This window comes from Affinirhizobium capsici (assembly GCF_977018625.1).
The window spans coordinates 1,761,772-1,815,077 of record NZ_CDRNXD010000004.1; the positions used below are offsets into that span (position 1 = coordinate 1,761,772).

The 53,306-nt window shown below is 56.7% G+C and carries 61 protein-coding genes (2 of these 61 only partly in view); 27 read left to right on the forward strand and 34 right to left on the reverse strand.

The genetic code is table 11. The annotated features are described in order from the left end of the window. The 4 genes from AC0JZ1_RS11895 to AC0JZ1_RS11910 all read left to right on the forward strand — a co-directional run. On the forward strand, positions 1 to 895 hold the 3' portion of the coding sequence (locus AC0JZ1_RS11895; RefSeq protein WP_471882568.1) for a hypothetical protein. 329 nt of this gene lie to the left of the window's left edge; only the last 895 of its 1,224 coding nucleotides appear in the window; its start codon lies off the left edge, out of view; it ends in the stop codon at positions 893 to 895. Positions 896 to 907: 12 nt separating this feature from the next. Then, complete coding sequence (locus AC0JZ1_RS11900; protein ID WP_471882569.1) at positions 908 to 2,119, forward strand: hypothetical protein; 1,212 nt, start codon at positions 908 to 910, stop codon at positions 2,117 to 2,119. 273 nt (positions 2,120 to 2,392) lie between these two features. After that, complete coding sequence (locus AC0JZ1_RS11905; RefSeq protein ID WP_471882570.1) at positions 2,393 to 2,980, forward strand: DUF1214 domain-containing protein; 588 nt, start codon at positions 2,393 to 2,395, stop codon at positions 2,978 to 2,980. Continuing rightward, positions 2,973 to 3,521: a DUF1254 domain-containing protein gene (locus tag AC0JZ1_RS11910; protein ID WP_471882571.1), complete on the forward strand. Its 549-nt coding sequence runs from the start codon at positions 2,973 to 2,975 to the stop codon at positions 3,519 to 3,521. Before AC0JZ1_RS11905 ends, AC0JZ1_RS11910 begins: the two co-directional genes overlap by 8 nt. 8 nt (positions 3,522 to 3,529) lie before the next feature. On the opposite strand, the gene AC0JZ1_RS11915 is transcribed toward AC0JZ1_RS11910, so the two are convergent. After that, positions 3,530 to 3,709 (reverse strand): hypothetical protein, encoded by a 180-nt coding sequence (locus AC0JZ1_RS11915; protein ID WP_471882572.1) that lies wholly within the window; start codon positions 3,707 to 3,709, stop codon positions 3,530 to 3,532. Between the two features lie 574 nt (positions 3,710 to 4,283). On the opposite strand from AC0JZ1_RS11915, the gene AC0JZ1_RS11920 reads away from it, so the two are divergent. Beyond that, on the forward strand, positions 4,284 to 5,360 hold the full coding sequence (locus AC0JZ1_RS11920; protein ID WP_471882573.1) for a DUF2336 domain-containing protein: 1,077 nt from the start codon (positions 4,284 to 4,286) through the stop codon (positions 5,358 to 5,360). A 156-nt stretch (positions 5,361 to 5,516) separates the two neighbouring features. On the opposite strand, the gene AC0JZ1_RS11925 is transcribed toward AC0JZ1_RS11920, so the two are convergent. Continuing rightward, positions 5,517 to 5,849: a DUF1491 family protein gene (locus AC0JZ1_RS11925; RefSeq protein ID WP_471882574.1), complete on the reverse strand. Its 333-nt coding sequence runs from the start codon at positions 5,847 to 5,849 to the stop codon at positions 5,517 to 5,519. A gap of 170 nt (positions 5,850 to 6,019) precedes the next feature. On the opposite strand from AC0JZ1_RS11925, the gene AC0JZ1_RS11930 reads away from it, so the two are divergent. Then, entirely contained in the window at positions 6,020 to 6,253 is a 234-nt protein-coding gene (locus AC0JZ1_RS11930) for a hypothetical protein (protein ID WP_471882575.1), read from the forward strand. Between the two features lie 23 nt (positions 6,254 to 6,276). On the opposite strand, the gene AC0JZ1_RS11935 is transcribed toward AC0JZ1_RS11930, so the two are convergent. Continuing rightward, positions 6,277 to 7,236, reverse strand: a complete 960-nt coding sequence (locus AC0JZ1_RS11935; protein ID WP_471882576.1) for a peptidoglycan-binding domain-containing protein — start codon at positions 7,234 to 7,236, stop codon at positions 6,277 to 6,279. Then, a complete protein-coding gene (locus AC0JZ1_RS11940; RefSeq protein ID WP_471882577.1) occupies positions 7,208 to 8,749 on the reverse strand; it encodes a sensor histidine kinase in 1,542 nt (513 codons plus the stop codon). Before AC0JZ1_RS11940 ends, AC0JZ1_RS11935 begins: the two co-directional genes overlap by 29 nt. A gap of 473 nt (positions 8,750 to 9,222) precedes the next feature. Between AC0JZ1_RS11940 and AC0JZ1_RS11945 the strand changes: the two genes are divergently transcribed. Both AC0JZ1_RS11945 and AC0JZ1_RS11950 read left to right on the forward strand, forming a co-directional pair. Continuing rightward, positions 9,223 to 9,660 carry a DUF5330 domain-containing protein gene (locus tag AC0JZ1_RS11945; protein ID WP_471882578.1) on the forward strand — a complete coding sequence of 146 codons (438 nt, stop codon included), beginning with the start codon at positions 9,223 to 9,225 and terminating at the stop codon, positions 9,658 to 9,660. 174 nt (positions 9,661 to 9,834) lie between these two features. Then, complete coding sequence (locus tag AC0JZ1_RS11950; RefSeq protein ID WP_471882579.1) at positions 9,835 to 10,251, forward strand: SufE family protein; 417 nt, start codon at positions 9,835 to 9,837, stop codon at positions 10,249 to 10,251. Here the strand turns inward: AC0JZ1_RS11950 and AC0JZ1_RS11955 are convergent. The 10 genes from AC0JZ1_RS11955 to AC0JZ1_RS12000 form a co-directional block, all read right to left on the reverse strand. Next, the gene (locus AC0JZ1_RS11955) at positions 10,243 to 11,040 is read right to left on the reverse strand and encodes a DUF6456 domain-containing protein (RefSeq protein WP_471882580.1); all 798 of its coding nucleotides are present in this window, start codon (positions 11,038 to 11,040) and stop codon (positions 10,243 to 10,245) included. The two genes, AC0JZ1_RS11950 and AC0JZ1_RS11955, sit on opposite strands and share 9 nt — an antisense overlap. Then, complete coding sequence (locus AC0JZ1_RS11960; protein WP_471882581.1) at positions 11,030 to 11,464, reverse strand: helix-turn-helix domain-containing protein; 435 nt, start codon at positions 11,462 to 11,464, stop codon at positions 11,030 to 11,032. Before AC0JZ1_RS11960 ends, AC0JZ1_RS11955 begins: the two co-directional genes overlap by 11 nt. A gap of 253 nt (positions 11,465 to 11,717) precedes the next feature. Next, a complete protein-coding gene (locus tag AC0JZ1_RS11965) occupies positions 11,718 to 12,146 on the reverse strand; it encodes a Ros/MucR family transcriptional regulator (protein WP_471882582.1) in 429 nt (142 codons plus the stop codon). A 410-nt stretch (positions 12,147 to 12,556) separates the two neighbouring features. Further along, positions 12,557 to 12,895 carry a monovalent cation/H(+) antiporter subunit G gene (mnhG, locus tag AC0JZ1_RS11970; protein ID WP_471882583.1) on the reverse strand — a complete coding sequence of 113 codons (339 nt, stop codon included), beginning with the start codon at positions 12,893 to 12,895 and terminating at the stop codon, positions 12,557 to 12,559. Next, entirely contained in the window at positions 12,892 to 13,263 is a 372-nt protein-coding gene (locus AC0JZ1_RS11975; protein WP_471882584.1) for a cation:proton antiporter, read from the reverse strand. Before AC0JZ1_RS11975 ends, mnhG begins: the two co-directional genes overlap by 4 nt. Beyond that, positions 13,263 to 13,736, reverse strand: coding sequence for a Na+/H+ antiporter subunit E (locus tag AC0JZ1_RS11980; protein ID WP_471882585.1), 474 nt, complete (start codon positions 13,734 to 13,736; stop codon positions 13,263 to 13,265). Before AC0JZ1_RS11980 ends, AC0JZ1_RS11975 begins: the two co-directional genes overlap by 1 nt. Further along, positions 13,733 to 15,295: a Na+/H+ antiporter subunit D gene (locus AC0JZ1_RS11985; protein ID WP_471882586.1), complete on the reverse strand. Its 1,563-nt coding sequence runs from the start codon at positions 15,293 to 15,295 to the stop codon at positions 13,733 to 13,735. Before AC0JZ1_RS11985 ends, AC0JZ1_RS11980 begins: the two co-directional genes overlap by 4 nt. Positions 15,296 to 15,304: 9 nt before the next feature. After that, positions 15,305 to 15,682: a Na+/H+ antiporter subunit C gene (locus tag AC0JZ1_RS11990; protein WP_471882587.1), complete on the reverse strand. Its 378-nt coding sequence runs from the start codon at positions 15,680 to 15,682 to the stop codon at positions 15,305 to 15,307. Further along, on the reverse strand, positions 15,682 to 16,101 hold the full coding sequence (locus tag AC0JZ1_RS11995; protein WP_471882588.1) for a Na+/H+ antiporter subunit B: 420 nt from the start codon (positions 16,099 to 16,101) through the stop codon (positions 15,682 to 15,684). Before AC0JZ1_RS11995 ends, AC0JZ1_RS11990 begins: the two co-directional genes overlap by 1 nt. After that, a complete protein-coding gene (locus AC0JZ1_RS12000; protein WP_471882589.1) occupies positions 16,098 to 18,464 on the reverse strand; it encodes a putative monovalent cation/H+ antiporter subunit A in 2,367 nt (788 codons plus the stop codon). Before AC0JZ1_RS12000 ends, AC0JZ1_RS11995 begins: the two co-directional genes overlap by 4 nt. A 200-nt stretch (positions 18,465 to 18,664) precedes the next feature. On the opposite strand from AC0JZ1_RS12000, the gene msrB reads away from it, so the two are divergent. After that, a complete protein-coding gene (gene msrB / locus AC0JZ1_RS12005) occupies positions 18,665 to 19,069 on the forward strand; it encodes a peptide-methionine (R)-S-oxide reductase MsrB (RefSeq protein WP_471882590.1) in 405 nt (134 codons plus the stop codon). A gap of 54 nt (positions 19,070 to 19,123) precedes the next feature. Here msrB and AC0JZ1_RS12010 read toward each other — a convergent pair whose 3' ends face one another. From AC0JZ1_RS12010 to AC0JZ1_RS12025, 4 genes are all read right to left on the reverse strand, one after another. After that, entirely contained in the window at positions 19,124 to 19,630 is a 507-nt protein-coding gene (locus tag AC0JZ1_RS12010; RefSeq protein ID WP_471882591.1) for a GNAT family N-acetyltransferase, read from the reverse strand. A gap of 89 nt (positions 19,631 to 19,719) precedes the next feature. Beyond that, positions 19,720 to 20,382: a PAQR family membrane homeostasis protein TrhA gene (gene trhA / locus AC0JZ1_RS12015; RefSeq protein ID WP_471882592.1), complete on the reverse strand. Its 663-nt coding sequence runs from the start codon at positions 20,380 to 20,382 to the stop codon at positions 19,720 to 19,722. Between the two features lie 140 nt (positions 20,383 to 20,522). Further along, on the reverse strand, positions 20,523 to 20,843 hold the full coding sequence (locus tag AC0JZ1_RS12020) for a TraR/DksA family transcriptional regulator (protein WP_471882593.1): 321 nt from the start codon (positions 20,841 to 20,843) through the stop codon (positions 20,523 to 20,525). A 3-nt stretch (positions 20,844 to 20,846) separates the two neighbouring features. Next, complete coding sequence (locus AC0JZ1_RS12025; RefSeq protein ID WP_471882594.1) at positions 20,847 to 21,257, reverse strand: universal stress protein; 411 nt, start codon at positions 21,255 to 21,257, stop codon at positions 20,847 to 20,849. A gap of 188 nt (positions 21,258 to 21,445) precedes the next feature. On the opposite strand from AC0JZ1_RS12025, the gene AC0JZ1_RS12030 reads away from it, so the two are divergent. Together AC0JZ1_RS12030 and AC0JZ1_RS12035 are read left to right on the forward strand one after the other, a co-directional pair. Next, entirely contained in the window at positions 21,446 to 22,312 is an 867-nt protein-coding gene (locus tag AC0JZ1_RS12030; RefSeq protein WP_471882595.1) for a VOC family protein, read from the forward strand. A gap of 81 nt (positions 22,313 to 22,393) precedes the next feature. Further along, complete coding sequence (locus AC0JZ1_RS12035; protein WP_471882596.1) at positions 22,394 to 23,560, forward strand: AI-2E family transporter; 1,167 nt, start codon at positions 22,394 to 22,396, stop codon at positions 23,558 to 23,560. A gap of 105 nt (positions 23,561 to 23,665) precedes the next feature. Here the strand turns inward: AC0JZ1_RS12035 and AC0JZ1_RS12040 are convergent, their stop codons facing one another. Continuing rightward, a complete protein-coding gene (locus AC0JZ1_RS12040) occupies positions 23,666 to 24,064 on the reverse strand; it encodes a DUF930 domain-containing protein (RefSeq protein ID WP_471882597.1) in 399 nt (132 codons plus the stop codon). Positions 24,065 to 24,253: 189 nt separating this feature from the next. Between AC0JZ1_RS12040 and AC0JZ1_RS12045 the strand changes: the two genes are divergently transcribed. After that, the gene (locus tag AC0JZ1_RS12045; protein ID WP_471882598.1) at positions 24,254 to 26,359 is read left to right on the forward strand and encodes a S9 family peptidase; all 2,106 of its coding nucleotides are present in this window, start codon (positions 24,254 to 24,256) and stop codon (positions 26,357 to 26,359) included. Between the two features lie 406 nt (positions 26,360 to 26,765). Here the strand turns inward: AC0JZ1_RS12045 and AC0JZ1_RS12050 are convergent, their stop codons facing one another. Both AC0JZ1_RS12050 and AC0JZ1_RS12055 read right to left on the reverse strand, forming a co-directional pair. Next, on the reverse strand, positions 26,766 to 28,235 hold the full coding sequence (locus tag AC0JZ1_RS12050) for a PepSY-associated TM helix domain-containing protein (protein ID WP_471882599.1): 1,470 nt from the start codon (positions 28,233 to 28,235) through the stop codon (positions 26,766 to 26,768). Positions 28,236 to 28,269: 34 nt separating this feature from the next. Continuing rightward, the gene (locus AC0JZ1_RS12055; RefSeq protein ID WP_471882600.1) at positions 28,270 to 28,701 is read right to left on the reverse strand and encodes a hypothetical protein; all 432 of its coding nucleotides are present in this window, start codon (positions 28,699 to 28,701) and stop codon (positions 28,270 to 28,272) included. 266 nt (positions 28,702 to 28,967) lie between these two features. Between AC0JZ1_RS12055 and AC0JZ1_RS12060 the strand changes: the two genes are divergently transcribed. Together AC0JZ1_RS12060 and AC0JZ1_RS12065 are read left to right on the forward strand one after the other, a co-directional pair. After that, positions 28,968 to 30,596, forward strand: coding sequence for a diguanylate cyclase (locus AC0JZ1_RS12060; protein ID WP_471882601.1), 1,629 nt, complete (start codon positions 28,968 to 28,970; stop codon positions 30,594 to 30,596). Positions 30,597 to 30,766: 170 nt separating this feature from the next. Continuing rightward, on the forward strand, positions 30,767 to 31,024 hold the full coding sequence (locus tag AC0JZ1_RS12065) for a hypothetical protein (RefSeq protein ID WP_471882602.1): 258 nt from the start codon (positions 30,767 to 30,769) through the stop codon (positions 31,022 to 31,024). 305 nt (positions 31,025 to 31,329) lie between these two features. Here the strand turns inward: AC0JZ1_RS12065 and dmeF are convergent, their stop codons facing one another. The 3 genes from dmeF to AC0JZ1_RS12080 all read right to left on the reverse strand — a co-directional run bounded on the left by dmeF (position 31,330) and on the right by AC0JZ1_RS12080 (position 33,507). Beyond that, positions 31,330 to 32,352, reverse strand: coding sequence for a CDF family Co(II)/Ni(II) efflux transporter DmeF (gene dmeF / locus AC0JZ1_RS12070; RefSeq protein ID WP_471882603.1), 1,023 nt, complete (start codon positions 32,350 to 32,352; stop codon positions 31,330 to 31,332). A 24-nt stretch (positions 32,353 to 32,376) separates the two neighbouring features. After that, a complete protein-coding gene (dmeR, locus tag AC0JZ1_RS12075) occupies positions 32,377 to 32,655 on the reverse strand; it encodes a Ni(II)/Co(II)-sensing transcriptional repressor DmeR (protein WP_471882604.1) in 279 nt (92 codons plus the stop codon). A 111-nt stretch (positions 32,656 to 32,766) separates the two neighbouring features. After that, on the reverse strand, positions 32,767 to 33,507 hold the full coding sequence (locus AC0JZ1_RS12080; RefSeq protein ID WP_471882605.1) for a cation efflux transmembrane domain-containing protein: 741 nt from the start codon (positions 33,505 to 33,507) through the stop codon (positions 32,767 to 32,769). A gap of 84 nt (positions 33,508 to 33,591) precedes the next feature. Here AC0JZ1_RS12080 and AC0JZ1_RS12085 point away from each other — a divergent pair, with 84 nt between their 5' ends. From AC0JZ1_RS12085 to AC0JZ1_RS12095, 3 genes are all read left to right on the forward strand, one after another. Further along, complete coding sequence (locus AC0JZ1_RS12085; RefSeq protein ID WP_471882606.1) at positions 33,592 to 34,008, forward strand: MerR family transcriptional regulator; 417 nt, start codon at positions 33,592 to 33,594, stop codon at positions 34,006 to 34,008. Positions 34,009 to 34,223: 215 nt separating this feature from the next. Then, a complete protein-coding gene (locus AC0JZ1_RS12090; protein ID WP_471882607.1) occupies positions 34,224 to 34,712 on the forward strand; it encodes a GNAT family N-acetyltransferase in 489 nt (162 codons plus the stop codon). A 15-nt stretch (positions 34,713 to 34,727) separates the two neighbouring features. Next, a complete protein-coding gene (locus AC0JZ1_RS12095; protein ID WP_471882608.1) occupies positions 34,728 to 35,297 on the forward strand; it encodes a type 1 glutamine amidotransferase family protein in 570 nt (189 codons plus the stop codon). A 39-nt stretch (positions 35,298 to 35,336) separates the two neighbouring features. On the opposite strand, the gene AC0JZ1_RS12100 is transcribed toward AC0JZ1_RS12095, so the two are convergent. From AC0JZ1_RS12100 to AC0JZ1_RS12115, 4 genes are all read right to left on the reverse strand, one after another. Beyond that, positions 35,337 to 36,251 (reverse strand): c-type cytochrome, encoded by a 915-nt coding sequence (locus AC0JZ1_RS12100; protein WP_471882609.1) that lies wholly within the window; start codon positions 36,249 to 36,251, stop codon positions 35,337 to 35,339. 214 nt (positions 36,252 to 36,465) lie between these two features. Further along, complete coding sequence (locus AC0JZ1_RS12105; protein WP_471882610.1) at positions 36,466 to 36,909, reverse strand: c-type cytochrome; 444 nt, start codon at positions 36,907 to 36,909, stop codon at positions 36,466 to 36,468. A 174-nt stretch (positions 36,910 to 37,083) separates the two neighbouring features. Continuing rightward, a complete protein-coding gene (locus AC0JZ1_RS12110) occupies positions 37,084 to 37,923 on the reverse strand; it encodes a metallophosphoesterase (protein ID WP_471882611.1) in 840 nt (279 codons plus the stop codon). Positions 37,924 to 38,083: 160 nt separating this feature from the next. Continuing rightward, positions 38,084 to 38,686, reverse strand: a complete 603-nt coding sequence (locus tag AC0JZ1_RS12115; protein ID WP_471882612.1) for a superoxide dismutase — start codon at positions 38,684 to 38,686, stop codon at positions 38,084 to 38,086. Positions 38,687 to 38,861: 175 nt separating this feature from the next. On the opposite strand from AC0JZ1_RS12115, the gene AC0JZ1_RS12120 reads away from it, so the two are divergent. Together AC0JZ1_RS12120 and AC0JZ1_RS12125 are read left to right on the forward strand one after the other, a co-directional pair. Beyond that, positions 38,862 to 39,362 carry a DUF4142 domain-containing protein gene (locus AC0JZ1_RS12120; protein ID WP_471882613.1) on the forward strand — a complete coding sequence of 167 codons (501 nt, stop codon included), beginning with the start codon at positions 38,862 to 38,864 and terminating at the stop codon, positions 39,360 to 39,362. A 93-nt stretch (positions 39,363 to 39,455) separates the two neighbouring features. Beyond that, positions 39,456 to 40,169, forward strand: coding sequence for a glycerophosphodiester phosphodiesterase (locus AC0JZ1_RS12125; protein ID WP_471882614.1), 714 nt, complete (start codon positions 39,456 to 39,458; stop codon positions 40,167 to 40,169). A gap of 44 nt (positions 40,170 to 40,213) precedes the next feature. Here the strand turns inward: AC0JZ1_RS12125 and AC0JZ1_RS12130 are convergent, their stop codons facing one another. From AC0JZ1_RS12130 to pdxH, 3 genes are all read right to left on the reverse strand, one after another. Then, positions 40,214 to 41,101: a branched-chain amino acid aminotransferase gene (locus AC0JZ1_RS12130; RefSeq protein ID WP_471882615.1), complete on the reverse strand. Its 888-nt coding sequence runs from the start codon at positions 41,099 to 41,101 to the stop codon at positions 40,214 to 40,216. Between the two features lie 190 nt (positions 41,102 to 41,291). Next, the gene (locus AC0JZ1_RS12135; protein WP_471882616.1) at positions 41,292 to 41,447 is read right to left on the reverse strand and encodes a hypothetical protein; all 156 of its coding nucleotides are present in this window, start codon (positions 41,445 to 41,447) and stop codon (positions 41,292 to 41,294) included. 105 nt (positions 41,448 to 41,552) lie between these two features. Beyond that, a complete protein-coding gene (gene pdxH / locus AC0JZ1_RS12140; RefSeq protein ID WP_471882617.1) occupies positions 41,553 to 42,167 on the reverse strand; it encodes a pyridoxamine 5'-phosphate oxidase in 615 nt (204 codons plus the stop codon). Positions 42,168 to 42,238: 71 nt separating this feature from the next. On the opposite strand from pdxH, the gene AC0JZ1_RS12145 reads away from it, so the two are divergent. The 4 genes from AC0JZ1_RS12145 to AC0JZ1_RS12160 all read left to right on the forward strand — a co-directional run bounded on the left by AC0JZ1_RS12145 (position 42,239) and on the right by AC0JZ1_RS12160 (position 45,665). After that, positions 42,239 to 42,694, forward strand: a complete 456-nt coding sequence (locus AC0JZ1_RS12145) for an RT0821/Lpp0805 family surface protein (protein WP_471882618.1) — start codon at positions 42,239 to 42,241, stop codon at positions 42,692 to 42,694. Between the two features lie 177 nt (positions 42,695 to 42,871). Then, a complete protein-coding gene (locus AC0JZ1_RS12150; protein ID WP_471882619.1) occupies positions 42,872 to 44,101 on the forward strand; it encodes a J domain-containing protein in 1,230 nt (409 codons plus the stop codon). Between the two features lie 132 nt (positions 44,102 to 44,233). Next, positions 44,234 to 45,052: an enoyl-ACP reductase FabI gene (gene fabI / locus AC0JZ1_RS12155; protein WP_471882620.1), complete on the forward strand. Its 819-nt coding sequence runs from the start codon at positions 44,234 to 44,236 to the stop codon at positions 45,050 to 45,052. Between the two features lie 22 nt (positions 45,053 to 45,074). Beyond that, positions 45,075 to 45,665 (forward strand): histidine phosphatase family protein, encoded by a 591-nt coding sequence (locus AC0JZ1_RS12160; RefSeq protein ID WP_471883431.1) that lies wholly within the window; start codon positions 45,075 to 45,077, stop codon positions 45,663 to 45,665. A gap of 21 nt (positions 45,666 to 45,686) precedes the next feature. Here the strand turns inward: AC0JZ1_RS12160 and AC0JZ1_RS12165 are convergent, their stop codons facing one another. After that, entirely contained in the window at positions 45,687 to 45,947 is a 261-nt protein-coding gene (locus tag AC0JZ1_RS12165) for a DUF1344 domain-containing protein (protein ID WP_471883432.1), read from the reverse strand. 418 nt (positions 45,948 to 46,365) lie between these two features. Between AC0JZ1_RS12165 and AC0JZ1_RS12170 the strand changes: the two genes are divergently transcribed. Next, positions 46,366 to 49,533, forward strand: a complete 3,168-nt coding sequence (locus AC0JZ1_RS12170) for a bifunctional diguanylate cyclase/phosphodiesterase (RefSeq protein ID WP_471882621.1) — start codon at positions 46,366 to 46,368, stop codon at positions 49,531 to 49,533. Positions 49,534 to 49,650: 117 nt separating this feature from the next. Then, on the forward strand, positions 49,651 to 50,748 hold the full coding sequence (gene aroC, locus AC0JZ1_RS12175) for a chorismate synthase (RefSeq protein ID WP_471882622.1): 1,098 nt from the start codon (positions 49,651 to 49,653) through the stop codon (positions 50,746 to 50,748). 3 nt (positions 50,749 to 50,751) lie between these two features. Here the strand turns inward: aroC and AC0JZ1_RS12180 are convergent, their stop codons facing one another. Beyond that, entirely contained in the window at positions 50,752 to 51,174 is a 423-nt protein-coding gene (locus AC0JZ1_RS12180; RefSeq protein WP_471882623.1) for a GNAT family N-acetyltransferase, read from the reverse strand. Continuing rightward, on the reverse strand, positions 51,164 to 52,363 hold the full coding sequence (locus AC0JZ1_RS12185) for a winged helix-turn-helix domain-containing protein (protein ID WP_471882624.1): 1,200 nt from the start codon (positions 52,361 to 52,363) through the stop codon (positions 51,164 to 51,166). The genes AC0JZ1_RS12180 and AC0JZ1_RS12185 overlap by 11 nt, the downstream gene beginning before the upstream one ends. A gap of 119 nt (positions 52,364 to 52,482) precedes the next feature. On the opposite strand from AC0JZ1_RS12185, the gene AC0JZ1_RS12190 reads away from it, so the two are divergent. Together AC0JZ1_RS12190 and AC0JZ1_RS12195 are read left to right on the forward strand one after the other, a co-directional pair. Beyond that, entirely contained in the window at positions 52,483 to 53,163 is a 681-nt protein-coding gene (locus tag AC0JZ1_RS12190) for an energy-coupling factor ABC transporter ATP-binding protein (RefSeq protein ID WP_471882625.1), read from the forward strand. Continuing rightward, on the forward strand, positions 53,157 to 53,306 hold the 5' end (the start) of the coding sequence (locus tag AC0JZ1_RS12195) for an energy-coupling factor transporter transmembrane component T family protein (RefSeq protein ID WP_471882626.1). It continues 474 nt past the right edge of the window; only the first 150 of its 624 coding nucleotides appear in the window; the start codon lies at positions 53,157 to 53,159; its stop codon lies beyond the right edge, outside the window. The genes AC0JZ1_RS12190 and AC0JZ1_RS12195 overlap by 7 nt, the downstream gene beginning before the upstream one ends.

The window sequence follows — 53,306 nt, forward strand, 5'->3', positions numbered from 1 at the left end:
TAAGGAGGCTGTCCACCAAGTTATTCCGTATTGCTCACTACTGGGCGCGCAAGTGGCCATCGTGTGTAACGGTCCGCAACTGGCGATCTTCCAAGCAATCATCCCTGGTCAGTCACCGCTACAGGGCGAATGCTTTCTGTTCAACGGGTTTGAAGCCTATCTGTCAAATTTCTCACTTCTCTGGACGCTGCTATCACCAGAAGGAATCTCAGAAAATCGAGCATATAGGGACATTGCGATCCATCGCAATCCGAGGATACCTGAGAAGGCATCGATAGTCATTCCTGAGCCGATGAGACATCGGTACAGAAATGCCTTCCAGGAAAATCTGCGGGACCTATCAGAACTTTTGCTTGAGGAGATTGAAGACAATCCCGACCTGAAATCCGCGTTTTACCGCGATTGCTACGTACCCATTGAAGCTAACAATCGGCATCTTCTGCTCAGCAAGCAAATTATTTCCGCGCGTTACAAGCGCGTAAGCGGCGACGGCATAACACCCAGCGCGATTGATGAAACCGCAGTCTTAGGAAGATCGAGTTCACGCCCTGTCGTCGTACTGGGGGACGTAGGCGTGGGAAAGACATCGTTCTTCGAGAACCTCTTTGAAAGAATGGATGTAGGTGAAAAAGCGAACACCTACTTCATTCACATCAATCTTGGTATTAAAGCGAATCTATCAAAGGACGTAAAAACCTTCGTACTTTCTGAGATTCCATCCGTTCTCAATAAGAAATATGACATTGATATCAATTCGGCTGCATTCGCAGACACGATATATTACGAAGAACTTCGGGCTTTTGATAATAGCGTTAAAGGTCGACTGAAAACTGTAGACCCTACTGCCTACGAGAGAGAAAAAATTGAATTCCTATCGACGAAAATTGCGCAATAGGACAACCATTTGATGGCCGCCTTTGGTCACATTGTGCAAGGTCGTGGCAAACAAATCATCATAATAATGGACAACGCTGACCAGCGTGGAATAGCCGTACAGCAGGAAGCATTTCTTATATCTCAAGAATTGGCATCATGGCGGAACTTACTGATTTTCATCGCACTAAGACCCAGCACTTTCTATGACTCGAAGACTACTGGCGCGTTATCAGGTTATCAGAACAAAATTTTAACAATCTCGCCGCCACCGGCCGACGAAGTGGTACAACGACGCCTAACTTTTGCGGTACGGGTGGCGGAGGGGAAAGAGAAGCCAGGCAAATTGGAGGGCATTAGACTTCAGCTTGGCAGTGTTGTGGCTTTTCTTAATGCGACCCTGCGCTCGGTGAGATCAAATCAGGCAATACAACAGTTTTTAAGCAATATTAGCGCTGGCAACACGCGCGCAGTAATAGAGCTAATCACGTCATTCTGCGGAAGTCCGAACGTTGATTCTCAAAAAATTGTTAGGATAGAGCAGGAAACGGGAGGCTATAAGGTTCCTCTGCACGAATTCACTAAGCACGCTCTGCTAGGCGAATACGCGTATTTTAATGCGCAATCCTCTCTCGTCGCCCAGAATGTCTTTGACGTCTCGACAGCAGACGCCCGTGAACACTTTCTCGCTTCCCTCATCGTCTCCTACCTGAGCTCCAACATAGGGGACAAGGATAGCGACGGGTTCGTGTTGGGGGATTTCATCGTCGCAGAAATGTTGCGCCACGGTTTCATCGAAGACCAGACCCGGAATGCGCTGAGGCGACTGGCAGGTAAACGCCTCATCGAGACGCCTTACGCCCACTTTCGAGAGCTGAAAGTTCCCGAGAATGAATTACCGGATCAGTTTCATTTCAGAGCAACTTCGGTTGGCATATACCATGTGAAGCACTGGATGGGGGCATTTTCGTTCTTGGATGCGACGTCGACTGATACGCCTATATTCGACGAAGAGTGTCGGTCTTCAATATCGGATTTAGCTCCGTCGTTTGAGATTGCGGATCGATACAAGCGCGCAACGGAGTTTAGGAGTTACCTCGAAAGCCAATGGTACTTGGCAAACATCAACGCGAAATACTTCGACTTTCCCGCCGTACTACGACTGCAGGAAGATGGCTTCAATATTGTCAAAGGTGTGATTGATAAGAAACCTTTCAAATCAAAGCCTGTCTGGACGAGACGTTAGCGCGTAGTTGTCCCAACACGCTAATGACTAAAACGAATAGTGTGGGCGAATGACCGCAATGGGTCAAGAGCGGTCCTCGCCCGTCAGAGTATCGTTTGCCCCCAGCCTGAACTAACCCCATTATCGCCATGGTGAAAAGCCAGAGCGTGGCCGTGACCGAACGGCATTGAGCATGCGTGCACAGAAACTCGCCGTTCCATTCCTGCACACCATTCACCCGCAAGGGAAACAGTGGTAGGTCTCTTTCCGTGATTTGCAAAGGTTAGCCCCCGCTTGTTTCGTCTTCCCCTCCTCGTTGCGCTTGGTTTGATTGTCGCCTTTGGCGGCGGCATCTGGTCTACCTTGATTGCGCTTGATGCCACCACTGGCTTCGGGGCCATCAAGCTTGGGCCGTGGGAGGCGTTTCCGCAGGCGCAGACCATTGATGCAGACCCTTACGCCAAGGCGCATCGCGCCAATGCGGGGCGTTTGTTGCTGGGCAGTGCCGAGGGATTGAGCTTCACCGCGTCCGTGGATGACGATGGCGCTGGCTTGAATGGCAATTGCAGCTATCTGATGAGCGGGCAGACCCCGCAAGCGCGCATGTGGACGCTGTTCGTGACGGCTGACGCGCAGGTGCCGCCGCGGGCGGATGCGGAGCGCCCGGTGGCGCTGAATTCGCGCATTGTACTGCGAAAGCCTGATGGCAGCTTCGATATCAAGCTTTCGGCTGGTGCACGTCCCGGCAACTGGCTTTCAGTGCCGCAAGACAGACCCTTCCGGTTGACACTCACACTTCTGGATACGCCGACGGCGGGAAGCTCCGGCCTGCTGGATCTGACCATGCCAAAACTGAAAAAGATCGGGTGCGGCAATGCTTAGGGTGATCCTGACTGTCCTGACCGGCCTTGTCGGCGCTGGCCTTTTGCATCTCGTCATCATTCTTTCGCTGCCATCGTTCAGCGAGCGCGATACCTATAGCCGCATCGAAAAGGAAGGCGCTGCCTATCGGTTTCGCACGATTGGCGAAAAGCCCGATGCGGCAGGGCTGACGAAGGATGATCCGTTTTTGCAGGTGGCCGTCTGTTCATTCGACATTTCAGACCAGCCGGTGCGGATGACGGCAACCAGTGCGGTTCCCTTCTGGTCGTTCGCGACGTTCGACAGCGCTTCGAATGAAACCTTCAGCATCAATGATCGCACGGCTGCCGATCGAAAGCTGGATCTGATCGTGGCGACGCCTGTTCAGGCAACGGCACTCAGGAAGGCGCTACCCTCTTCCGCGCTGCAGCCCATTATCGTGGAAACCACTCGGAATGAGGGCTATGCGGTTTTGCGGGCGCTCTCCCCGCAGCTCAGCTTCCGCGAGGCGACAGCCAACTTCCTCAACACCGCGACGTGCAGCCCGATGGAGTGGGAATAGGCACTTATTCAGTTGATATCGCGCAGCAGTGAGACCTCATCCATCTGGCGATGGGTCAGATCTTCCAGCCGCTCATAACGGACACCCATGAAGAACACCAGTTCAGCGGGTGTGGGTGACTTCAACCGAACGGGAGCCCGTTCCGGATGGGTTTCACGCCATTTTTTCAAGACAACGATCTCTGCCATTCTCGTCTCCACATAAGGATGAGACGGATGAACACGGTCGATTTCACCCTGCCCCTTGTGGGGCTGACGCATCCTTTTGCAAGGCATCTGCGCCGTTCTCCTCAACGCCAGCGGTCCTCGGGCCAGCAATGCATTTAACGCAAGAACAAGCCGGTGGTTGCTTCACCTTTTCGATATAGTTGGCAGGGTTCGAACCACGCCGCCTACATCAAGACATCTTGCACTAAGAGGTTGTTCATGCGCTGGAATACCATTTCATACATGGAATTCCTAACAAGCCGTTAACCGCTTTCAGAGATGCTATATTAGCTGCAACTTGAACGAGCCTTGTGTTATTTTCGTTACGCGTGATGCGTCAGCGACCGTACAGTTGACCTCAGCGACAGATTACCAAACTGGCACGTATTTGATTAAAATTGAGCATAAACCCCCTCGTCTTCACCCCACATTAACCCCATTCTGAGCAGACTATTTTAACTATGCCGGAGCCGTCGCCCCTGTGGTTGCGGTCCGCCGCCTCTTCTGGTCGGACGGTTGGTACACCCTGCGCATGAGGTGCTGTGGCGAGCTTTGAATGTCTGTCTTTTGTAATGCGTCGGTGGATATGAGCGTGGACCGCTATCGGGAACTTGAGAGGCCGCAGGCAATGCGCAAAAAGGATGTTGTGCTGATGGCAACCGTCACCAGCTTCGAGGATTTGAAGCATCCCACGAAATCGGAACTGCGTCAGTTCGCCGAGCTTTTCAGCCCCCTATACACGGCATCAACCGAAGAGGCGCGACGCCAGGCGGTGGCCGCCCTTTCCCAGAACGACAACATTCCGCCAAGCGTGGCCTTCTTCATCGCAAGCCAGCCCATTGCCATTGCCGCCCCCTTCATTGCCGCTTCACCCTGCCTTAGCGATGATGCACTCATTGCCATTGCCCGCATGCAGGGTGCCGATCACGCCCGCGCCATTGTGCGAAGGCCGGACCTTTCGACGAAGGTCATCGATGCGCTGGTGAGCCTTCGCCATGCCCGGGCACCTTCCGAGACCAAACGTGTTGAAGCGTCGCGCCCGGCCCTGAGCGCCGAGCCCGGACCTCATTCAAATGTGCAACAGCCGGTCGCGCCTCTTCAAAGTGCTGCCTCCGACACAGACATGGCCGCAGCAAGAGACGAGGCACTGCGCCAGACCATCAAGCAGCTTGCCCATATGCAGCAGCGCCCCGCCGATGACCGGCTTGGTCTTCGCTCGGCAACCGATGTGCAGGAAGCCCTGCTGGTTCGCTTTGCACGCGCGCGCGATGCAGAGTCCTTTGCGACATGCCTTGCCGATACGCTCACGTCCAGCCGCTGGCTGGCGGAGCGGATCATGATGGATCTCTCCGGCCATCAGATGGGCACGACACTGAAAGCGCTGGGCATGGGCCAGGAAGAGGCCTTCTTCATTCTGGAGCGACTCTATAGCCATCTGAAGGAAACCGTGGGCAACGAGGCCCGCAGCGAAATTCTATGGTCTTCTCTCGATGCGGATGAGTGCACCCGCCGCCTGGAAGCCTGGTGCCGTGCAGATCGCTACACCTATGCGGATACAAACCCACTGCCCGCCAGATCGCAGGATGAAGCCGCGCGGACAGATGATAGATTGCGCCGCATGGCGCGGCGCTAAAGCACGTTGCGGCTTATCAGCCTCACGCAATACGCTTTAACTTCTTGTTTTTTCGCATGTCGTCATCGCAAAACCGCTGCACACTTTTGCGCGACATGCTCTAAGGCAACCTGGAAAAGCGTGTTTCCACTCGAAAGTTCGTGAAAACACGCTGGTTCAGCCACCAAGCGGGATGAGGTCGCCGATCTCATCGACTTCCAGTTCCACCACCCAGAGATCGCTATCGAACCGGCGCTCTCTTGCCAAGGCGGCATCCACCTCTTCGGCCGAGACCTTCTGAAGCCTCAGCTCGAACCGACGCTCCCCTGCCTCCTCCACCATTGTTTGAGGTGCGGGCGCATAGAGCGTTTCAAGCCCATCACGAGAACGCTGACGAATGAAAATGGCGCCCGCCTCATCCGCTCCGCGATGTTCAATCGCGGCAAAGCCGCCTTGCGCAAAGGCACGACGCGTCAGGGCGGAGATGAAAATTTCGGATTTGAGGCGCATGTCGAACTTTCAAAAGACTTGCCGTGAATGACGGATACCGATTGTCCACCAGTTGCTGTGCATCGCTATGGAGCAGCATGTCGAGGCATTTTAAGTTATTTAATATATTACGCCTTATCTTCGATATGAAACATTGATCCACACCTATTCATTGAGCGGGTTCAGTTAGCATGGCGAAGTTCAAATATTCTCAGCATGTAACCCAAAGCGATGGGGGTGCATTCGATCAATCGTACAAACCGGGGCAAGTGGTTCCCAACAGCGGCATCTACCGCTGCAAGACCTGTGGCAATGAAGTTGCCATTTCGAAAGGTCAGCCTATCCCCGGCAGCCACCACGAACATGTTGTTCTAGGCCCGGTGAGCTGGACCCTGCTGGTCTTTGCTCAGGAACATCCGCGCTAAGGCGTGACCGTCTGATTTCACTATCAGAGCGCGCCGATCGATTTCAGCTTGCGCAGTACAAGCTCCGATGGCTCGCCATTTTCCGGCAGACGATAATGTTTCTGAAAATGGCGGATCGCCGCTTTGGTCTGGCTACCTGCCACGCCATCCACCGTGACATCCGTATAGGCGATATTCACCAGTCCGCGCTGGATCTGCATGATAAGGTTCATGCTATCCGATACATTCGTGCCATTGGCAGCCTGGACCGTGCCGCTTGCCGGCTGAGCGGAAATGCGCGTGGCCGGCAGATTTTCCTGCGCTGCTGCCTTGTTGGCCTTTGCGACGGCTGGAATATCGGCCGGTGGTTTTGGTGCCGGTTGCCGTTGCGCTGTGCGAATGGCAGCCGCGACGGGATCATCACCGGAGAGATTGCCGGATGGGCGCTGGATCGGAACGGCAATATGGGCAGCGGGCGGTGCGGCCTGCGCCTGCTCCAAGCCTGGTTCAGCCGAATGCGGCACGGACTGCGCGCCGTGCTGCTGCGCCAAATCCTGCTGGGGATGCGCAATCAGGTCACGTACCGGGTCCGAGGCGGGCTGTTGGGCGGCCACCTTCTGTTGCGGAACATCCGGTGCACTCAAGCGAGCTGGCTCTTGCGTGGGGATCAGCTGGCGCACCGGATCATCTCCCCTTGCCCGCTCGATGCGGAAGGTGGTGACATCCTCATCGCTTTGGCGTTGCAAAGGACGAAAGCCTGCAATGGCATTGGGATCGTGCTGATCGCGGGTGCGCAGGAAAGGTGCCGGATGATTTTCCGGCTGATACCAAAGCGCATTGGCAGCAACAAAGCTGAAGGCGACGGACACGCATAAAAGACCTGCAATGCCGCGAGGATGCTGGGCGAGTGCGCGACCGGGAACGGCCAGGGTCTGCCACAACAGGCCCGGTTCCTTGTTCGGTCGCTTCTTCCGCTCAGGCGCTCTTCGCTTGCGCGCGGTCATGCGCTAATCCCTGTCTACTCGTTACAACCGCCTCGGCCTTAGCGGCCAAACGCGGGGGAAATTCGACGGTTTCACCACTCTCGGAAGCGGCGATCTCACCGGCGGGTCCATCCACCGGCAGGGTCACCGTTACCACAGTTCCTTCGCCCAGGCGACTTTCAATGGCAAACTGTCCACCGTGAAGGGCAACCAGACCCTTAACCAGAGACAGGCCAAGCCCTGAACCTTCGAAACCACGGCTGTAATCATCCTGCACCTGGCAGAATGGCTGGCCAATCAGGGCCATCTTTTCCGGCGCAATGCCAATGCCAGTATCGCTGACGATAAGCTTCATGCGCGAACCTTCACGCACGGCATCCATGGTAACAACGCCGCCACCATCGGTGAACTTGATCGCATTGCCTGCCAGGTTGATCAAAATCTGCTGCACGGCGCGTGGATCGGCCACCAGTTCGCCCAGGTTGCGGCCAAGCCGTGTGGTGAGGGTGACGCCCTTGTTGCGGGCCTGAAGATCCAGCATGGCGCGGCAGGCTTCGACCGCCTCAGCCAAGGGAAAGGGCTCTGTCAGCAATTCATAACGGCCAGCTTCGATGCGGCTCATATCCAGCATGGTGTTGACCACGGCCAGAAGATGCGCGCCCGATTGGCGGATCAGATCGACATATTCCCGCTGGCGATCATTGCCGAGCTTGCCGAAATATTCGCCAGCCAGCACATCGGAAAAACCGAGAATGGCGTTCAATGGGGTGCGAAGCTCATGGCTGACCGCTGCCAGAAAACGGGATTTGGTTTCATTGGCAGAGAGCGCCTCTGCCGTGCGGATGGCAACTTCTTCCCGCAAGACAACCGTCTCGGTCTGTTCGCGCAACTGCACGAAGACCTGGGTCAAATCGCCGTTTTCATCGCTGACGGGGCTCAGGTCGAGAACGGTTGCGAGAAACTGGCGTCCGCCGGCCTGATCGAGCCCCTGCTCGATACGGGCTTCTACCTGGGCGAAACTTCCGCCCTGACGCAGGATATCCAGCCCCTGCTGCACGGCAATACGATCTGACACATGGACCAGTTCGGCCAAGGTCATTCCGTTCGGGCCACTGGCGTTCTGTCGACTGGCAGGCAGGAGATAATGATCACGTCCGCCGGTGCGCTGGATGCGGCCTTGCGGATCGCAGATCAGCGCCAGACCTGGCAGCACATCGAGCATGGAGGCTTCCGCGATCGCAGTCTCGCTCACCGCTTCCACCTTTACATCACGCGTGAGCATGATGGCCGCAGCCGTGACGCAAACCAGCGTTGCCAGCATGAGGGCTGCCGAGACCGGCAGGGCGAGCGCGGGACTGAGAACCGAGACAAAAAGAACCGGAAACAGGAAGAGGCAGGCAAGGCACACAGCGCACAGAAGCCGCAGCGCAACCACATGGGTATCGCGCACGTCATCGCGATCACTCACCATCTGGAGCCACCGCAGGGACAGGCGATCCATCGCTTGGACCGCTTTCCCACTGATCTTTTTCATTACGCGCACGCCAATACCTAACCGCGAATCTTGATGAGCGAACATAGGCCCCGGCGGCTTAAGGAAACTATAAAAAGCCGCTCCCAGAAGCCGTGGAAACGGCCTGAAAAGCGATAATGGCTGTCCCGGAACGGTGCAATTTCCAACGTGGTTAATAGGAGGTAAGCGACGGATTTAGTTGTATTTTCTGGTTTTTGTTAAGAATTGAGGCAAGGCCTTCCCCTTGAAGTCCCCAGTTTTGTGAGCCTTTGCCACATTCATGCTTAACAGCAGCTGTTAAAATGCCAGTCAATCGGGTCGGACAGGTGGCCAAAAAGCCGATCGATAAAATTTGAGTGAAATTTGAGAAAAAATGCAGCTTTTCGCGAAACGCGACGTTTTTGCATCGGCTCTAGGGTGGGCCTCACATCAGATCGCAACTTTCGAAAGCGGTTTGACACGGTGGATGCAAAACGGGCGGACGGACAACGTCAATGTGGTTTCTGATCAAGACGAGCTTTGTTTTCGGCATGGGTTTGGTGGTGCTGTCCTATTTCAGCACCCAGACGCCTGAAGGTCCGAATGGCACACAGAGCCAGCTGCAATTGACGGATGCCATCTCTGCCGCAAGCGAGGCCTACGGCTACATTTCCAAGCTTTGCACCGAAAAGCCTGAAGTGTGCGAAAAGGGTGGCGAAACCTTCACGGCGCTTACCATTCGCGCCAAGGAAGGTGCGCGTGTCGCCTATGAATTCCTCGACAAGCAATTGGCAAGTGAGCCCGCAGATGGCCAAAAGCTTGCAGCCAACACGAAATTGAACCATGCCCCGGATGCGCAACCCCTGCCGCCGAAGCCGGATGCCCTTCATGCCTCTGACCAGGTGACCACAGGCACCGTGCCGCTGCCGATGAAGCGCCCGGAACGTCCTTAAGTTTCTCCATCCTTTCCAAGAGATCCCGTGCCGGTTTTCCGGTGCTGGTTGTGACTGCCCCTGCTACAGCATTTGCTGAGGCCGCAAGACTTGTGCTTGCGGCTTTTTTTTCGTTTTCAGCAGCCACTGCACTTCCTATATGAAGGCAACGAGGTTCTGTTTCCCGGAGTGAGAATGACCAGCATCGACCAGATTATCGACGACTTTGCCTTTCTGGACGACTGGGAAGATCGCTATCGCTACGTGATTGAGCTGGGCAAGGCGCTTCCCGATCTGCCGGAAGACAAGCGAACCGCTGAAAACAAGGTGAATGGCTGCGCCAGCCAGGTATGGCTTGTATCTCATCAAGGCGAAGGCTCAGACCCTGTGATGACCTTCGAAGGCGATTCTGACGCCCACATCGTGCGCGGGCTCGTGGCGATTGTGCTTGCCGCCTCCTCCGGCAAACCGGCATCTGAAATTGCCAATATGGATATCATCGCCATTTTCGAGCGGATGGGCCTGGTGGAAAACCTCTCTTCCCAGCGGGCGAACGGATTGCGCTCCATGGTGAAGCGCATCCGCGAAGAGGCGTTGCGCGTTTCAGCTTAAATTCGGGCGAAAGCCCTCATCCCCCCAATGATGCTGGCGGCGGCCAGGCACTGGGGGAGCGTAATGACGCGCCAGCGCCAGAAGGGCCGTACGAAGCATCAGCTTGGCGGAACGGGCGGGCCAGCCACGTTCCCGTTCCACCACTTCCAACCCCTTGGCAAAGCAGCAGACATCGAGCGCCACACCGGACAGTTCCGGCCCCATGGCCTCGACCGCGTGGGACACGCGATCTCTTGCCGCCATGGCACTTTCGCTTAAGTCCACCTTGCCGCCCTGCCCGCCTTTGACGGGCTGAGAAAGGCGCGGCTCCCACCGCATGGTGATGGATGGCTGCAGATGAGCGCGTTGGAAATCGCTCGCCAATTGCTCCCCCGCTGCCAGCGCCTCGGCAGGCAGGAAGCGCGTACCATTGCGATCCTTCAAACGTGCAAGCTGTGAAAGAGGCGAATCCAGCGCATTGCGCAGGACGGTCTGGTGCTGACCTTCAATCACCACATCTGCATTGACATCAGCGCCATGCTGGGCCGCGAAGCGACGCTCCTCCTGCTCGCTCAGGCTTCGACGCAAAAAACTGCGCGCCTCCGGCCGCACTTGCACAACCTGGCCCTGGCGCGTGAGAAAGCCGCGGCTGATCGACTGCGCCAAAAGGGTGGGATCCAAGCGCACCGTTTTTTCTCCGAGCCGGAGGATTGGATCATGCTGACCTTCCCCATCAATGGTGGCCGTGCCCCCGGCTTTCAGCAGCAGGGCCACGAGCTTGCGAAGCCTCGTCTCGCTCTCATGCGGCATGGCGGACCTCCGGATTGGCAAAAACAATGGAAACGAGCTTCTCGATCCGCTCGACCATCTGGTCGAACTGGGGATGATCTCGCTGATCCTCCACCCGCATGCAGGCATGACGCACAGTACTGCGGTTGCGACCAAAGGCCATGCCGACATCTGGCATTTTAAAGCTGAGCACGACGACGCAGATATACATGGCAATCTGGTTTGTCTGACGCTGGAAACCGACAGGCGTGCGCCCTACGCACCATCCATCCTGTGGCATGTGCAGGAGTTCGCCCACCAGATCGCGCACAATGGCGCAAATGGCCACAATGGGCAGCGAGGATGGATAACAAAGATGCAAAGGCTGGGCTTGCGGCGAAGAGCGGTGGGCAATGCAGGGATCGGCGGATGAAACGCCCAAATGTTTTTCTGTTTTGTGTGGCATGAGCAACTCCCGAAATAGGAATTAATTCATACACCCACACCAGGCTTGATGCATGGGAAAATCGTCGCAAAAGTCATCAACTTCGCTACATGGTTGATTTTGCAGCTAATTGAAGTGTGGATATAGGCTTATTTTCCTATTTTATGCACCAGATGTGGCGCATCAACACACATGTCCCTCACAAGATACAAAAAGATCTCCGAAAGCGATGAAGCGTTTCGGAGATCTCGATCTGTGCAGCAATAGGCGCGTTTTACTTGGAGCGCTTGCGGCGCTGGCCGAGGCCCATTTCCTTGGCAAGGCGCGAACGCGCTTCGGCATAGGCAGGTGCCACCATCGGATAATCGGCAGGCAGACCCCACTTTTCGCGGTATTCTTCCGGCGTCATATTGTAGTGCGTCATCAGGTGGCGCTTCAAAGACTTGAACTTCTGACCGTCCTCAAGGCAGATCAGGTAATCATCTTCGATGGATTTGCGGATCGGAACCGGGGGCTTCGGCTTTTCAACCAGCGTCGGCGCAGGTGCAGGCGACGTTGTGTTGCTCAATGCAGAGTGAATATCGGCAATCAGGTTGGAAAGATCACCGACGGGCACGACATGATTGCTGACGTAGGCAGCCACGATATCGGCGGTGAGTTCCACCAAAAGATCAGGGGCCTTGCCCGCTGCAAGTTCTGTCATTTCAGATCTCCTGTTTTTCTTCGTTTGACAGAAAGGCTACGCCCAACCGCCACACACAGAGCAACGCATTCGATTCGTGCTGAACCCACCCTAAAAGGAAGAAGAGCCCACCCCTAGGCTCATCCGAGAACAACCGAAGCTCGAAAACGGATAAATTGATACTAACGCAAGATTGCGATTCGTAAAGAATTACCTCATCTCAGCAGGAAAATCATGATGAGACAATTCAACCGATGCAATCTGTGAGTATCAATATTCACGCTCTGCTGAAAAGCGAATAACACCCTTCCGCTGAAAGTCCAAATACAATTTGCATGTGTTTATTCTTCTGTATCGCTTTGAAGCAAAGAAAATAACTTCCGCTTCACGAGCAACGCAGAGCAACCGCAATAATTGGACCGTGAGGAGAATTATTCAAGAGGTCTATCGCGCCGCAAATCATCGATGCTGGATTTGTGCAAGCTATAGCCCACTTGATGCGCTGCTTTGGCGAGCAAGTGCGCCGAAATGGGTGCTGTCAGAATAAAAAACAAGAAACCGGCAAGAGAGCGGGACAGAATAGACAGATCGTTAGCGTTAAGCCCTGCGGCAAGCAATAATAGTCCTGAGCCCACGGTGCCCGCCTTGGAGGCTGCGTGCATGCGGGTGAACATATCCGGCAGGCGATTGAGCCCGATGGACGCAATCAGACTGAAGGCAGCGCCGCCGAGGATGATAACGGCGATGATGAATTCCCCGATAAGGCTCATTGGCGTCTCCCTCCCCGGCTGCTTTTCTTTTTGAGGTTTTTGGCTGGTGCAGCCTTCACCGCTGCACTGTCCGCCGGCCCCTCCTCATCCGCTGTCTTGCGCGACAGGATGAAGCGCGCAAAGGCGATGGTGGCGAGAAAACCGACGAGGCCAAGCGCAATGGCAATGTCGATATAGAGCGTGAAGCCGGTTTTGATGGCGATGATGGCGATGAAGCCGATGGCGATGCCCACCAGCATATCCAGCGCCACCACGCGATCCCCCAGCGTTGGCCCGACGATGACCCGGTAAACGGTGGCCAGAAAAGCAAGGCTGAGGATGGCAAGGCCCGCCCAGATGGCAAACCGCAGAATCTCAAGATCTGCCATCAGCGAAAGACCTCCATGATCTTGGCCTCAAAGCCGGTGGCAATATCACGCTTGGCTGCTTCCGGATCGGCGCAATCCAGCGCATGGACGTAGAGAAAGCGGCGGTCTTCCGAAACATCGACGGAGAGGGTGCCGGGGGTCAAGGTAATCATGTTGGCGAGAAGCGTGATCTCGAAATCGCGCTGAACCGTCAACGGATAGGCGAAGATGCCGGGCTTGAGGTCCATCTTCGGTCTTGTGACCAATACCGCGACCTTCCAGGCCGACAGCGCCAGTTCCCTGAAGAAGAGAACCGTCAATGACGCAATCAAACGCAGCCGACGCAGATAGCTGACGCCTTCTGCCTGTTCGCGAATGAGGCCGAGCGCGAGTGCCGCCAGCACGAAACCGAACAGGAAGTTGATGAAGGTGGCGCTGCCGCTGATGGCGACCCAAACGATGGCAAACAGCGTGTTGAGAATGAAAGCCATCATTGCGCGACACTCTGAGGAAAGACGGAACCAATGTAACCTTTAGGATCAGCCAGTCCGCTTGCGGATGTCTGCGCCAGCTTGACGATCTCCTCCGGAAACAGGCCGACCACGACGATCAATGCCGCCAGAAATCCAAGAGGGACGCTATCCAAAAACACGCGACGGCGCGATGGCGCAACCGGTGCCTGGGTGACTGCCGGTCGCCAAAAGGCCAGCAGGAAGACACGGCCAAGCGCAATGGTGGCCAGAAAACCGGACAGTAAAATGCCGCCGGAAAGCCACCAGGCCCCGATATCGAGCGATGCCTTGACCAGCATGATCTTCGGCCAGAGCCCGGAGAAAGGTGGAAGGCCCGCGACTGCCAGGAAAAGGGCAAGTGACAACAGCGCAAAGCCGGGAGACTGCCTGTAAATGCCGCCTGCGGCAGAGAGTGTCCATGCGCCGGACAAGGATGCAGCCCGCCCGATGACGAGGTAGAGCGCGGTCATGGCGATGATGGAATGCACCGCATAGAAGACCGTGCCGGAAAGCCCGGCCACAGTTCCGGTGGCAATGCCGGCGAGCATGTTGCCAATGCCCAGAATAACCGCAAAGCCCGCCATGCGGCGCATATCATTCTGCGCCAGCATGCCAAGCGCGGACAGCACCATTGTGATGACGGCCACGAAACCGATGACCAGGCTCAGTTCCTGCCTTTGCAGCGGAAAGAGCATGATCAGCACACGCAAAAGCGCATAAATGCCAACCTTCGTCAGCAAGCCGCCGAACAGGGCAGACACGGTGATGCGCGGCGTATGGTAGGAGGCGGGCAGCCAGAAATTCACCGGAAAGGCCGCCGCCTTCATGGCAAAGGCCATGAGGAACAGGGCCGAGAGCGTCATCAGGGGCGCACCGGAGATGGTTCTCGCTTTCAGCGCGATATCGGCCATGTTGAGCGTGCCGAAGATGGCATAGAGATAGCCGACGGCAATGAGGAAGAAGGTGGTGCCAAGCAGGTTCAGGATCGCATATTTCAGCGCACCATCGATCTGCTCCTTCTCCGATCCGAGGATAAGGAGGCCGAAGGAGGAAATCAGCAGCACTTCAAACCAGACATAGAGATTGAAGACATCGCCGGTGAGGAATGCGCCGGAAACTCCGGCCATCAGCAGCATCAGGAATGGAAAGAAGCCATAGCGCCTGCCGCTATCACTGATATCCCCGAGCGCTGCAATGCCCGCCGCCAGCGCGGCCAGAGCCGAGACCAGGGCCAGAAGCGCACCCAGCACATCCACCGTAAACGCGATGCCGAAGGGCGGCAGCCAGCGCCCCATGGTCATGGTTATGGGGCCGCTCACCGTGACCTGCCAGAGGAGAAGCGCATCCAGCAAAACGAGAAGAAGAAGCGAAGGAATAGCAACGAAGCCATGCCATCTGGTGCGCGAGCGCATCATCATCAACACGGCGCCCGCCGTAATCATCAGCGCGGGCGGCAGAATGACCAGCCAGGCCGCCGCACTGGGCGGAGCCAGCACGAAGGCGGCAGCAAGATCGACAGGTGTGGATGTGGGACCGGCCATCGGTTCTCCTCAGTAGCCGAGCGGCGGCATGGGTTCATCCTTCGGCTCGGCCAGCCGCATCTCATCGGTATTGTCGGTGCCAAGCTCCTGAAAGGCGCGGTAGGTCAGCACCAAAAGGAAGGCGAAGAAGGAAAAGGAGATGACGATGGCCGTGAGGATGAGCGCCTGCGGCAAGGGGTTGGCGGCACCGTCAGGCAGGACATCCACCCCATCGCCAATGATGGGCGGCACCTCGCGGGTAAGCCGCCCGGCCGTAAACAGCAGCAGGTTCACTGCATTGCCCAGGAGGGCCACGCCCAGCAGCATACGCACGGAATGCTTGGAAAGCAGGAGATAAATGGCAGCCGCAAACAGCGCACCGACGAGACAGGCAAAGACCGCTTCCATCAATCGCCCTCCCTTTCTTCAAGCGCCAGCGCAATGGAGGTGATAGCCCCCACCACAACCAGATAAACGCCGATATCGAAAGACATCACCGTTGCCAGCGGCACTTCGACACCAAAGACATGCGGATAAATCCAAAGCCCCGTCATGAAGGGCGCGCCGGTGAAGGCTGACAACAGACCGGAAAGCACGGCCATCAACAGGCCCGCACCGGCAATCGACATGGGATGAAACCACAAGGCGCGGCGCACGGCGGCAACACCATAGGCAATGCCGTAAATTGCAAAAGCCGAAGCGGCAATCAGGCCACCAATGAACCCGCCACCCGGCTGGTTATGCCCACGCAACAGAATGAACACGGAAAACAGGATCATCAAGGCCGTCAGCACTGGCGCGACCGTGCGGAAAATCAATGTGTTCATACGCGCTCTCCCCCTGCATCATCCACATCTGCCGCATCGGGATCATTGTCGCGCGGGCGCAGAGGACCGCCGGAACGGATGCGGATAAGCGCCAGGATGGAAAGGCCTGTAATCATGACCACCGCGATTTCACCCAGTGTATCCGTGCCGCGGAAATCCACGATGATGACATTGACCACATTGGCACCGTGAGCAATGACCTTGGAATAGGTATTGAAGAAGGTGGTGAGGCTCGGATCGAAACTGCCCTGCGTGACCTTCAAGAGCAGCAGCATGAAGCCGAGGCCGCAGGCAATGGCAACGGTGCCATCGCAGAGGATTTGCCAAAGCGGACGGTGATCTGATGGCATGAGCCGCAGCCGTGTCATCACCAGCGCCAGAATGACGACTGACAGCGTTTCCACCATGAACTGCGTAAACGAAAGATCCGGCGCGCCAAACAGCAGGAACAGCACTGCCACGGCAAAACCCTGAATGCCAAGCGCAACAATGGCGGTGAGCCGGTTCTTGGCCGTCAGCACGGCCAGAATTCCAAGCAAAGCGATGACGACGAACACCCATTCATGCAGCATGGCATCGCTTGGCCAGGCGGGCATGGCGGGAAGTTCTCCATACAGGAAAGGCGGCACCAGCAGAGTAACGGCAAGGATCAGGAAGGTCATGGTGACATAGACATCCATGCGCCCCGGCTGGACAAAGCGCGTAACCGCAACCGAAAGCCGCACCAGACCCGCAATCAGGCCATCGAAGGCGCGATCCGGCCCTGGCCCCAGCGCATCGATGAGCTTCGTCATCACGGAACGGGCTTTATCAAGCTGCCAGAAAACAAGAACACCCAGCACAACCGTAACCAGCGAAAGCAGAAGCGGCAGGCCGATATTCGGAATTGTGCTGATCGTCACCTGTTCTGGCACGTCCTTGATGGCGCTGACCATGGGAGAGGAAATATAGCGGTGCGCGATCTGCGAGAAGATGCCTGCACAAAGCCCAAGTGCGGCGAGGATGACTGGCCCAAGCCAGAGCAGAACCGGCCCTTCATGCGCATGTTTTGGTGTTTCCACCTTGCGGCCCAGAAAGGGTTTCAGCGCAACCGCAAAGGCCATGGCAAACATCAGCGCATTGCCGATGAGCGCGACAAGCGTAAACAGGATGGCACGCGGATGAGCGCCTTGCAGCGCATAATAGATTTCTTCCTTGGCGAGGAAGCCGAAGAAGAGCGGCAGACCACCCATTGAAAGCGCTGCCAGCAAGGCGGCGACAAAGGTGATGGGCATGGCCGAGCGCAGACCGCCGAGCTTCGTGACATCGCGCGTTCCAGCCTCATGATCCACGATGCCAGCCACCATGAACAAGGCGCCCTTGAACAGCGAATGCGCAACGAGGTAGAGCACGGCAGCAGCAATGGCGTGGTCTGAATCAAAGCCCGTCAACATCACCAGCAGCCCGAGCGAAGCCATGGTGGTGTAGGCCAGCATGAGCTTGAGATCGGTCTGGCGCAGAGACAGGAAGGTGCCGACAAGAAGGGTAATGCCGCCAAAGAAGGGCAGCAGGATTTCCCAGGCAGGAGTTCCTCCCAGAACCGGGTTCAACCGCATGAGCAAATAAACGCCAGCCTTCACCATGGTTGCCGAGTGCAGGTAGGCGGAAACAGGCGTGGGCGCTTCCATGGCATTGGGAAGCCAGGCATGAAAGGGAAACTGCGCCGATTTGGTGAAGCAGCCACCGAGAATGAGCAAAAGCGCTGCCATGTAAAACGGGCTTTCGCGCACGACATCGCCGCCATGCACCAGAAGCGAAAGCTGCGTAACACCACTGACATTCCACAGGAAGACAAGCCCCGCCAGAAGCAACAACCCGCCGCCGCCCGTGATGACGAGCGCCTGGAGTGCTGCCCTGCGCGCTGCCGCCCGTTCATGATCAAAGCCGATCAGCAGGAATGAAGTGATCGAGGTCAGCTCCCAATAGACAAACAGCATCAGGAAGCTGTCAGACAGCACGACACCCAGCATGGAGCCCATGAAAAGCAGGATGAAAGCAAGGAAGCGGCCCTGATGCGGATGCCCTTTGAGATAGCCGCCCGCATAAAGAACAATCAGCGTGCCGATGCCGGTGATGAGCAGCGCAAAGGTAAGCGATAGCCCATCGATGAACCATGAGAAGGACAGGTTGAAACTGGGTACCCAGATATAGCCACCGGTGGCGACTTCACCCGCTGCAATTTCCGGCAGATAGGTTGCAAAGTATAGGAAAGAACAAAGAGGTGCGAGCGCCAGAAGCCATGCAGAATGATGCCCGAGCCTGCGCGTTGCAAAAGGTGCAGTGAGCGCGGCGATGAAGGGAAGAAACAGACAAAGCAAAGTCATCAGCGTCCGTTATTCCTCCCGATCAATCCGCATATTCCAAGTTTCGTTTCGGGTGCCCACAACCCAAATCGCAAGACTTGCTTAAGCTATCGCTTGCTCCGACTCAACGCATTTAGGCGAAAATCGACCCTATGGTCTGTGCGCTACGTGTTTGTGATCTGTGCGTGAATTCCTATATTGGGGAAAAAGAGGAGAAATCCATGAGCGATACCACCACCAAGGTTCACAAAAGCGATGCGGAATGGCGCGACCAGCTGACGCCGGAGCAATATCGCATTCTTCGCGAACATGGCACGGAGCGGGCCTTTACCGGTCCCTACTGGGATAGCAAGGAGAAGGGTCTTTACCGTTGCGCGGGCTGCGACGAGCCACTTTTCATTTCGGATACGAAATTCGATTCCGGCTGTGGCTGGCCGAGCTATTTCGAACCCGTGACGCCGGATGCCGTGACCGAGCATCGCGATAGCACCTTCGGTATGATCCGTACGGAAATCCGCTGCGCAAGCTGTGGCGGCCACCTGGGCCATGTCTTCCCGGATGGCCCGCCACCCACCGGGCTGCGCTACTGCATCAACGGCCACGCCATGGTGTTCGAGCCGATCTGAGACTTCGGGTGATAGCCGCCTCCCCTTGCTGAACTTGGGGGAGGCTGTAGACAACTACCGGCCGGTTCGGAGTTCCATGCAGGTGAGATCCAGCCAGCGGCCGAACTTGGTGCCGACCTGCTCAAACCGGCCAACATGGCGAAAGCCGAGGCTTTCGTGCAAACGGATGGAAGCCTTGTTCTCTGCCTCTATGCAGCCAACCATGACGTGAATGCCGCCTTGGCGCGCGCGCTCTACCAGTTCCGTCATGAGGGTGCGTCCAAGGCCTAGGCCCCGGTGATCGTGATGGATGTAGACCGAATGCTCCACCGTGTGGCGGAAACCTTCGAAGGCACGCCAATCGCCATAGGCCGCATAGCCCGCAATGGCACCTTCAATATCTGCCACGATAACGGGAAAGCCTCGCGCCTTGCGCACCGCATACCACTCCTGCCGATTGGCGAGATCGACCAGATTGTCGTTCCAGATCGCAGTCGTATTGGCAACCGCATCATTATAAATGTCGAGAATGGCAGGCAGGTCGTCAGGTGTGGCGTCACGAATGATGGGCGCGGCGGGCATGGCATATATTCTCAATGATGAACATTGACCTTCGATAGCAGGAGGCTTGATCCACTGTCGAGCCCATGTGACATCCAGCCAGATGTTGCTTAAGCCGGTGCCAAGCTAAAACAGGTCATGACCGCTGAATAATGCACTGCGGCGGCGGCGATGACAAAGGCGTGCCAGATGGCGTTCTGGAAGCGCAGTCGCTCCCACACATGGAAGATGACGCCGAGGGAATAAATGATGCCGCCGATGACGATAAGCCAAAGCGTTACGGAAGGCAGGGCCTGGGAAAGCGGTGGAACCACCACGACGCCGCTCCAGCCCATGCCAAGATAAAGCAGGATGGCGAGGCGATCATATTTACCGGGGAAGACGCATTTCAGCATGATGCCAAAAGCGGCAATCGCCCAGATGAAGATCAACATGCCAAACACCATGGGATCATCCGAGCCACGTTGCAGGAAAGGCGTGTAAGTGGCTGCGATCAAAACGAAAATTGCCGAGTGATCGAAGCGGCGAAGAATCCATTTTGTGCGAGAATGAGGCCAGATATTGTAGGTGAAGGAAACGGACAGACAGAGAAGCAGGCCTATTCCATAGACCCAGGCGGCCGCCAGTTCGCCATAGCTCGACCAGAGGGATGCGTAGAAGATCAGCGCAGTAACGCCGATCAGGGCCAGCACGATGCCGATGCCGTGCACCACCCCGTCTGCCACGGTTTCATGAAAATCGTAATGTCTGCCAAGGCCGAAAAACTCGGTCATCTCATGTCCTGCAATGCGGGGCCGTAGAATGACGTCAGAATGCCAAATAGGTCTTTCCGAAGCAATGCACCGCAGCATGAAGGCGCATCACAATGTGTCATCCGCCTTCAAGAAATGTCAGTCTTTCGTTCAGGTCACGTTCAAGCCTCTGTCATGCAATCGCTGCAAAGGGCGGCATGCGGCACTGACTTCAGGCGCGCCTCAGCAATGGGCGCTCCGCATTTCGCACAGATCCCGAAGCTTCCGGCTGATATCCTGTCCAGCGCCGCAGCGATGGCTTCAAGCTCCCTTTGCCCGGCATCACCCAAACCTTCCAGCACTTCGTCATTGTTTCGCTCCACGGCGCGGTCGTCATCATCCGGGTTACGGGGCTGATCGAGGTCTGTTTCGATCCGCACCAGCCGGTTTCGCAGTTCAGCCTGTCGGGCTATGAGAATGTCTTGATAAAGCTTGGTATCCATGCGTCACCTATCCACCAGAACCGAGCATTTGGCGTGGCGCACGACGCGATCGGCCGTGGCACCGATCAGGTAATTGGAGAAATCCGGCTTGTGGGATGCAAGCACGATGAGATCCGCCCCATAGGCTTGCGCCGCGGCCAGAATTTCGTGCGCTGGCGCGCCGATGCGCACATCCACCGTGGCGCTGACGGCCACGCGATCACGCAATTCCTGAAGCTTTTCGTTTGAATCCTTGCGTGCAGCCCCCATCAGATCCGTCGGGATATCAATGGCAAGATAGGTCGGCAATTCTTCAACGACATTGACCAGCGTAATGCGTCCGCCCTGGTCCAGTAGTGTTACTGCCTTTTGCAGGATGTGCTCGCCCTTTTCCAGTTGTGCGATATCAACAGCAACGACAATCGATTTGTACATGGCGCTCTCCCCAAGGTTGATAGGTGCATCATCACCACTCCCTGGCTTTTTGCGTTGATGGAAATCAAAGTCCGTCACAATCACATCGTTCAACTAAATCGAACAAATCATCTGCAAAATCCCATCTACCGTGAACAATGGCCAAGGTTCATATTGTGCTTAAGTTCACGAACCGAAAGATCGCCCTCATGTCGTCCAGCGCTTCCCTACCCTTCGCCCTCTCGCGGCCTGCCCATGTGGATACGGCCCATCTTGTGGTGCAGGATCTCAGTGTCGTGAGTGGCTACTACCAGCGGGTCATCGGACTGGGCTTGCTTGAAAAAACGGAAAGTGGCCACGTGCTGGGGGCGCATGGAACACCCCTTTTGACACTGACGACAGGCAGCAACGTGAAGCGTGCGCCGCGGCAGGCAGCAGGGCTGTTCCATACGGCATTTCTGGTGCCGGATCGCAAGGCACTGGCTGGCTGGCTTTTTCATGCTGCCCACAGCGGTGTGCAACTGGATGGCGCATCCGACCATCTGGTAAGTGAGGCGCTTTATCTGACCGACCCTGAGGGCAATGGTATCGAAATTTACCGGGACCGCACGCCGATGGAATGGAACTACCATGAAGACGGCACGGTGGAGATGGCGACCGACCGGCTGAACCTGCAAGCGCTTTATGACAGCGCCCCCAAGGAAAATTTTGTTGGCATGCAGCCCGGCACCGTGCTGGGCCACATTCACCTGCAAGTGGGTGATATCCCGCAGGCCGATGCCTTCTATCGCGATGTTCTGGGCCTCAAAATCATGGCGCGTTATCCAGGCGCGAGCTTCTTTGCAACAGGCGGCTATCACCATCACATCGCCGCCAATATCTGGAACAGCCGAGGTGCCGTGGCACGTCAAGATGCAATGAGCGGACTTTCCGACTATACCCTTCGATTCACCGACCCGGCAGTCCTCGACCGGGCGGTGCAGAACCTCGACAAACTGGAGATTGCCGCCACGCGTACGAGCAGTGGCTGGAGCCTGAAAGACCCTTGGGGAATCGGCCTCACACTTGCGGCGTGAGGCATTGCTAATTTACCTCTGATTGCGCTGGAACCTGCATTCTCTTTGCGCGTTTCTCACGGTCATCAGGGGAGCCCCGCCATGGGAACGACGATCGCTGGTTCAACCAGCCGGCAAAGCGCACGCCACAAACGCCAGGTTCTGGAGCATGAAGCTGCTCGACAGGATGAGTTGGCCGTTTATTCCAGCGATGCCACTGAGTTTTTGCCTTTGGGCCGCGACTCGCTGGAGGTGGCAAAAGCCTGGGCAGTGATCGGCATCTTCTTCATCATCGGCTTTGCGATCGTGCAGCATATGTCGCTCATTCTGAAGCCGGTAACGCTTGCCATTGTGGTTGGCATGATCCTGGGCATGGTTGCAGAACGCATGGGCGAATTCGGCATTCCGCGTTTCGGTATTGCCGTTATCCTGTCCAGCCTTGTGATGGTGTCTGTGTTTCTGATCGTCAACGCTCTTGCGGGACCGGCAGCGAGCCTCGTGCAAAACGGGCCGGCTGTGCTGGAGGGTGCGCTGGCGCGAATCACGCCGTTTCTGGAGCGGCACCACTGGCTGAACATAACACCGACCACCTTTGAGACGGGGCCGATGTCCATGGAAAAGCTGCTCGAAAACAGCAGCAATATCTTAGGCGTTCTCTCTTCCAGCGTAACACCCGCCATCATTCAGGCGCTGATCTTTTTTGCCGGGCTGCTTCTGTTTCTCTATGGCCGGTTGAAGCTTCGTCGTTCCATCATCATGGCCTTCCCTTCCCGCAAGCAGCGGCTGCTGGCAATTCGAATCCTGAACGCCGTTGAAGAAGTGCTGGGCTATTATTTCGCAACCGCCAGCCTGATCTACCTCGGCCTTGGCGTTGTCATGACAGCCATCGCCTATTTTGGCGGGCTTTCCATGCCGATCCTGTGGGGCATTTTCGCCTTTCTCTCCAGCTTCGTTCCTTACCTTGGAATTACGCTCATGACATTTTCCGTCGCAGTGGCGGGTGTCTTGAGCCACGACACGCTGATCATCGGCCTGTTGCCTGCCTTCGTGTTCTTCATGGTTCACCTGATCATGGAAAACCTGCTGTTTCCGGCAGTCATGGGTCGCCAATGGGAGATCAACCCCTTCGTCGTCTTCGTGGCTATCCTTTTCTGGACCTGGATGTGGGGTGCCGTGGGCGCCATGCTGGCGCTGCCGCTTTCGCTGATCGTGATGACGGCGATGCACGAGATGTTCCCGGACCGGAAAACCGTGCCTCAGTTGCCTTAGAGCTTTTGTTCTTAGGCTTCCTCGCGAAAAGCCGCTACGGGATTTGTCTGGAAATGTACCAATGATCGTTCGATTGGACGGCGCAAAAACGCCGTCCATCGCTTTTCATTCATAGAGATAGTGCTCGCCCCAGGCCTCGCGCGGGATCTTGGAGCCGACCTTGTAATCGAAGGACTGGATCGTAATTCCGTCCTCATCCGTCTTGCACTTGTATTTCAGGCGATACCAGTCTCCTGCGCTGCGAAACACAGCACCCGGAGCCCGCAAAAGCCCGTTATTCTCCTCGGTGTCGCCAAAGGTATAGGCGATAACCTTGTCTGGTTTGAAGCCATCACCCTGTTTGGCAATGCGGCTCATGGCCTCGATATCGCAACGTTGTTCGCGCCGCTCGTCAGGCGTAAGACGATCCAATTGGCGGATGATGTTGCTATCGAGAGCATAGGCGGGAAGCGCCGTGGCACCGGTGAGAACCAGCACCGCAGCGGTGGTCAGTCTTTTTATCATGGCATATTCCATCCAATGTGACTCGGACGCGGCGGAAACTAGGCGTGTCAAACCGGCTTGGCTACCCTTTTTCGTCAGAAAATCCGAATTGTGATCAGCTTTGCAATAAAATGCGGAACTTGCCCTTCGGCTTGAGCGGTCTTATCTCTCAATCCAATTCATCGAAATGACCTGACGCCGGAGCATACCTTGGCCTATAAGCGAAACGCCTTCCAGAACTTGCCCACACCTCCAGTTGCCGCCAGGAAGCCGGTGAGCGACACCCGTCACGGCAAGAGCCGCACGGATGATTATGCCTGGTTGCGCGCCCATAACTGGCAAGCGATGTTCAAGGACACCTCGATCCTTGACGCTGAAATCCGCCAGCATCTGGAAGCGGAGAATGCCTATATGGAAGCAGCCCTTGGCGATACGGCCGAGCTTCAGAAGGCGCTGTTTGCCGAGATGAAAGGCCGCATCAAGGAAGATGATTCCTCTGTGCCGGTGAAGGATGGCTCCTTCGCCTATGGCACCTTCTTCGTCAAAGGCGGCGAACAGGCCCACTATTTCCGCACACCCCGCGAAGGTGGCGAGAGGCAGGAACTGCTGGATGGCGACAAGGAAGCCCAAGGCAAGGACTATTTCCGCCTCGCCGGAATTGACCATTGCAGCGACCACAGCCATGGCATCTGGGGCTATGACGACAAGGGCTCTGAATATTTTACGCTGAGGGTTCGCAATCTGGCGACTGGAGAAGATTTAGGCGACGTGATCGAGAACACCTCCGGCGGCGGTGTCTGGGCGCCCGATGGCAAGAGCTTCTTCTATACACTTCAGGATGAAAACCACCGGCCTTCAAAGGTTTATCATCACATCCTCGGCCAGCCGCAATCTTCCGATCGGCTTGTCTTTGAAGAGAAGGACCCCGGCTTCTTCATGGGCGTTGGCGGCTCTCTTCTGGATGACTTCATCTATATTGACATCCACGACCATGAGACCTCGGAATATCATCTTATCCCGACCACGGATTTGACGGCGCAGCCCATGCTGGTGGCAGAGCGCGAAGAGGGCATCGAATATTCGATGACCGAGGGCGGCGACATTTTCTACATTCTCACCAATGATGGTGGAGCCAAGGATTTCAAGATCGTATCGACTCCGGTCAATGCGCCGGGCAAAGAAAACTGGACCGATGTGGTGCCGCATGAGGCGGGTCGCCTTATCCTCTCGCACGCAGCCTATGCGCGCCATCTCATCTGGTTGGAGCGTCGCGACGGTCTGCCGCGCATTGTCATCCGCGACCGCACCAGTGGCGAGGAACATGCCATCGCCTTTGACGAGGAAGCCTATTCGCTGGGCCTTCAGGGCGCTGCAGAATATGACACAGACGTCATTCGCTTTTCCTACTCTTCCATGACGACGCCGAGCCAGTTGTTCGACTACAATATGGCGACCCGCGAGCGTGTGCTCTTGAAGACGCAGGAAGTGCCTTCCGGCCACAACCCGGATGATTACGTGACGCGTCGCGTGATGGCACCGGCTCATGATGGGGAATTGGTGCCGGTCTCCCTGCTCTACCACAAGAATACCCCGCTGGATGGCTCTGCGCCATGCCTGCTCTATGGCTACGGCGCCTATGGCATCACCATTCCTGCCAGTTTCTCCACCAACGCGCTTTCTCTTGCCGATCGTGGCTTCGTCTATGCCATCGCCCATATTCGTGGTGGCAAGGACAAGGGCTTCAGCTGGTATGAAGACGGCAAGATGGAGAAGAAGCAGAACACGTTCAAAGACTTTATCTCTGCCGCTGATCATCTGGTCGCTCAAGGCTTCACCTCTTACGACAATATCGTCGCCGAAGGCGGTTCTGCGGGCGGCATGTTGATGGGCGCGATTGCCAATATGGCCCCGGAAAAGTTCGCCGGCATCATTGCCGCCGTTCCCTTCGTGGATGTTTTGAATACCATGTTGGACGACACGCTGCCGCTCACCCCGCCGGAATGGCCGGAATGGGGCAACCCGATTGACTCGCAAGAAGAATACGAGTGGATCGCCGCCTATTCGCCTTACGACAACGTGGGCAACAAATCTTATCCGCCGATCCTCGCGCTGTCTGGCCTTACCGATCCGCGTGTGACCTATTGGGAGCCGACAAAGTGGATCGCCCGACTTCGGGAACAGGCACCACAGGCAGGCCCCTTCCTGTTGAAAACCAACATGGCAGCAGGTCACGGCGGCAAATCCGGCCGCTTTCAGCGGCTGGAAGAAATCGCCTTCGAATATGCTTTTGCATTGAAGGTTGCAGGCAAGGCGTGAGAGTAACACCGCTCTTGAAGGAGCGAAATGCTTGCGCTATCGTTCAGGAGTGCCCCCGACAGCGGTAACTGTCGGAGGCGTGGCGTTTACATTAAGAAATTGACCCGCACGATAGCCGTCCAGCCCGTGCGGGTTTTCTTTATCATAAACGTGATCGTGACAGGTAAAATGCCCATCCTCTCACTCCTGATCGAGAGCAAAGCCTATGCCTTGGTCGGGGCGGCTCATCCTCCCCGACAGGCCTGCTGGACTGGGGCCTATGCTGCTTCTGCGCTCAACGGTTGCGCTTTAACAGCATTAGCGTGCGGTGTCGCCTCGCTGGATTTCGGGTAGCTTTTCCGTATAAGAAATAAAGAACGCTCTCTCACAGAGGAGCAAGAGAGCGCTCGTGCGTAGACCCCCTCCCTCACTCCGCCGGAGCAGCCACTGCCCGCCTGTTGGCGCGGCGTGATCTGTCCAGCCGCCAGCGCACAGCATCCACGGCCACGAATGCGAGCAGGCTCAACCCCATGAGCGGGAGCGCAAAGCCAAGTGCCATGGCAACAACCACCACGCCCAAGCGCATTGGCCAGCCGAGATAGAGGAAGGATTGCACAAGCGTTCTGGCCGGTGCACCGGCTGCCGGGCGCCGCTTCCACCAAAGCGCATAGCCATAGAGAATGGATGCGCAAAGGCTCAAGCCAATCGCACCGACAACGATCTGGTTGATCAGGCCGAACTTGACACCCATGTGGATATCGATGCCCCAGCGAATGAGCTTGGGGATGATGGTGAAGGTGGCGAAATCGGCGCGGCTGGTGACGGTCATATCTCGTGGGTCGATAGCGACCGTATCCACCTGGGTGGGCGTAGAACGATCATATTCCCGCACCATCCATGCTTTGTCCGCCGACTTTGACGGGCGAATTTCAACCATTGGGGATTCAATGCCTGCCTCACGGGCGGTGGCTAGAACCTGATCCATCTGAGTTGCAGGATCTGGCAGGCTTGCGGCTGGGGGCGTAGCCATGCCGGGCATCATGTGATCCATATGCGCGGAATGATCCATGTGCGCCATGTCCATTCCCGGCATATGCGGCGCGGCATCGAGTTTCAGTGAAACCGAGGGCGTCACCCAGTTCAAGCTGGTGCGCAGCGCATCAATATTGTCACCCGCATATTTCGACCAGGTAAGGCCGGTAGCGGAGAGGAAGAAAAGGCCAACCGCAATCCACAGGCCAATGGTGGAATGCAGACGGCGCACGCGGTTCGTCCGATCCGCCTTGCCTGTCCGATCCGCCTTGCCTGCAGGTTCCATGCCGCGCCGCCAGAGCCAGATCACGATGCCGCCAAGTGCTGCGATCCAGAGCCAGGAGGCTGCAAGTTCGCTGTAGTTCCGGCCCAGATCCCCCAACATCAGGTTGCGATGAAAGAGATCGATAAAAAGTCGCAAGGGCAGAACGCCGCTGGTGCCATAGACCACCAGATCGCCTTTGACGGCAAGCGTGACAGGATCGACGAAGACGGCGCGTGTCTCGGATTCGCCAAGCTGTGGCTCGGCAAACATCACGCGGGTCGTGCCGCCCTGGAACGTCGCGGGGCGAACGGCAAACACGGCACGGTCCTTGCCCAGATAGGCTTGAGCAGCGTGGATCTGTTTTTCCAGGCTTTGGATTTCACCAGTTGCAGAGCCCGTCAGGTAATCGCGGAAGAGGTAATCTTCGAGCTGCGGGGTTGCCACATAAAGCGTGCCGGTCAATGCCGCGATGAAGATGAACGGCCCGACAAAGAGGCCGATATAGAAATGCAGGCGCGTGAGGAAGGCCCGCAATTCCGATCCGAAGGACGGTGCACGCTTTTGAGCGCGCAGGCTGGCGCTTTTCGTTGAAGACGACATGAGTGTTTTCCATGATCGATGGAGAAGGAATGATTCAGAGGATCATGGAGTTCGCAGGTGGTCCCCGCGCCTGAGGCGCAAGAACGGCGAGAGAGGGACCGGCACCGACAACAGGGCGCGCCCAGCGAATGGCCAGCACATTCGGCGAATGGGAGGGCAGCACACGCAAATGCGTATCCAGCGCAGGCCCTGCCCCGCAAGCGAGCTGGCAGAGCATGAGACACTGGGCTTTGCCCGCCGGATCGCTCGGTTGCTCGGAACTGCTGGACGTTGCCCCGCCATGGCTGGAACAGATAATCAGATCACCGTTGAGCCCGGCAACGACCATGCTTTGCTGAAGATAGGCACCGATGAAAAGCTGAATGACAAGCGCATAGCCCAAAAGGACTATTGTAAGACCCTTGCAAAGCAGGATCGTATGATTACGCTCGTCATGTTTCATGAGAATGCCATGCCACAGCAGCAACAAACTGTCATCCGTCAGCGACTGGTTTTGCCCTGCGACATTTTGGAGTGTAGCTCTGCCGCTTCTCGCAGAAGCTGAGGCGCAATACTGGAATGTGATTTACGATTCAATCTGTGGATGCATAAAACTGTTTTCAGCGCCCGATATTACTTGTTGAAACGCGATAAGAGTCTCGAGTTAAAACATATCGTTAGCATTTGATCGCTAGTTTTAGCCAAGGTTGAGGCTAAATAAAGTGTTGCGAGGGCGGGTTGTTGGAAACTTCGGTGTGGCTTCTGATTTCAGTGGTGGTTCTGGCCATCCTGATTCTCGTTGGAGCGATCCGAGCGCCAGATGCCCCCGGGCGTCGCGCCTTCACAATGGCCATTCTTGTTGCCCTGTGGTGGACAGCCTGGGTGCTGGCCCGCCATTCATCCGACGATTTGGAGTTCAAGATCCTTGCCTGCAAGATGGCCTGGTTCGGCGTGATTGGTACCCCGCTGTTCTGGTCGCTCAGCTTCATCACATATGCGCGCGGCAAGAGCGTTGAAACCAACGCTCAATTGGCCCTCGCGGCCCTGTTAAGCGCGACATTTGGAATTTTGGCGCTGACCAATGATTGGCATCATTGGATGTATAAGGGCCTGATTGACGAAACCACCATGACTTTCGAACATGGCTGGCTGTATGCGACAGCCATGGCCATTGCCTATTCCTGCGTCGGTATTTCCTTCCTGCTGGGCGTAACGATGACAGTGCGCGCACGTGGTATTCATCGCTGGCAGCTCTGGGCCTTGCTGGCGTCTGCCTCGTTCCCGACCATCGGCAATATCAGCTATACCGCTTACGGCTTCACGCTGTTCAACGATGATCCGACACCATTCATTTTTGCCGCGACGGGCGCGTTCATGCTCGGAGCCCAATTGTTTGGACATCTTTTCGTCCTGCCACCCATTGGTCGCGATGCCATCTTCGGCGTCCTTCCCGATCCTGTCATCGTGGTCGATGCGCAAAATCGCATTCTGGAAATGAACCCGGCAGCGGAAGCCCTGCCCGGCGTGCCGAAACAACCCGTTGGCAAAAACCTTGAAGACCTGCCTGAACTCGGCCCCATCCTGAGAGCTTCGACAAATCGCGACGGCGAGAGGCATGAAATCACCATCGAGAATGAAGGCATATTTGAACTGTCCTGCCATTCGCTGACCCCTTGGGGCCGGACAGGCGGGCGCATGATCGTTCTGCGTGATATTTCACTGCGCAAGGCCACGGAAGATCGCCTGGCTGCACTTTCTCGCGATCTTGAGGCGCGACTGGTCGAAAAGATGCAGTTGCAGGCGTTGTTGCGAGAAGAAGCATCACGCGATCACCTGACAGGGCTTTACAATCGACGCCATGCACAAGAGGTCTTGCCGCCGCTATTTGAAAAAGGCGCCACATCTTCGCTGGTCTGCGTAGCAATTTTGGATATCGACTATTTCAAACTGTTCAACGATCGCTACGGTCACCAGACTGGCGATCTGGTTCTGAAACTGTTTGCCGACCTGCTGAAGCAGGATCTTGGAAGTGCGGGAAGAGCATTCCGCTGGGGCGGTGAAGAATTCCTGATCGTGCTGGATGGCGTCAACCGTTCGCAGTTCATGGAGCGTGCGCAACGTTGGCAGACCAAACTTTCGGAATGCACAATTGCAGGGGTCAACGACCTCGCCCTCACCTTCTCCGGGGGCGTGTTTGTGAGCCATGGTGGCGAATGCAGCATGGAAGAGGCCGTGAAAGCCGCAGACATGGCGCTCTATAATGCCAAGGCAGCGGGGCGTAACACATTATCAGTGTTTGGCGATTACATCGAGCCTTCTCCCAGAGAGGCGCATTCTCTGATTCGCAAACCCGAAGAGCTCCGGATCAACAAGCGCGGCTGATCTTCAAGCGCGAATGGTTCCAAGCCACAGAGCGGTTGCGGCGCTCGTCAACCGCTAATCTCAGCCGTTAGTCAATGCAGTTTGCCAAGGCAAACATGCGTCACGCAAGCTTCGCGCAAGCTTCGTGGATTAAGAAGTGGTTAATACAACAACCACTTGGGCTCAACGCGATGCAGATCGACAGCGGATTGAATAACTACGGTTATTCTGCTCGTCCCTACCCGGCAGAGCGGAAACCGGACGAACAGGCAACTCAGGCACCGGAAGTGCGCATACGCTCCCTCACAGGCTTGACCGGCAGCAGCACATTGCTCTCCACCAATCTGGCAAGCGCGCTCTGGGCCGTAGAGGGTGGCAAGGAAACGGCGGAAGAAGCATCTTCACCGCTCTCTCCCACACAGATCACGGATGTGTATTCCGAATTCTGATCGATTCTGAAGCACGTTGGGGCTTATCAGCCCCACGCAACGTGCTTCAACTTCCTGTTTTTACGCATGTCGTCATCGCAAAACCGCTGCACACTTTTGCGCGACATGCTTTTAAGCACGTTGGGGCTTATCAGCCCCACGCAACGTGCTTCAACTTCTTGTTTTTACGCATGTCGTCATCGCAAAACCGCTGCACACTTTTGCGCGACATGCTTTTGAGTCTGATCGAGAATCACGAAAGCCCATGCGCTCAATTCGGCACATGGGCTTTTTTGCTGTTTGGGCCTTCGCAAAGGTTTGGACGATCAGGCCGCTTGCGTGACTTCCACCGTAATATGCGACAGGCCCGAAACGTTGGCCAGACGCGCCTTGTAGGCTGACGGTTCCTGTGGCGCGGTCGACACGATGGAAAGAATGGCGGCGTTGTGGCCGGGGCCAACCTGCCAGACATGCAAATCGGCAATACGATCGCCATCCCGCTCTACATGCTGGCGAATTTCGTCCGCCATATGTCCCTCATCCGGCACCGCATCCAGCAGCACGCCCGCCGTATCGCGAATGAGCCCGTAGGACCAGCGCGCAATAACCAGACCGCCGACAATACCCATGATTGGATCTAGCCAGATCCAGCCATAGCTGCGACCGAGAATGAGGGCGGCTATGGCCAGAACGGAGGTCAGCGCATCGGCCAGAACGTGCAGATAGGCGGCGCGCAGGTTATGATCCTTGCCGTGATGATGATGGCCGCCATGGTGCGCATGGTGTCCGCCGTGATGTGCGTGATGGCCACCGTGGTGGTCGCCATGATGATGATCATCGTCATGATCATGATGCGCATGATCATGATGTGAATGGCTGTGACCGTGATGGTGCGGCTCATCGCGCAAAAGCCAGGCACTGGCGAGATTGACGGCCAGACCAAGGATGGCCACGAGGATGGCTTGTCCGAATTCGATTTCCACCGGGCTTGCCAGGCGAATAGCACTTTCAGCAGCAATCAGCAGCGCAATGAGGGCAAGAATAACCGCACTGGCAAAACCCGCCAGATCTCCCAGCTTGCCGGTTCCGAAGGTGAAGCGGCGGCTTTTTGCCTCGCGCCGCGCATACCAATAGGCAAGTGCTGCAATCAACATGGCACCGGCATGGGTGGACATGTGCCAGCCATCGGCCAGAAGCGCCATGGAGCCAAACATGGTGCCTGCCACGATTTCGAGCACCATCATGCTGGCCGTGAGCGCAATCACCAGCCAGACCTTGCGTTCGTTCCGGCTGTGCTGCTCGCCCAGAAAAATGTGTTCGTGCTGCAGATCTTCGAAATGTGCCGCCATTGTGAACCCGTCCCTAAAATTCTGCTATTCGCCGCGCATATAGGTGCGCAGGGCCTCGGAAAGCTCCTGTGCAGCGATCTGCCGTTCCGCCTCGTTTTCAGCAGCGACGACATGCTCCGTCAGATGCTCCTGCATCAATTCCACCGTGAGGCCGGAGAGCGCACCGCGAATGGACGCCAGCAATTGCAGCACCTCGCCGCAAGGCTGGCCGCCTTCCAACGCCCGTTCAACCGCTTCCATCTGCCCCTTCAGCCGCCGAATGCGGGCCAGAAGCTTATCCTTGCCGTGATGTGTATGCGCCATCTCAACCTCATAGTATAGGGGGGTACCCTATATCGAGATCCGCTATTCCGCAAGATGCAACGAAAAAGCGGGCCGTGGAGCCCGCTTTGCGAAGTGATTTGCCAGTAGACCTTAATGGTGGTGGGAAGCCCCGGCATGATGGCCATCATGCTCGTGTCCGGCGCAGCAGGCAGAACCATGCGCATGGGAATGTGCCTCTGCCCCATGATCATGCGGATCGATATTGGGATCGATTGCCCCCTTCTCCTTCCACTCGGCCCAGGACTGTGTGAGAATCTGGAAGGAAGAGGTGAGGAAGAGGCCAGCCATGACGGCCGCAACGGCAAGATCAGGCCAGGCAGTGGTGGTGCCCCAGACGCCCAGCGCCGCAATCATGACCACGACATTGCCGATGGCATCGTTGCGCGAGCAGAGCCAGACGGAGCGCACATTGGCATCTCCATCCTTGTAATTGATAAGCAGGTAGACACTGATGAGGTTGGCAGCGAGCGCCATGAAGCCGATGACGCCCATAATCGGCGCTTCCGGCATGCCGGTATAGAAGACGCGGTAGAGCGTGGAGCCGAAGACCCAGAGCCCCATGCCGAACAGGCTGATGCCCTTGGCAGCCGCTGCCATGGTTCTGGTTTTCAACGATGTACCAATCACCGCCATGGATATGCCATAGGTGACGGAATCGGCAAAGAAATCCAGCGCATCGGCCTGCAGCGCCTGTGAGCGCGCCATATGGCCTGCCGTCATTTCCACCACGAACATGGCAGCGTTGATAATGATGACCGCCCACAGACGCCGTTTATAATCGGCTGAAAGCCCTTCGAATGTTCCGTGATGATGGCCACAGCCCGCACTCATGATGTCACCTTCTGCTTGGAATTGTTGTGGTGACACTCTACATAATCCCTCTAGTCACTAGAGGTTCAAGAGGAAAATTTGCGAATGTATGCCATCGGTGAATTATCCCGCAGAACCGGCGTGAAAGTGCCGACCATTCGCTATTACGAGCAGATGGGACTGATGCCACCCGGTGAACGGACCGAGGGCAACCAGCGCCGCTATTCCACCGATGATCTCGACCGGTTGACGTTTATCCGCCATGCTCGCGATCTTGGGTTCGAGATCACCATGATCCGTGATCTCATTGCCCTTAGCCAGCACCCCCACGCGCCTTGCCAGGATGCTGACCGCATCGCCGCCACGCACCTCAAAGATGTGCGCGACAAGATAGAGCGGCTGAAGAAGCTGGAAGAGGAGTTGGCGCGCATCGTTTCCCACTGCGATGGCGGGCACACGGTGGAAGAGTGCTATGTCATCCGCTCGCTTTCCGACCACGGCCTTTGCGGGCATGAGCATTGAGTTTTTCAATCGTTCAGATTGCGCTTGACTCGCACAAAGTTAGAGCGCATCCATAGCGTCATGTTGATCGCACGCGCACCCATCTCCTGCACGTATTTTTGGGCCTACCGGTAACCGGCGGCTCGACAGATCACTTTGTCAACAAGCCGCCGTCAGGCGGCTTTGTTGTATCAAGACGGCACCTGACGGCACCACAAGAACAAGAGGATGCCGAAATGACCGAAGATACTGAAATCTCCCTCTCCCGCCCTGCTGTCGTGAACATTCGCGCCGCCAAACCGCGTGACCTTCCCGAACTGAATGAAATGATAGCGCTTCTCGCGGCCCATCATGGCGATGCCGCTGGCATGACGCCGGAAAAGCTTGAGCGTGACTTGTTCGGCGATAGCCCGTGGATTCAAGCACTCGTGGCCGATACGGGCGACGAATTGATTGGCTACGCCATTCTCGTTCCGCTCTACAGGGCGCAGGAAGGCAAGCGCGGGCTGGACCTGCACCATCTTTTCGTGCGGGACGGACATCGCGGCCATGGCATTGGCCAGCATCTGGTAAACCGCGCTCGCGATCACGCGAAAGCCCGTGGCTGCGACTTCCTTTCCGTCAGCGCCGCAACCGGCAATTTCGCCGCCCATCGCTTCTACGAGAACATGGATTTCATCTCGCGCCCGGTGACCGGCATGCGTTTTTTGCAAGCGCTCGGCTGATCCGGGAGAACGAGGATGAAACGGATCGCCGTTGTTCTTTTGCAGGATTATGCCGATTGGGAATGCGCGCTGTTGATGGCCGCATGCCGGGCCTTTCTGGATGTTGAGGTGGTGACCGCTGCACCGCGAGGTGAAACTGTCGTCTCGTTGGGCGGGCTGAAGGTCACGCCGGATATGTCGCTGGATGCTCTCGACCCCGCAGATTTCGATGCCATTGTTTTTCCCGGCGGCATGAGTTGGGAAAAGGGAGTGGCACCAGACCTTAATGCGCTGGTGCTTGACTTTCATAGCCAGGGAAAACGGGTGGCCGGCATCTGCGCGGCTGCCAGCATGCTGGCAGGCAGCGGAATTTTGAACAGCGTTCGCCACACAGGCAACCAGCTTGCAGCGCATCAGAAGTGGCCTGCCTATGCTGGACAGGCTCTTTATCAGGATCAGAAGCAGGCCGTTTCTGACGGACGCATCATCACCGCAGCGGGCACAGCTCCGGTGAGCTTCACGATTGCAATTCTGAAGGCGCTGGATCTCTGGGAGGGCGAGGCCCGCGAAGTGTTGGAAGCCATCAGCGCTGAATACCGGGACTGATGGCTGTCACTCATTCAATCGTTCGGGGCCTATGCGCTGCTACTTCTTCGGTACGGCCTTGAGATAGGCAGCGATTGCCTGAATATCTTCCTTCGGCAAATGGGCGATGTTCTGTTGAACTTCGGCCATGGTGCCGCCGACACTATCGAAATCCGGGGTGAAGCCGGTTTCCAGATAGCTGGCAATCTCTTCCTCACTCCACTTTCCGATGGTCTCGGAACCCGGCGTAATATTGGGGATTTTGCCCTCGCCTTCCGGATTGGGACCACCGGCCAGCCATTGATCCAGCTGCAAGCCACCCAGTGCGTTGCGCGGCGTGTGGCATTCGCCGCAATGCCCTGGACCTTCAACCAGATATTGGCCGCGCTTGACCTGATCGCTGGCATTGGCAATTTCCACGCGCGGCTTGTCGCTGAAGAACAGGAACTTCCAGCCGCCGAGAGACACACGCATATTGTAGGGGAAGCCCAACTCATGCGCAGGAGCGACATTGCTGCTGGCGGCTAAGGTTTTGATGTAGCCGAAGAGGTCGTTCACATCCTTGGGCGTCATGCGCGCATAGGAGCTATAGGGGAAGGACGGGTAAAGGTGTTCGCCGTTCGGCCCGACGCCGCGCGTCATGGCGTCGCCGAACTGCGCAAGCGTCCAACTCCCAATTCCGGCCTTCGGGTCTGGTGAAATATTGGGAACGTTGAAGGTGCCGAATGGGGTGGGCAGCTTGTGGCCGCCGGAGAGCACCTTCTGATCCTCACCCTTGGCGCCGGTGGCGGCATGACAGCTGACGCAGCCGCCCGCCCAGAAAAGCTTTTCGCCATTGGCCACATCCGGCTGGCCAAGATTGGCCCAATATTGCGCCGGGTGCGGCTGAGGCTTGGTAAGGGCGTAAGCGACGGCTGCACCACCGGCCACCACTATTGAGCCCGCCATCAAAAACTTCGCCAGGGTGGATGCCATATCTCTTACCGATGTTTCGTTGCCGATTGGATTTTGATGAGCGCCAAGTGGCACAAAAAATTGCTGCAGCCTGACTATACAGACTGCAGCAATAGAGAGAATGCCAAAAACTTAAAGCGTATCGAGATCTTTCAGATCCGCTCCCCACGCCTCAGGTCTTTGTTTTACGCATGTTCTTGGCGCAAAATCGCTGCACAATTTTGCGCCACATGCTCTAGCGCTTCAGGCGGTAGGCCTGATGGCAGGAGCTGCAATCCGCACCGATGGTTTTCATCGCCTGGCCAACGGCTGCCTGATCTGCCGGCATGGAGGCGAGAACTGTTTCAGCATCCGCAGAGAGCTTCAGGGACTTCGCCTTGAAGTCATCCATATTCTGCCAGATGGCGGGAGCCGCTTGGGTATTCTGGCCAGTTTCAGAACCAGCCGGGAAATGGTTCGGGAAATCCTTGGCAGAGGCGGAGATCGTGGTCAGCGACTTCTTCACCACCTCGGCATCATAGGGCTTTTCGCCCTTGGCAATGGCAGCGAGCGCACCGACCGACGCGCCGATCTGCTTCATCAGGCCCTGGCGAACCAGTTGCGGCTCATCCGCTGCACCGGCGGCAGCGGCACCAAGACAGATGACAAGTGCGGCGGCAGTCGCAAATTTGAACTTCATGGCATTCTCCCTCTCACGAGCCCGCACGCCTTGCGCAGCTCTTCCAAACGTAACGCAGATTACACAGTAGACCATTGAAAGAAATGGCGTTTTTATGGCCACACAAACTTGTGAAGATGGCCATTTATTCCCCATTGCCTTGGGCTATGGTGATGTTTGTGAAGCAGCCCGGCTTCAGGCGCGTAATGTGCGGCTTGTCTCGCGCCCGAAACCGCGTACCTCCAGCCGATCGGGGAAGATATCGACAATCGCGAAAGCGTTTTCCCGCTCTGTATCCACCATGCCCTTGAAGTTCAGGAACCAGCAACCCGCCTGTTGCGCCAGCCCTCCCCGGTGGTCATGCCCGCTCATATAGGCCCGCACATGGCTCTGGCTGGACAAGAGGCTGGAAAGCACATCCGCATCCCACAGGCTGTGATCGGTAAAGGGAAGCAGGGGATAGTGGTTGAAGACGATCACCTGCTGACCAAGATCGTGGGCACGCCGCAGTTCGCCAGCAATCCACTGCAACTGATCATCCGAGATCCCTGCATTCCAATCCTTTGCATTCGGCGCACCCGCCTCGATCAGACGATCAAGCCGGTATTCAGCCTTTTTCCGTGCTGCGGCATCAACACCGGCGGCAAACAGGCTTTCCTCGCAGCCATCCGTCACCAGGAACCGGATGCCAGAGCGGCTGAAGGCATAATAGTTTCGTGGCATGTCGAGCCGCACGCGCACATCTGAAAGTTTTTCCGGCTCCACGAGGAAGTCATGATTGCCCGCAAGAAATAAGATTTCATGGCGGGACCGGCGATAGACATCCATCGGCGCATCGAAATTGCTCCATCCCCTGTCAATCAGGTCGCCCAGCGTGATGATGAAGGAAAGGTCTTCGCCTTCGAATGTCGCTATAGCCTCTGCCAGCTTGCTCAAGCTGTTGCGGAAATAGCGGTTCATTGCCGGGTCATCGTTCTGATCGGCATATTGTGGATCGGCAATAACACCGAAGCTGAGGAGCGGTTCTTCAATCATGAGCGCTGATTAAGCGCGGCGTGTGACAGCGAGGTGACAAGCCGGACAAAGCAAGTCATGACCTCCACCAAAGGTGGAGGTTTATTTACTTCATAAACACAAATGCGCCCGGCGGATGAACCGGCCGGGCGCATTTGGTTAAAAGCGAATTTGGTTAAGCTTACTTGGAAGCAGCTTCGTACATTTCCAGTACGTAATCCCAGTTGATCAGGTTATCGACAAAGGCTTCGAGATACTTTGGACGCGCATTGCGGTAGTCGATATAATAGGAATGTTCCCAGACATCGACGCCGAGGATTGGCGACGCGCCATGAACCAGCGGGTTCTCACCGTTCGGGGTCTTGGAGATTTCGAGCTTGCCGTTCTTCACCGAAAGCCAGGCCCAGCCGGAGCCGAACTGCGTGGTGCCTGCAGCGACGAAATCGGCCTTGAACTTGTCATAGCCGCCCAGATCGGAATCAATTGCGGCCTGAAGCTTGCCGGGAAGCTTGTTACCGCCGCCATCTTTCTTCATCCACTTCCAGAAATGGATGTGGTTGTAGTGCTGGGCAGCGTTGTTGAAGAGGCCCTGGTGAGTGCCGAAGGACTTCTTGACGACATCCTCGACGGAGAGATCGGCCATGCCAGCTTCTGCCGCCAGCTTGTTGCCGTTATCCACATAGGCCTTGTGATGCTTGTCGTGGTGATATTCCAGCGTTTCCGCCGACATATACGGGTTCAGAGCATCGTAAGCATAGGGGAGTTCGGGAAGTTCAAAAGCCATGATCTTACTCCTTTGCGGCAGGAACCTTGAAATGAGGTTGAGCCGGAACATAGGTGCCGAACAGCCAAGAGGCAACGGCCAGCTGCCATAATTCGCAAGGAATTCCAAACGCTCTCTGCAACTTCAGTCGCTTTGGCCGGTTCGCCAGCCGGGCGGACCCAAGGAGCGAAAAACCATGAATAGACGTCACATTCTGGCCGGCGTGGCGCTGGCAGGTACACTTCCACTGACCGGCGCACTGACAGGCACGGCCATGGCACAGGGCAAAAAGCAGGATAGCGCAAAAATGAAGGCGCTGATGGGCGGCGACTTTGCCACCGAAACCAGCAAGCTTGCGGTTCAGCAGGGCTCTTCCCCCGCTGTCAAAAGCTTTGCGGAGCTTGAAATCGGCGAACAGAAAGCCGTGGCAGAAGCCTTTGGGGCCAAGCCGGGCTCTGCGGGTCTGGATGAAAAGCACATGGCCATGCTGCAAAAGCTGAAGGATGCCAAAGGCGCAGAATTCGACAAAATGTATGTCGAGGGCCAGATCCAGGGCCACGAAGAGCTAATGGCAATCCACAAGGACTATGCCCGAAATGGCAAGGACGAGATGGCGCGCGGCGCTTCCATGGTGGCTGTTCCCGCCATTGAAACCCATCTTGCCATGTTGAAAACCATCCAGAAATCTCTGGGTTAAGGTTTTGCAGCCGCCCTTCTGACCGCGGGGCGGCTTTTCTTCCCGGTCCCGTCAAGCATAATCGGCAGCCCGTCACGTTTGAGAATCGCTGACATGGCACTGCTGATTGCGCATCGTGGCTTTTCTGCCCGCTTTCGCGAGAATTCGGAACCCGCATGGGAAGCAGCTCTCGAAGAGGGTGCGCAGGGTATTGAGGTGGATATTCGCCGCAGTGCCGACGGCGTCTTTGTGTGCGCACACGATGCGGACTTGCGGCTGGCCGGAAGGCCTGAACTGATCGCAGACATGCACTCAGCCGCCCTTGCCTCGATCAAGGCCGAAGGCGAGCCGGTCGCGCCCGCTTTCGAGGCAGCGCTCTCCTGCATTCCTGAAAGCACATTGCTTCTTCTTGATGTAAAGGAAGAGAATCCGCCAACGCTTCTAAGTCTTTTGGAATGTCTCGATATTCACCAAAGAAAGAATGTCGTTCTGGGGCTCCATAGTCTTCAATCCGTGGCGTTTTGCCGTGAGCATACGGCGCTGCCGATCCTTGGCCTCTTGAACGGTGAGGAAAGCGAGGATGAGGCGTTCTTCATCCTGGGCGGCACGGCACTGCGGCTTTGGGAAAGCCAGACATCCGTGGAGCGCGTCGCGCGGCTTGCAGCGAATGGGCGCTCGATGTGGATGACCGTGGGCGGCTGGGGAACGGGCCGCGAGGTGGGTGATTTCGAACCCGTCCATCTGCGGAAAATGCAGGCCGCAGGGGTGAGCGGCTTTCTGGTGAACGATCCCGCGCTTGCGCGGCAGGCTTTGGCTACCGTCAAATAAAGAAGGGCGCGAATGCCGCGCCCTTCCTCATCGTAATCTGAAGATCAGGCAGCGGCCTTTTTGCCGGAACGCGCCCAATCCATGTAAAGCTCCAGTGCCTTGCGGGCGACGGGGCCTTCCTGGAAGGACTGATCGTCGAGCTTGTTGATCGGCACGATCTTGGAATAATTGCCAGAGGTGAAGATCTCGTCGGCCTTCTTGAAATCCTCGACCGTCAGGGTGCATTCGCGCACATCGTGACCGGCTGCGCGAAGCAGGCCGATGACACGAGACCGGGTGATGCCCGCCAGGAAGGTGCCGTTGGCAACCGGGGTCATCACCACGCCATCCTTGACGAGGAAGACGTTGGAAGAAGCGGTTTCAGCCACATTTCCGTTCATATCGCGCATCAGGGCATTATCGAAACCTCGGCTGTGCGCTTCAATGATGGCACGGCCGCTATTGGGATAAAGGCTGCCAGTCTTGGCACCGGTCATCGCCACTTCGGGGTTTGGACGGCGGAAGGGAGAAACGGTGAGCGAACCGGGCTTGGCCGTATGCATGGGCGCTTCGAACAGGCAAAGCGCAAAGCGTGTGGATTCAGGATCAGGGGCCACGATGGACAAGGGCGAGCCATGCTCTGACCAGTACATCGGCTTGATGTAGATGGCCGTCTTGCCATCGAACTTCTTCACGCCTTCCAGCGAAAGTGCCTCGATTTCCTGCGCTGTCATGGTGGGCTTCATGCCCATGTTGACGGCAGAGCGGTTGACGCGCTGGCAGTGAAGATCAAGATCGGGCGAGATGCCATCGAACCAGCGCGCACCGTCAAACACCGTGGAACCCAGCCACATGGCGTGGGAGGTTGGGCCGATAAGCGGCGGGTTGCCACTGATCCACTCCCCATCCACAAAGGTCCAGGTGGTGCTGCGGGGTTGGGTGCTGACGGCCATAATCTTCTCCTCAATCGCAAATGTGGCGTAAATTTTGGCCACTGAAAGCCTGCAACTGCGACGGGTCAAGGGTTTTCTGGCCCATTGCGAAGGATCGAAAGAATGTTGCGCCAAGAGGCGCAACACGGAAATTTCCCATTCGAAACGTTGAACGTCTCTGATAATTCGATCAGGAAAACTTATGCAAAGTTCACGGCTGCTGGCGCTGCGGCGCGGGCAGAAGCGGGCTGTCATCACCGGAGGCATGGGCAGGCGGCCTTCCGGCGATAAACTGACGATCAATCATCGGGATACTCAATACGATGGCGATGAGTGCCACCAGCAACAGAAACCACGTTATCCGCATAACCTCTCATCTTTCATTGGTCGGATGAGAACACATAGTCCCGTTATGGGGCATAAATTCGATCCCGCGCATGATATCGATCAACACGCGGGATAAAGTGGCACATCAAGGATACATGCGCACCTTCGACCAGCCCTCGCCTTTCCGGCGGAATTCCACGCGGTCATGCAGGCGGAACTGGCGATCGTGCCAGAACTCGATGGAGCTTGGCTCGATACGAAAGCCGGACCAGAAGGGTGGGCGCGGAATTTCGCCAATCGCAAACTTTGCCGTATATTCTGCCACCGCCTTTTCCAGCGCAAATCGCCCTTCCAGCGGGCGCGACTGCTTGGAGGCCCAAGCCCCGATGCGGCTGCCACGCGGGCGCGATGCGTAATAGGCATCCGCCTCCTCATCCGTCACAACCGTCACCGGACCGCGCACGCGCACCTGACGGCGCAACGATTTCCAATGAAAGCACATGGCGGCCTTCTTCTGGCCCAGGATTTCCTGTCCCTTCTGGCTCTCGAAATTGGTATAGAACACGAAACCGCGCTCATCGAACCCCTTCAACAAAACCATGCGGACATTGGGAAGGCCCTCATGATCCACGGTTGCAAGGGCCACCGCGTTAGGATCGTTGATCTCAGAGGCCTCAGCATCCTTCAGCCATTGGGCAAAGAGCGCAAATGGCTCGCTTTCGGCAGTGAAGTCACCGCTTGTTAACCGTTCTTCAGACATATTGACTAAAATGCTCCCGATCTGATCGAATGCAGCCCTAGAACCTTAAAGTGATTGGACGCAAGGTGGCAGTGACCGAAAACTTAATCAACAGTGCCCGGCCAAGGCTTTCACCTATCATCAAACTTTGCTCGGTTTTGGTTGTTGCGGCATGTGTAAGTGGCTGCACGACAGGCGCTTTGGATCTTTTCGGCTCCAGCCCCAAAGTCGACCGCACACTGTCCACCGCTACGGTGCCGAACCCGAACCGGACCACCGAATCAGTTTCCGATGAGAAAACGATCCTGAACGCTGTTTCCTCTGCAGATCTGGTAAAACTCGGTTCTGCGCCTTTGCCCTGGGCAAACACTTCCACGGGCAGCGCTGGCGTGGTTTCGGAGATCCGCGAAGTCAGCATGGAAAATCAACATTGCCGCACCTTCCTGACGACACGGCACTCCTATGAGGGTATTTCCCGTCTAAGGGGTAATGCCTGCCTCATGGGTACGGAATGGAACATGCTGTCCTTTGCGCCGCAGAAAAATTGAGCGGAGCCAGAGGCTCTAAACTCCGGGTTAAGCTTAATCCGACTTTCACAGTATCTATAAAACCATCTTTAGATTCTCGCCCGCTAGTCTTGCCATCAAAGCGCCAGGACGAGGTTTGAAGAACGGAACCCAAGTCACTGGCCGGAGTTGATCACGGCGGCACATTGGTGCCGCTTCATGAACCGGTGGCGAAAGATGCGTGACCCTTATTCCCTTCTCGGCGTGAAAAGAGACGCCGGTGCCGATGAGATCAAGGCAGCCTGGCGTGCAAAAGCCAAATCGCTTCATCCCGATCACAATCAGGATGATCCGATGGCCACGAAAAGATTTGCCGAGGTGGGGCAGGCCTACGAAGTTCTGAAAGACCCGGAGCGCCGTCGCCGTTTCGACAAGAGATTTGAAACCGCCCAGACCATCATGCAGCAGCGTGAAGCTGCCCGGCAGGCGGAGGAACGCGCCAAGGCCGCTGAAAAGGTGATGGAAGAGCTGGCACGTGCAAACGCACAGCGCGCTCAAGCGCAGGCGCAATCGCAAGCCAATTCCCAATCAACCGGTGCAGCTGAAAGCGCCGAGGATATGGTGGAGCGCATTTTCGGCGCAGGCGGCGGTGGTGCCCAGACGGCGCAACCGCGCAAGGCAACTCAGGGCCCGTCTCAAGGCCCGTCTCAAGGCCAGTCCCAGGGCCAATCTCAGGCTCAGGCACGATCATCCGGCTCTTCTTCTCAGGAGCAGGCAGAGCGAAAAGATGCGGGCGAGCACGAGGCCGAGACGCATTACCACCAAACTTCAGATGGCGAGCATGCTGAAGGCGCAAAGGCCCCTGTGCCCTTGCCACTTCAGGCCATTGAGTTGATTTCCTCCTTGATGCGCCGGATTCGCGGCGAGGCTCCACCGCCGGAAAAGGCGCCGGATCTCGCCATGATCGCCACGGTTACGCTGGAGGACATGATTGCCTTGAGGCCTAGTCACGTCAAGCTTGCCGATGACCGCGAGGTTCGTGTGCCATTGGAAGCGGGCATGACGGATGGCCAGCAAATTCGCCTCAAAGGTCAGGGGTTGCGGTTGCAGGGCATGCAACGCGGCGATCTTGTGGTGACCCTCAATGTTGCCCGCGATGAACGCTTCCGCGTGGAAGGCCATGATCTTCACACCGTGCTGAAGATCAAGCTCGAGGATGCCGTTCTGGGTGGCGAGGCACAGGTTGAAACACTGGGCGGCTCGGTTCCGGTATCCATCCCGGCCTGGACCGGCTCGGACCAGATCGCCCGTGTACCTGGTCTTGGCCTACTCAAGGAAGATGGCGAACGCGGCGACCTGATTGTCGAGTTCCGGGTGCTTTTGTGGGAAAAACCGGATGACAAGGTCATCGATCTCATGCGGCATATGCGCTACGGACTGTATGTGTGATGGTTTTGTGACGTTTTCATGGGACAAGCACGCTGTATTACGCGTGCTTACATCAGATGATCTGCGAGCTTCTTGAACCACGTTGCGGGCTATGCCATAGGCAAACCACTGATTATTCTTAGGGGATAGCGTATGGCGCAGGCAACCGGCCTCATGGCAGGCAAACGTGGCATTATCATGGGTGTTGCGAACAATCGTTCGATCGCTTGGGGTATTGCAAAGGCCATTCATGCACAGGGCGGCGAATTGGCGTTCACCTACCAGGGCGATGCGTTGAAGAAGCGCGTGGAGCCCTTGGCGGATGAACTGGGTGCCATTCTGGCCGGTCACTGCGATGTGTCGGACGAGGCTTCCATCGATGCCGTTTTCGAACATATCGAAAAGGTCTGGGGCAAGATCGACTTCATCGTCCATGCCATCGGCTTTTCCGACAAGGATGAATTGACCGGCCGTTACGTGGATACCTCGGCGGAAAACTTTGCCAAGACCATGCAGATCTCGGTCTATTCCTTCACCTCGGTTGCACGCCGCGCCGAAAAGCTGATGACCGATGGCGGCTCCATGCTGACCCTCACCTATTACGGTGCCGAGAAGGTCATGCCGAACTACAACGTCATGGGCGTTGCCAAGGCGGCTCTGGAAGCCAGCGTGAAGTATCTGGCCGTTGATCTTGGCCCGAAGAACATTCGCGTTAACGCAATTTCCGCCGGTCCGATCAAGACGCTGGCCGCCTCCGGTATCGGCGATTTCCGCTATATCCTGAAGTGGAACGAGTATAACGCGCCGCTGCGCCGGACCGTGACCATCGAAGAAGTGGGCGATGTTGGCCTTTACATGCTCTCCGATCTATCGCGTTCGGTGACGGGCGAAGTTCACCACGCCGACAGCGGCTATCATGTGATTGGCATGAAGGCCGTTGATGCACCGGACATCTCGGTCGTCAAGGACTGAGTTTAAAGACGAGGCCATCGCTTTGCTCATCTACATGATCCGCCACGGACAGACCGATTGGAATGCCGAGGGGAGGCTTCAGGGCCAAAAGGATATTGGCCTGAATGACAAGGGCCGTGGGCAAGCGCGCCAGAATGGACAGACACTCCGGACCCTTTTGGGTCCGGATGTTCAGAGCTTCGATTTCGTGGCTTCACCTCTCTCCCGCACGCGGGAAACCATGCAATTGGCACGAGCGGAAATGGGGCTCGATCCCCTCTCCTACCGCACGGACGAACGGCTGGTGGAACTTTCATTCGGCGATTGGGAAGGGCATACGCTGGATGATATTCGCTCTGTTGCGCCAGACAGGCTGAAAGCCCGCTCGCGCCAGAAATGGTCCTTCATTCCTCCCGGCCAGGATGCCGAAAGCTATGAGATTCTTTCATGGCGCGTGGGCGCATGGCTTCAATCCGTTCAGCAGCCTACCGTCTGTGTCAGCCACGGCGGTGTGATTCGCTCCATTTTGAAGCTGGTGGGCGGATGGGACGAGATGGAAGCGTCGAAAACCGAAATACCGCAGGACCGTGTGCTGATCATTGACCGCGATGGCAGCAAAGCCGACTGGAACTGATTGCAAGTTTTTCCGTGGTGTTTACTGAACGATCTGAAGATCATCCACGACGCGGCTACCATCTACCACAGTATAGAACACAACAACCTTGACGCCGGCCTTCAACCCTTCAAAGTTGAATTCTTCAGGCACTTTGTAGGTCTTGCCATCATCCAAGGTTAGATTGAGTTTTTGCGCGTCCACGGCCTTGATGGTCGCTTCGACATCCATGCTTTGTGCACTTGCCGAAAGCGGCGAAAGAAGGCTCGCGGTTGCCAACAGGGCTGCAATCAGAATCCGCATGGATGTAGCGCTTTCATGAACATGACGAATGTTTTGTTTCGAAACAGTTTTTGCCGGTCGATTGTGGCGAAATTCGCCCCTCACGATGACATTTTCCAGTCTTCCACACCGCCTCGCCCATAACCCTCGGCTGATGCATCACGCCATTTAGGCGTCATGTTTGGTTTGGCCAGTCGAGCGATGTGAAATTTCTCGCGATGATTCCTTCATTTTGAACAGGAAGGATAATATTTTACTAACCATAGGTTTTGCAATCTCGCGGCGAAATGCGAGCATCGCTCATTTTATTCCGGGATAATTAATTGAAAAGACTTGTGAATTTTAGTTGATGCCGCGAAAAATGTGTTTCCCGCGAAAGCTGAAATTAACTTCAACCGCCTAGCGTCAGTCTCACGATTTATGAGAGGTGAGAAGGCGCGTGCGCTTTAAAAGTCTGACTTCGCTGGCAAGGCGCCTCAGCCATTTTCAGTTGCGCGGTGGTGCACCTGTTGTGATTGCCTGCGTGCTTGGCATTATCTTTCTGCTTTTCGGCATCGCGTATGATTCCAGTCGCACCGCAAGTTACCGTGAACACAGCCGCAAATCTGCCGAGGAAGTGCTGGCGGATACGGCGATGCACCTACAAAATCAGGTGCGGCGCGACCTGATGGTTGCTGAGAACCTATCCAGTCTTCTGCGTTACCGTGCACAATTTAAGGCAGCCTCCCTGGATGAGGATGTCGCCCAACATCTTGCGGCTAGCCACTCGACGTCGGCGATCGGCTTTGCTTCGAACGACAAGCTTTCACATTTTCGCACGCGTGACGGCCGCATCGGCTTCACGCATGACTTAAAGGCCCATGCCAGGGACCCTCAGTTGAGAAGCCTGGCTGATCGACTGGATCATGCAGCGCAGACTTTGGGCCCCGTTCTGGTACAGGATCGTTTGCTCGACCTTCTCCTCATCATACAGCCGGTCATGCAGGAGGAAAACAAGCACTGGGGCTCAATCGTTCTAGCTCTCGATCGCACGGCTTTCCTTCGAGAAGGCGGAGTTCACGAGCAGCGTGATTATAGTGCCACCGTGGCTGCAACAGATGGCTCTCTGTTTGACATTGCTATCGTGCAAATCGTCGGTTCGCAGGAAAGCGTGATCCTCGGCAAATCGTCGATGAAAGCAAGCGCTCCGGTCCTAAGAACCGTGGAAGTATTGCCGTCCATCCAATGGCAAATCATGGCCCTGCCCAAGGGGGGCTGGAATGCCACCCCGCCACATCAGGCGACGTTTCGCATGTTCCTGCTGCTGGGCGGTGCGGGGGTTCTGGTGCCCACATTCATCGCAGCGGCGTTGATTGGCGAGCGCAATCGCAACATCCGCAAGCTCAAGGCACGCGAATCCAATCTTCTCGAACTGTCGCAACGTTTCAACATGGCCATGGAAAGCTCCAATATCGGCATGTGGGAAGTGAAGGGCGACAATGTTCTCATCTGGGATGAACGAGCCGCTGCATTGCATGGAAAAGAGCCTGATGCCTCCCTCAACAGGCTGGAAGAATGGTTCAGCGCAATCCATGCCGATGACCTTGCGGCAGCGGAAGCGCATTTCTTCACCAGCATCTGCTCCACGCAGCCCTGCGTAAACGTCTATCGCGTGATGCTGGCCAATGGCGACATCCGCTATCTGCGATCGGCTGGCGCCAGCTACCGCAAGAACGATCTGACAAGCCATACGACCGGCATTGTGTGGGATGTGACGTCTGACATGCTGATGAACCAGACGCTGCGCGAAGCCAAGCGCGACAGCGACATCAAGAATGCCGAACTCGAACTGGCGTTGGATGAACTTTCCAACCGTGAGCATGAACTGGAGGAGCTTTCCACCCGTTTGAGCCTGGCGCTCGCTTCGTATAATTGCGGCATCTGGGAAAGCTCGACGGGACCACACACGGAAATGTGGGATGAGCGCATGTGCCAGCTTTATGGGCTGAAAGGCGCCAATCTCTTGATTTCGCACGAGCGCTGGCTGGCGATGATCCACCCTGAGGATCGCCATCTGGCCGAACGCCTCGCAACCCGCTTCCCGGACAAGCCCAGCGGCGAGCCGCTGACCGTGCGCGTACCGCAGCCGGATGGTTCCCTTCGCTATGTTCGCTCCATCGGCAAACCGCATATTGGGCGCGACGGCTTTGTGAAGCTGGTTGGCATTGCCTTTGACGTGACGGCGGATATGCAGTTGACCCAACAATTGCAGGCAGCCAAACACGATGCCGAAGCAAAGAATGTAGAGCTGGAATTGGCGCGACAAAGGATCGAGCACAATGCGCTGCACGACCCGCTGACGAGCCTTGCCAACCGCCGCAAGCTGGATCTGGAACTCGACACGCTCACCCGCGAAAGCCAGAACCGCCGCAGCCACGTATCGATCCTGCATCTCGATCTCGATCGCTTCAAGCAGATCAACGATACGCTGGGCCATGCGGCAGGTGATGCCATGCTGGTTTACGCGGCAAACATTCTGCGTCGCAATGTGAAGCAGCAGGATCTGGTAGCCCGCATCGGTGGCGACGAATTCGTAATCGTGGTGAAGGATAGTGCTGATGCCGATGCCATGGCAGAGCTTTCCGCGCGCATCATCAATGAAATTCGCCAACCCTTGGATTTTGAGGGATTTTCTTGCCGTTGCGGCGTTTCCATCGGCATTGCCCAGGCGAGCGGCTTCAACGTGGATGGGCGAAAGATGCTGGTGGATGCCGATATCGCGCTTTACCGTGCGAAGAACCAGGGCCGCAACCGTTTTGAGTTCTTCACGCAGAACCTTCAGGCAGAGATCATCACGCACAAGCGCACAGCCGATGAGCTTTTGACAGCGATTGAGGAGCAGCAGTTCGTTACCTGGTATCAGCCGCAGTTTTGCGCGAAAACCAAGGAATTGACGGGTGCGGAAGCGTTGGTGCGCTGGCAGCATCCGCATCGGGGCCTTCTGGCTCCAGACGCCTTTCTCAGCATTGCAGAAGACCTGAACGTAACGGCCAATCTCGACCAGATCGTTCTGGAAACCGTTTTGAAAGATCAGATGCGCTGGGCCGCCATGGGAGTGAATGTACCGAAAGTGTCCGTCAACGTTTCCTCCAAGCGCTTGCGGGATGAGGCCTTGATTGAAACGCTGAAGACGCTTCCGATCACCGCTGGGCGGATTTCCTTTGAACTGGTGGAATCCATCTTCCTTGATGAAAGCGAGGATTTGGTGACCAACAATCTGGAGCAGATCAAGGCGCTCGGCATCGATGTGGAGATCGATGATTTCGGCACGGGTCACACCTCCATCGTCAGCCTTTTGAAGCTGCGCCCGAAGCGGTTGAAAATCGACCGGCAACTGGTCATGCCTATTCTTACCTCACCGCAGGAGCGTGCGCTTGTTCGTTCGATCATCGAGATTGCGAAATCGCTTGGCGTGGAAACGGTGGCGGAAGGGGTGGAGACCATGAACCATGCGGAGATGCTGCGTGAGCTGGGTTGCGACCTGTTACAGGGGTATGCCTTTGCCCGGCCCCTGCCCTTCGACAGTTTCAGCAATGTTGCCGTGGGCGGTTTCCTGAAAGCGGGATAAAAACACAAGGCGCGAACCGGAGAGGCCGTAAAAGCGCTTTCCTATGCCCGGTGTTTTCCCGTAAAGAGAGGCCGTTTCTAAATCCTGGCGGTCTCAACCGCCGAATGGTCGGGTCTCATGTCGCACAATACATTCGGTCATCTTTTCCGCGTTACCACCTGGGGCGAGAGCCATGGACCAGCACTTGGCTGTGTGGTGGATGGCTGCCCTTCCGGCCTGACTTTGACGCAGGATGAGATCCAGTCTTTCATGGACAAGCGCAAGCCCGGTCAATCCCGCTTTGTCACCCAGCGGCGGGAAGAGGATGTGGTGAAGGTGCTTTCCGGCGTGATGCTGTCCGAGGACGGCGTGACCATGACGACCACCGGCACGCCCATTTCCATGCTGATTGAAAACACTGACCAGCGCTCCAAGGACTACGGCGAGATTGCCCGCCGTTACCGCCCCGGCCATGCCGATTTTGCCTATGACGTGAAATACGGCATTCGCGATTATCGCGGCGGCGGGCGCTCCTCCGCCCGCGAAACGGCAGCCCGCGTGGCCGCTGGCGTAATCGCCCGCAAAGTGGTGCCGGGCGTGACCATTCGCGGCGCGCTGACACAGATCGGCAAGCACAAGATCAACCGCGACAATTGGGATTGGGCAGAAGTGGATCGCAACCCCTTTTTCTGCCCGGACCCGGAAATGGTGCCGGTTTGGGAAGCCTATCTGGATGAGATCCGCAAGTCCGGCTCCTCCATCGGAGCGGTGATTGAGGTGGTGGCGGACAATGTTCCCGCTGGCCTCGGTGCCCCCATCTATTCCAAGCTCGACCAGGATATTGCCTCGCTGCTGATGTCCATCAATGCCGTGAAGGGCGTGGAGATCGGTGAAGGCTTTGCCTCCGCTGAACTGAGCGGTGAAGAAAACGCCGATGAAATGCGCATGGGCAATGATGGCAAGCCGCTTTTCCTCTCCAACCATGCAGGCGGCGTGCTGGGCGGCATTTCCACGGGCCAACCGATTGTGGCGCGCTTTGCCGTGAAGCCAACATCCTCCATCCTGACCGAGCGCCAGTCCATCGATGCGGATGGCCAGAATGTGGAAGTACGCACCAAGGGCCGGCACGACCCCTGCGTTGGCATTCGCGCCGCGCCGATTGGCGAAGCCATGGTAGCCTGCGCCCTCGCCGACCATTACCTGCGCGACCGCGGGCAGACCGGCAAGGTGCGCTAAGCTTTATTTGCCAACGATCATGGCCATGCCGACAGAGCGCGGTGCGGTCTCCTTGAAGCCGAACTGCTGATAGAGCCTGTTTGCCGGTACATCCGCAATCAGGCTCACATAGGCGGTTTCCGGGAAAGCTTTGCGAATGTGATCCGTCAGAGCCGCCATGATGCGCTTGCCCAAGCCTTTGCCCTGATGGGCGGGATCGACAGCAATATCGGTGATCTGGAAGAAGCAGCCACCATCACCAATGATGCGGCCCATGCCGACAACCTCATTTCCTAGAAAAACCGTGACGCCGAACTGCGTATTCGGCAGGCCCTTTTCCGCCGCTTCTCGCGAGAAAGGTGTGAGGCCAGCAATCAAGCGTAGCCGCATGTAATCGTCCAACGCAACGACACGCGGTTCGACATGGTACTCATCTTCAGCCATCATCGTTTCCTGTCCAACCCGGCAGATAATCCACCGTCTCCACGCCGGTGAAGCGTGCAAGGCGCGCAAGTTCCGCCTCCAGTCGCGACAAGCGTCCCGCCGAAAGCCTGACGCCCGGCTCCAGCCATAGACGCTTGACGGCAAGAACGCTGGCCTTCCGCTCCGCCTTCACATCGATACGGCCGATCATGCGGTTTCCCTCCAGAAGCGGGAAGACATAATAGCCATATTTTCGCTGCGGCTCCGGCACGAAGATCTCAATTCGGTAGTTGAAGCCGAAGAGACGCTCGGCACGATCCCTGTCCCTCAGCACTGGATCGAACGGTGAAAGCACCCGCAGGCGCGCAGGCGGCTCGGGCGCGTTCATCAGCTCGGCTATACGATCTGCAAATGCATAAGACTGGCGCTGGCGGCCATCGACGCACATGATGCTCGCCGGCTGCAATTCCTCAAGGTGACTATCCACCCAGGCCTTTGCTTCCTGCGGCTTGATGATATCCCAGAAGGCGGCAAGTTCGCCGGATGTCGCAAAGCCTAACCGTTCCAGGGCCGAGCGGCAGGCCCAATCCACGAGATCTGCCTCGGTGACTTCGGCCTCGTAATCCGCCTTCGGGATCACCCGCTCTGCAAGGTCATAGACTTTCTGGAAGTTTTCGCGCCGCGTGATGGCCAGATGGCCGGTATGCCAAAGGAACTCCAGCGCAGTTTTGGAGGGATGCCAGTTCCACCAGCCGCCGGACTTGTGATCTTCAGCCTTTACATCGCGAGACATGACAGCGCCAGATTCGCGCACACGGGCCAGCGTCTGTTCAAAGGCCGTATCAAAACCCTCCCCTTGCCAGCGCCGCCAGCGCTCCAGAATGATCGGCTCACGCCGCCGAAAGCGATGCTTCCAGTAGCGGAAAAAGGCGGATGGAATGATGGAGGCATCATGCGTCCAGTGTTCGAACAGGCTGCGTTCCCGCTCCAAAAGCCGCGTCAGATCCTCGCGACGATACGTCTGGTTGCGCGAAAAGAGAATTTGATGATGGGCACGCTCCACGGTCTGCACGCTATCGACCTGCACAAAGCCGATGGTTTCGATCAAGTGTTGAAGGCCCTGCCAGCCCAAAGCACGGTTGGGCGCGGCGGAAAGGCCTTGGCGTTCCAGAAAGATGTTACGGGCCAGCAGATTGTCGAGCAGAATCGTCATGGTTGCAGGCTAGCCCGCGTTCTTCTTTTGTTCAATAGCGCACCCTGTCGAAAAACATTGGCCGCGGCAAGGACCATCGTTATAGAAGCCATAAACAAGACCTACGGGATCAACAGCGCGTGCGCATCACATTCGACAATGCCAGCCTTTCCTTCGGCAAGCACATGGCGCTGCATCCGCTTTCGCTGGTGCTGACGGAGAACCGTGTGGGTGTGATTGGCCTGAACGGTTCCGGCAAGACGAGCTTTGCGCGCCTGATCAATGGCCTTGCCAAGCCAACCACCGGGCGCGTGACGCTTGATGGGTTGGATACCGTCGTCGATGAGGCGAAGGTGCGGGCGGCAACCGGCTTTATTTTCCAGAACCCCGGCAATCAGATCATTCTGCCGATCATTCGGGAAGACATTGCGCTTGGGTTGAAAAGCCGCGGACTGAAGGGAAAAGAGGTCGAGGACCGGGTGGAGGCCGTGCTTGCCCGCTTTGGCTTGACCGAGCTTGCCGACCGGCGCCCGCATGAACTTTCCGGCGGGCAATTGCAGCTTGCCGCGCTGGCCGCTGTCATGGTGACAGAGCCGAAGCTTCTGATTTTCGATGAGCCGACCAATCAGCTCGATTTACGCAATCGGGGTTTGGTTAAGCGCACTCTGGCAAGCCTTACCGAGCAGGCCATCGTCATCAGCCATGATCTTGACCTGCTGGCGGATTTTCCCCGTGTTCTCTTGTTTCATGAGGGGCAGATTGTTTTTGATGGGGCAGCTGGGGATGCCATTGCCCGCTACCGCGAGATTGCCGAATGCTGACCAGCCTGCATATGGAAGGCAATAGCTGGCTGCACCGTGCGCCTGCGGGCTACAAGCTGTTCGGCCTGCTTGTGCTCAGCATTATCCTTACCCTGTTGAAAAGCCCTGTTGTGCTTGGGTTTGCGCTTCTTGCGGCGCTTCTG

What these genes read in the sequence shown, in the direction of transcription:
- AC0JZ1_RS12010 (WP_471882591.1), bottom strand. Translation starts at nt 19,630, where the DNA reads ATGCCCGCCGCGCCCATCATTCGTGACGCCACACCTGACGACCTGCCT.
- AC0JZ1_RS12095 (WP_471882608.1), top strand. Translation starts at nt 34,728, where the DNA reads ATGAAACGGATCGCCGTTGTTCTTTTGCAGGATTATGCCGATTGGGAA.
- AC0JZ1_RS11915 (WP_471882572.1), bottom strand. Translation starts at nt 3,709, where the DNA reads ATGGCAGAGATCGTTGTCTTGAAAAAATGGCGTGAAACCCATCCGGAA.
- AC0JZ1_RS11920 (WP_471882573.1), top strand. Translation starts at nt 4,284, where the DNA reads ATGTCTGTCTTTTGTAATGCGTCGGTGGATATGAGCGTGGACCGCTAT.
- AC0JZ1_RS12185 (WP_471882624.1), bottom strand. Translation starts at nt 52,363, where the DNA reads ATGACGATTCTGCTCGACAATCTGCTGGCCCGTAACATCTTTCTGGAA.
- fabI (WP_471882620.1), top strand. Translation starts at nt 44,234, where the DNA reads ATGGCGCAGGCAACCGGCCTCATGGCAGGCAAACGTGGCATTATCATG.
- AC0JZ1_RS11925 (WP_471882574.1), bottom strand. Translation starts at nt 5,849, where the DNA reads ATGCGCCTCAAATCCGAAATTTTCATCTCCGCCCTGACGCGTCGTGCC.
- AC0JZ1_RS12110 (WP_471882611.1), bottom strand. Translation starts at nt 37,923, where the DNA reads ATGATTGAAGAACCGCTCCTCAGCTTCGGTGTTATTGCCGATCCACAA.
- AC0JZ1_RS11985 (WP_471882586.1), bottom strand. Translation starts at nt 15,295, where the DNA reads ATGGCCGGTCCCACATCCACACCTGTCGATCTTGCTGCCGCCTTCGTG.
- AC0JZ1_RS12115 (WP_471882612.1), bottom strand. Translation starts at nt 38,686, where the DNA reads ATGGCTTTTGAACTTCCCGAACTCCCCTATGCTTACGATGCTCTGAAC.
- AC0JZ1_RS12150 (WP_471882619.1), top strand. Translation starts at nt 42,872, where the DNA reads ATGAACCGGTGGCGAAAGATGCGTGACCCTTATTCCCTTCTCGGCGTG.
- AC0JZ1_RS12035 (WP_471882596.1), top strand. Translation starts at nt 22,394, where the DNA reads ATGGGAACGACGATCGCTGGTTCAACCAGCCGGCAAAGCGCACGCCAC.
- AC0JZ1_RS12105 (WP_471882610.1), bottom strand. Translation starts at nt 36,909, where the DNA reads ATGAAGTTCAAATTTGCGACTGCCGCCGCACTTGTCATCTGTCTTGGT.
- AC0JZ1_RS11945 (WP_471882578.1), top strand. Translation starts at nt 9,223, where the DNA reads ATGTGGTTTCTGATCAAGACGAGCTTTGTTTTCGGCATGGGTTTGGTG.
- AC0JZ1_RS12120 (WP_471882613.1), top strand. Translation starts at nt 38,862, where the DNA reads ATGAATAGACGTCACATTCTGGCCGGCGTGGCGCTGGCAGGTACACTT.
- AC0JZ1_RS11900 (WP_471882569.1), top strand. Translation starts at nt 908, where the DNA reads ATGGCCGCCTTTGGTCACATTGTGCAAGGTCGTGGCAAACAAATCATC.
- AC0JZ1_RS12050 (WP_471882599.1), bottom strand. Translation starts at nt 28,235, where the DNA reads ATGTCGTCTTCAACGAAAAGCGCCAGCCTGCGCGCTCAAAAGCGTGCA.
- AC0JZ1_RS12130 (WP_471882615.1), bottom strand. Translation starts at nt 41,101, where the DNA reads ATGGCCGTCAGCACCCAACCCCGCAGCACCACCTGGACCTTTGTGGAT.
- AC0JZ1_RS11935 (WP_471882576.1), bottom strand. Translation starts at nt 7,236, where the DNA reads ATGACCGCGCGCAAGCGAAGAGCGCCTGAGCGGAAGAAGCGACCGAAC.
- aroC (WP_471882622.1), top strand. Translation starts at nt 49,651, where the DNA reads ATGTCGCACAATACATTCGGTCATCTTTTCCGCGTTACCACCTGGGGC.
- AC0JZ1_RS12090 (WP_471882607.1), top strand. Translation starts at nt 34,224, where the DNA reads ATGACCGAAGATACTGAAATCTCCCTCTCCCGCCCTGCTGTCGTGAAC.
- AC0JZ1_RS12085 (WP_471882606.1), top strand. Translation starts at nt 33,592, where the DNA reads ATGTATGCCATCGGTGAATTATCCCGCAGAACCGGCGTGAAAGTGCCG.
- msrB (WP_471882590.1), top strand. Translation starts at nt 18,665, where the DNA reads ATGAGCGATACCACCACCAAGGTTCACAAAAGCGATGCGGAATGGCGC.
- AC0JZ1_RS11965 (WP_471882582.1), bottom strand. Translation starts at nt 12,146, where the DNA reads ATGACAGAACTTGCAGCGGGCAAGGCCCCTGATCTTTTGGTGGAACTC.
- AC0JZ1_RS11960 (WP_471882581.1), bottom strand. Translation starts at nt 11,464, where the DNA reads ATGCCACACAAAACAGAAAAACATTTGGGCGTTTCATCCGCCGATCCC.
- AC0JZ1_RS11950 (WP_471882579.1), top strand. Translation starts at nt 9,835, where the DNA reads ATGACCAGCATCGACCAGATTATCGACGACTTTGCCTTTCTGGACGAC.
- AC0JZ1_RS12165 (WP_471883432.1), bottom strand. Translation starts at nt 45,947, where the DNA reads ATGCGGATTCTGATTGCAGCCCTGTTGGCAACCGCGAGCCTTCTTTCG.
- AC0JZ1_RS12030 (WP_471882595.1), top strand. Translation starts at nt 21,446, where the DNA reads ATGTCGTCCAGCGCTTCCCTACCCTTCGCCCTCTCGCGGCCTGCCCAT.
- AC0JZ1_RS11995 (WP_471882588.1), bottom strand. Translation starts at nt 16,101, where the DNA reads ATGAACACATTGATTTTCCGCACGGTCGCGCCAGTGCTGACGGCCTTG.
- AC0JZ1_RS12125 (WP_471882614.1), top strand. Translation starts at nt 39,456, where the DNA reads ATGGCACTGCTGATTGCGCATCGTGGCTTTTCTGCCCGCTTTCGCGAG.
- AC0JZ1_RS11980 (WP_471882585.1), bottom strand. Translation starts at nt 13,736, where the DNA reads ATGATGGCTTTCATTCTCAACACGCTGTTTGCCATCGTTTGGGTCGCC.
- AC0JZ1_RS11990 (WP_471882587.1), bottom strand. Translation starts at nt 15,682, where the DNA reads ATGGAAGCGGTCTTTGCCTGTCTCGTCGGTGCGCTGTTTGCGGCTGCC.
- AC0JZ1_RS11930 (WP_471882575.1), top strand. Translation starts at nt 6,020, where the DNA reads ATGGCGAAGTTCAAATATTCTCAGCATGTAACCCAAAGCGATGGGGGT.
- AC0JZ1_RS12100 (WP_471882609.1), bottom strand. Translation starts at nt 36,251, where the DNA reads ATGGCATCCACCCTGGCGAAGTTTTTGATGGCGGGCTCAATAGTGGTG.
- trhA (WP_471882592.1), bottom strand. Translation starts at nt 20,382, where the DNA reads ATGACCGAGTTTTTCGGCCTTGGCAGACATTACGATTTTCATGAAACC.
- AC0JZ1_RS12040 (WP_471882597.1), bottom strand. Translation starts at nt 24,064, where the DNA reads ATGATAAAAAGACTGACCACCGCTGCGGTGCTGGTTCTCACCGGTGCC.
- AC0JZ1_RS11955 (WP_471882580.1), bottom strand. Translation starts at nt 11,040, where the DNA reads ATGCCGCATGAGAGCGAGACGAGGCTTCGCAAGCTCGTGGCCCTGCTG.
- AC0JZ1_RS12080 (WP_471882605.1), bottom strand. Translation starts at nt 33,507, where the DNA reads ATGAGTGCGGGCTGTGGCCATCATCACGGAACATTCGAAGGGCTTTCA.
- pdxH (WP_471882617.1), bottom strand. Translation starts at nt 42,167, where the DNA reads ATGTCTGAAGAACGGTTAACAAGCGGTGACTTCACTGCCGAAAGCGAG.
- AC0JZ1_RS11975 (WP_471882584.1), bottom strand. Translation starts at nt 13,263, where the DNA reads ATGGCAGATCTTGAGATTCTGCGGTTTGCCATCTGGGCGGGCCTTGCC.
- AC0JZ1_RS12020 (WP_471882593.1), bottom strand. Translation starts at nt 20,843, where the DNA reads ATGGATACCAAGCTTTATCAAGACATTCTCATAGCCCGACAGGCTGAA.
- AC0JZ1_RS12025 (WP_471882594.1), bottom strand. Translation starts at nt 21,257, where the DNA reads ATGTACAAATCGATTGTCGTTGCTGTTGATATCGCACAACTGGAAAAG.
- mnhG (WP_471882583.1), bottom strand. Translation starts at nt 12,895, where the DNA reads ATGAGCCTTATCGGGGAATTCATCATCGCCGTTATCATCCTCGGCGGC.
- AC0JZ1_RS12000 (WP_471882589.1), bottom strand. Translation starts at nt 18,464, where the DNA reads ATGACTTTGCTTTGTCTGTTTCTTCCCTTCATCGCCGCGCTCACTGCA.
- AC0JZ1_RS12180 (WP_471882623.1), bottom strand. Translation starts at nt 51,174, where the DNA reads ATGATGGCTGAAGATGAGTACCATGTCGAACCGCGTGTCGTTGCGTTG.
- dmeF (WP_471882603.1), bottom strand. Translation starts at nt 32,352, where the DNA reads ATGGCGGCACATTTCGAAGATCTGCAGCACGAACACATTTTTCTGGGC.
- AC0JZ1_RS11940 (WP_471882577.1), bottom strand. Translation starts at nt 8,749, where the DNA reads ATGAAAAAGATCAGTGGGAAAGCGGTCCAAGCGATGGATCGCCTGTCC.
- dmeR (WP_471882604.1), bottom strand. Translation starts at nt 32,655, where the DNA reads ATGGCGCATACACATCACGGCAAGGATAAGCTTCTGGCCCGCATTCGG.
- AC0JZ1_RS12135 (WP_471882616.1), bottom strand. Translation starts at nt 41,447, where the DNA reads ATGCGGATAACGTGGTTTCTGTTGCTGGTGGCACTCATCGCCATCGTA.
- AC0JZ1_RS12065 (WP_471882602.1), top strand. Translation starts at nt 30,767, where the DNA reads ATGCAGATCGACAGCGGATTGAATAACTACGGTTATTCTGCTCGTCCC.
- AC0JZ1_RS11910 (WP_471882571.1), top strand. Translation starts at nt 2,973, where the DNA reads ATGCTTAGGGTGATCCTGACTGTCCTGACCGGCCTTGTCGGCGCTGGC.